58 protein-coding genes, 1 pseudogene and 1 riboswitch (2 of these 60 running past the window's edge) are annotated in these 55,435 nt (G+C 70.5%); of the genes and pseudogenes, 28 read left to right on the forward strand and 31 right to left on the reverse strand.

Annotated elements, in window-relative coordinates; translation table 11 throughout:
* On the forward strand, positions 1-1,346 hold the 3' portion of the coding sequence (locus ACIGXP_RS03325) for an oxidoreductase (RefSeq protein WP_399763372.1). Its footprint begins 130 nt before the window's first position; 1,346 of the gene's 1,476 nt are visible here — the last part of the coding sequence; its start codon lies beyond the left edge, outside the window; the stop codon is at positions 1,344-1,346.
* A gap of 539 nt (positions 1,347-1,885) precedes the next feature.
* On the opposite strand, the gene ACIGXP_RS03330 is transcribed toward ACIGXP_RS03325, so the two are convergent.
* Positions 1,886-2,467: a hypothetical protein gene (locus tag ACIGXP_RS03330; protein WP_399763374.1), complete on the reverse strand. Its 582-nt coding sequence runs from the start codon at positions 2,465-2,467 to the stop codon at positions 1,886-1,888.
* A 271-nt stretch (positions 2,468-2,738) separates the two neighbouring features.
* On the opposite strand from ACIGXP_RS03330, the gene ACIGXP_RS03335 reads away from it, so the two are divergent.
* The gene (locus ACIGXP_RS03335; RefSeq protein WP_399763376.1) at positions 2,739-4,799 is read left to right on the forward strand and encodes a restriction endonuclease; all 2,061 of its coding nucleotides are present in this window, start codon (positions 2,739-2,741) and stop codon (positions 4,797-4,799) included.
* A 163-nt stretch (positions 4,800-4,962) separates the two neighbouring features.
* On the opposite strand, the gene ACIGXP_RS03340 is transcribed toward ACIGXP_RS03335, so the two are convergent.
* A complete protein-coding gene (locus ACIGXP_RS03340; protein ID WP_399763378.1) occupies positions 4,963-5,424 on the reverse strand; it encodes a hypothetical protein in 462 nt (153 codons plus the stop codon).
* Positions 5,425-5,746: 322 nt separating this feature from the next.
* Between ACIGXP_RS03340 and ACIGXP_RS03345 the strand changes: the two genes are divergently transcribed.
* Positions 5,747-6,214 carry a nuclear transport factor 2 family protein gene (locus tag ACIGXP_RS03345; protein WP_363217229.1) on the forward strand — a complete coding sequence of 156 codons (468 nt, stop codon included), beginning with the start codon at positions 5,747-5,749 and terminating at the stop codon, positions 6,212-6,214.
* Between the two features lie 156 nt (positions 6,215-6,370).
* Positions 6,371-7,945 (forward strand): apolipoprotein N-acyltransferase, encoded by a 1,575-nt coding sequence (gene lnt / locus ACIGXP_RS03350; protein WP_363217228.1) that lies wholly within the window; start codon positions 6,371-6,373, stop codon positions 7,943-7,945.
* Here lnt and ACIGXP_RS03355 read toward each other — a convergent pair.
* Positions 7,863-8,774 carry a Gfo/Idh/MocA family oxidoreductase gene (locus ACIGXP_RS03355; protein ID WP_363217227.1) on the reverse strand — a complete coding sequence of 304 codons (912 nt, stop codon included), beginning with the start codon at positions 8,772-8,774 and terminating at the stop codon, positions 7,863-7,865. The two genes, lnt and ACIGXP_RS03355, sit on opposite strands and share 83 nt — an antisense overlap.
* 10 nt (positions 8,775-8,784) lie before the next feature.
* On the reverse strand, positions 8,785-9,954 hold the full coding sequence (locus ACIGXP_RS03360) for an FAD-dependent monooxygenase (protein WP_399763384.1): 1,170 nt from the start codon (positions 9,952-9,954) through the stop codon (positions 8,785-8,787).
* Positions 9,955-10,035: 81 nt separating this feature from the next.
* Here ACIGXP_RS03360 and ACIGXP_RS03365 point away from each other — a divergent pair, with 81 nt between their 5' ends.
* From ACIGXP_RS03365 to ACIGXP_RS03375, 3 genes are all read left to right on the forward strand, one after another.
* Positions 10,036-10,626 carry a TetR/AcrR family transcriptional regulator gene (locus ACIGXP_RS03365; RefSeq protein WP_399763386.1) on the forward strand — a complete coding sequence of 197 codons (591 nt, stop codon included), beginning with the start codon at positions 10,036-10,038 and terminating at the stop codon, positions 10,624-10,626.
* 41 nt (positions 10,627-10,667) lie between these two features.
* Positions 10,668-11,180, forward strand: a complete 513-nt coding sequence (locus tag ACIGXP_RS03370) for a DinB family protein (RefSeq protein ID WP_399763388.1) — start codon at positions 10,668-10,670, stop codon at positions 11,178-11,180.
* Between the two features lie 115 nt (positions 11,181-11,295).
* Entirely contained in the window at positions 11,296-11,772 is a 477-nt protein-coding gene (locus ACIGXP_RS03375) for a hypothetical protein (RefSeq protein ID WP_399763391.1), read from the forward strand.
* Positions 11,773-11,811: 39 nt separating this feature from the next.
* On the opposite strand, the gene ACIGXP_RS03380 is transcribed toward ACIGXP_RS03375, so the two are convergent.
* The 7 genes from ACIGXP_RS03380 to ACIGXP_RS03410 form a co-directional block, all read right to left on the reverse strand.
* Complete coding sequence (locus tag ACIGXP_RS03380) at positions 11,812-12,267, reverse strand: hypothetical protein (RefSeq protein WP_363217221.1); 456 nt, start codon at positions 12,265-12,267, stop codon at positions 11,812-11,814.
* A gap of 151 nt (positions 12,268-12,418) precedes the next feature.
* Entirely contained in the window at positions 12,419-13,102 is a 684-nt protein-coding gene (gene ung, locus ACIGXP_RS03385; RefSeq protein ID WP_363217220.1) for a uracil-DNA glycosylase, read from the reverse strand.
* A gap of 106 nt (positions 13,103-13,208) precedes the next feature.
* Positions 13,209-14,786: an ABC transporter substrate-binding protein gene (locus ACIGXP_RS03390; protein ID WP_399763395.1), complete on the reverse strand. Its 1,578-nt coding sequence runs from the start codon at positions 14,784-14,786 to the stop codon at positions 13,209-13,211.
* 187 nt (positions 14,787-14,973) lie between these two features.
* A complete protein-coding gene (locus tag ACIGXP_RS03395; RefSeq protein ID WP_363217217.1) occupies positions 14,974-15,738 on the reverse strand; it encodes an SDR family oxidoreductase in 765 nt (254 codons plus the stop codon).
* 13 nt (positions 15,739-15,751) lie between these two features.
* A complete protein-coding gene (gene fabG, locus ACIGXP_RS03400) occupies positions 15,752-16,513 on the reverse strand; it encodes a 3-oxoacyl-ACP reductase FabG (RefSeq protein ID WP_363217216.1) in 762 nt (253 codons plus the stop codon).
* 147 nt (positions 16,514-16,660) lie between these two features.
* Positions 16,661-17,089 (reverse strand): DUF3037 domain-containing protein, encoded by a 429-nt coding sequence (locus tag ACIGXP_RS03405; protein WP_399763570.1) that lies wholly within the window; start codon positions 17,087-17,089, stop codon positions 16,661-16,663.
* Between the two features lie 17 nt (positions 17,090-17,106).
* Positions 17,107-17,871 carry a HipA family kinase gene (locus ACIGXP_RS03410; protein ID WP_363217215.1) on the reverse strand — a complete coding sequence of 255 codons (765 nt, stop codon included), beginning with the start codon at positions 17,869-17,871 and terminating at the stop codon, positions 17,107-17,109.
* Between the two features lie 180 nt (positions 17,872-18,051).
* On the opposite strand from ACIGXP_RS03410, the gene ACIGXP_RS03415 reads away from it, so the two are divergent.
* On the forward strand, positions 18,052-18,549 hold the full coding sequence (locus ACIGXP_RS03415) for a Rieske (2Fe-2S) protein (RefSeq protein WP_399763400.1): 498 nt from the start codon (positions 18,052-18,054) through the stop codon (positions 18,547-18,549).
* Between the two features lie 5 nt (positions 18,550-18,554).
* Here the strand turns inward: ACIGXP_RS03415 and ACIGXP_RS03420 are convergent, their stop codons facing one another.
* Positions 18,555-19,202, reverse strand: coding sequence for a cysteine hydrolase (locus tag ACIGXP_RS03420; protein ID WP_399763573.1), 648 nt, complete (start codon positions 19,200-19,202; stop codon positions 18,555-18,557).
* Positions 19,203-19,305: 103 nt separating this feature from the next.
* On the opposite strand from ACIGXP_RS03420, the gene ACIGXP_RS03425 reads away from it, so the two are divergent.
* Positions 19,306-19,776, forward strand: a complete 471-nt coding sequence (locus tag ACIGXP_RS03425; RefSeq protein ID WP_363217213.1) for a pyridoxamine 5'-phosphate oxidase family protein — start codon at positions 19,306-19,308, stop codon at positions 19,774-19,776.
* Positions 19,777-19,779: 3 nt separating this feature from the next.
* On the opposite strand, the gene ACIGXP_RS03430 is transcribed toward ACIGXP_RS03425, so the two are convergent.
* Positions 19,780-20,682: a LysR family transcriptional regulator gene (locus tag ACIGXP_RS03430; protein WP_399763403.1), complete on the reverse strand. Its 903-nt coding sequence runs from the start codon at positions 20,680-20,682 to the stop codon at positions 19,780-19,782.
* A 74-nt stretch (positions 20,683-20,756) separates the two neighbouring features.
* On the opposite strand from ACIGXP_RS03430, the gene ACIGXP_RS03435 reads away from it, so the two are divergent.
* Entirely contained in the window at positions 20,757-21,689 is a 933-nt protein-coding gene (locus ACIGXP_RS03435) for a DMT family transporter (RefSeq protein ID WP_399763406.1), read from the forward strand.
* 158 nt (positions 21,690-21,847) lie between these two features.
* Positions 21,848-22,075: a helix-turn-helix transcriptional regulator gene (locus ACIGXP_RS03440; protein ID WP_399763410.1), complete on the forward strand. Its 228-nt coding sequence runs from the start codon at positions 21,848-21,850 to the stop codon at positions 22,073-22,075.
* A gap of 222 nt (positions 22,076-22,297) precedes the next feature.
* Here the strand turns inward: ACIGXP_RS03440 and ACIGXP_RS03445 are convergent, their stop codons facing one another.
* Complete coding sequence (locus ACIGXP_RS03445) at positions 22,298-23,629, reverse strand: aminotransferase class I/II-fold pyridoxal phosphate-dependent enzyme (protein ID WP_399763413.1); 1,332 nt, start codon at positions 23,627-23,629, stop codon at positions 22,298-22,300.
* Positions 23,630-23,696: 67 nt separating this feature from the next.
* On the opposite strand from ACIGXP_RS03445, the gene ACIGXP_RS03450 reads away from it, so the two are divergent.
* Positions 23,697-24,377: a pyridoxamine 5'-phosphate oxidase family protein gene (locus ACIGXP_RS03450; protein WP_363217208.1), complete on the forward strand. Its 681-nt coding sequence runs from the start codon at positions 23,697-23,699 to the stop codon at positions 24,375-24,377.
* 14 nt (positions 24,378-24,391) lie between these two features.
* Here ACIGXP_RS03450 and ACIGXP_RS03455 read toward each other — a convergent pair whose 3' ends face one another.
* The 3 genes from ACIGXP_RS03455 to ACIGXP_RS03465 all read right to left on the reverse strand — a co-directional run bounded on the left by ACIGXP_RS03455 (position 24,392) and on the right by ACIGXP_RS03465 (position 27,180).
* Positions 24,392-25,357 (reverse strand): DMT family transporter, encoded by a 966-nt coding sequence (locus ACIGXP_RS03455; protein WP_399763417.1) that lies wholly within the window; start codon positions 25,355-25,357, stop codon positions 24,392-24,394.
* A 218-nt stretch (positions 25,358-25,575) separates the two neighbouring features.
* A complete protein-coding gene (locus ACIGXP_RS03460; protein WP_399763420.1) occupies positions 25,576-26,580 on the reverse strand; it encodes an EamA family transporter in 1,005 nt (334 codons plus the stop codon).
* Positions 26,581-26,649: 69 nt separating this feature from the next.
* Entirely contained in the window at positions 26,650-27,180 is a 531-nt protein-coding gene (locus tag ACIGXP_RS03465) for a Clp protease N-terminal domain-containing protein (RefSeq protein ID WP_399763423.1), read from the reverse strand.
* 296 nt (positions 27,181-27,476) lie between these two features.
* Between ACIGXP_RS03465 and ACIGXP_RS03470 the strand changes: the two genes are divergently transcribed.
* Positions 27,477-27,905 (forward strand): SRPBCC family protein, encoded by a 429-nt coding sequence (locus tag ACIGXP_RS03470; protein WP_399763426.1) that lies wholly within the window; start codon positions 27,477-27,479, stop codon positions 27,903-27,905.
* Positions 27,906-27,977: 72 nt separating this feature from the next.
* Here the strand turns inward: ACIGXP_RS03470 and ACIGXP_RS03475 are convergent, their stop codons facing one another.
* A complete protein-coding gene (locus ACIGXP_RS03475; protein ID WP_399763430.1) occupies positions 27,978-28,604 on the reverse strand; it encodes a PadR family transcriptional regulator in 627 nt (208 codons plus the stop codon).
* 976 nt (positions 28,605-29,580) lie between these two features.
* Here ACIGXP_RS03475 and ACIGXP_RS03480 point away from each other — a divergent pair.
* The 4 genes from ACIGXP_RS03480 (at position 29,581) to ACIGXP_RS03495 (ending at position 32,766) form a co-directional block, all read left to right on the forward strand.
* Positions 29,581-29,943: a MarR family winged helix-turn-helix transcriptional regulator gene (locus ACIGXP_RS03480; protein WP_399763576.1), complete on the forward strand. Its 363-nt coding sequence runs from the start codon at positions 29,581-29,583 to the stop codon at positions 29,941-29,943.
* Positions 29,940-31,373, forward strand: coding sequence for an MFS transporter (locus tag ACIGXP_RS03485; RefSeq protein ID WP_399763433.1), 1,434 nt, complete (start codon positions 29,940-29,942; stop codon positions 31,371-31,373). The genes ACIGXP_RS03480 and ACIGXP_RS03485 overlap by 4 nt, the downstream gene beginning before the upstream one ends.
* Positions 31,374-31,406: 33 nt before the next feature.
* Positions 31,407-31,700: a DUF1330 domain-containing protein gene (locus tag ACIGXP_RS03490; protein WP_363220123.1), complete on the forward strand. Its 294-nt coding sequence runs from the start codon at positions 31,407-31,409 to the stop codon at positions 31,698-31,700.
* Between the two features lie 253 nt (positions 31,701-31,953).
* Positions 31,954-32,766, forward strand: coding sequence for a PhzF family phenazine biosynthesis protein (locus ACIGXP_RS03495; protein WP_399763437.1), 813 nt, complete (start codon positions 31,954-31,956; stop codon positions 32,764-32,766).
* A gap of 332 nt (positions 32,767-33,098) precedes the next feature.
* Here ACIGXP_RS03495 and ACIGXP_RS03500 read toward each other — a convergent pair whose 3' ends face one another.
* Together ACIGXP_RS03500 and ACIGXP_RS03505 are read right to left on the reverse strand one after the other, a co-directional pair.
* Positions 33,099-33,899 carry a CPBP family intramembrane glutamic endopeptidase gene (locus ACIGXP_RS03500; RefSeq protein ID WP_399763578.1) on the reverse strand — a complete coding sequence of 267 codons (801 nt, stop codon included), beginning with the start codon at positions 33,897-33,899 and terminating at the stop codon, positions 33,099-33,101.
* 220 nt (positions 33,900-34,119) lie between these two features.
* Positions 34,120-35,637 (reverse strand): glutamate--cysteine ligase, encoded by a 1,518-nt coding sequence (locus ACIGXP_RS03505; protein WP_363220126.1) that lies wholly within the window; start codon positions 35,635-35,637, stop codon positions 34,120-34,122.
* Between the two features lie 568 nt (positions 35,638-36,205).
* Here ACIGXP_RS03505 and ACIGXP_RS03510 point away from each other — a divergent pair.
* Both ACIGXP_RS03510 and ACIGXP_RS03515 read left to right on the forward strand, forming a co-directional pair.
* Positions 36,206-36,808 carry a hypothetical protein gene (locus ACIGXP_RS03510; protein ID WP_399763441.1) on the forward strand — a complete coding sequence of 201 codons (603 nt, stop codon included), beginning with the start codon at positions 36,206-36,208 and terminating at the stop codon, positions 36,806-36,808.
* Between the two features lie 276 nt (positions 36,809-37,084).
* Positions 37,085-37,291, forward strand: a complete 207-nt coding sequence (locus ACIGXP_RS03515) for a DUF5999 family protein (RefSeq protein WP_030603474.1) — start codon at positions 37,085-37,087, stop codon at positions 37,289-37,291.
* A 113-nt stretch (positions 37,292-37,404) separates the two neighbouring features.
* On the opposite strand, the pseudogene ACIGXP_RS03520 reads toward ACIGXP_RS03515, so the two are convergent.
* A pseudogene (locus ACIGXP_RS03520) lies at positions 37,405-37,512 on the reverse strand (1,4-beta-xylanase); the annotation flags it as partial.
* A 166-nt stretch (positions 37,513-37,678) separates the two neighbouring features.
* Between ACIGXP_RS03520 and ACIGXP_RS03525 the strand changes: the two are divergent.
* From ACIGXP_RS03525 to ACIGXP_RS03540, 4 genes are all read left to right on the forward strand, one after another.
* Entirely contained in the window at positions 37,679-38,209 is a 531-nt protein-coding gene (locus tag ACIGXP_RS03525) for a universal stress protein (protein WP_363220465.1), read from the forward strand.
* 135 nt (positions 38,210-38,344) lie between these two features.
* On the forward strand, positions 38,345-38,902 hold the full coding sequence (locus tag ACIGXP_RS03530) for a hypothetical protein (protein ID WP_399763446.1): 558 nt from the start codon (positions 38,345-38,347) through the stop codon (positions 38,900-38,902).
* Between the two features lie 264 nt (positions 38,903-39,166).
* Positions 39,167-41,122, forward strand: a complete 1,956-nt coding sequence (locus ACIGXP_RS03535; RefSeq protein WP_363220467.1) for an amino acid transporter — start codon at positions 39,167-39,169, stop codon at positions 41,120-41,122.
* A gap of 92 nt (positions 41,123-41,214) precedes the next feature.
* A complete protein-coding gene (locus ACIGXP_RS03540) occupies positions 41,215-41,610 on the forward strand; it encodes a molybdopterin-binding protein (protein ID WP_069783985.1) in 396 nt (131 codons plus the stop codon).
* A 12-nt stretch (positions 41,611-41,622) separates the two neighbouring features.
* Here ACIGXP_RS03540 and ACIGXP_RS03545 read toward each other — a convergent pair whose 3' ends face one another.
* Positions 41,623-42,111 (reverse strand): molybdopterin-dependent oxidoreductase, encoded by a 489-nt coding sequence (locus ACIGXP_RS03545; RefSeq protein WP_399763450.1) that lies wholly within the window; start codon positions 42,109-42,111, stop codon positions 41,623-41,625.
* Between the two features lie 205 nt (positions 42,112-42,316).
* Between ACIGXP_RS03545 and modA the strand changes: the two genes are divergently transcribed.
* From modA to ACIGXP_RS03565, 4 genes are read left to right on the forward strand one after another with little or no spacing between them, the layout of a single operon-like run.
* On the forward strand, positions 42,317-43,132 hold the full coding sequence (gene modA / locus ACIGXP_RS03550) for a molybdate ABC transporter substrate-binding protein (RefSeq protein ID WP_399763454.1): 816 nt from the start codon (positions 42,317-42,319) through the stop codon (positions 43,130-43,132).
* Positions 43,129-43,989: a molybdate ABC transporter permease subunit gene (gene modB, locus ACIGXP_RS03555; protein ID WP_399763457.1), complete on the forward strand. Its 861-nt coding sequence runs from the start codon at positions 43,129-43,131 to the stop codon at positions 43,987-43,989. Before modA ends, modB begins: the two co-directional genes overlap by 4 nt.
* Positions 43,986-45,170, forward strand: coding sequence for an ABC transporter ATP-binding protein (locus tag ACIGXP_RS03560; protein ID WP_399763460.1), 1,185 nt, complete (start codon positions 43,986-43,988; stop codon positions 45,168-45,170). Before modB ends, ACIGXP_RS03560 begins: the two co-directional genes overlap by 4 nt.
* Before the next feature lie 28 nt (positions 45,171-45,198).
* Positions 45,199-45,618, forward strand: coding sequence for a TOBE domain-containing protein (locus tag ACIGXP_RS03565; RefSeq protein ID WP_363219343.1), 420 nt, complete (start codon positions 45,199-45,201; stop codon positions 45,616-45,618).
* A gap of 53 nt (positions 45,619-45,671) precedes the next feature.
* On the opposite strand, the gene gcvP is transcribed toward ACIGXP_RS03565, so the two are convergent.
* Complete coding sequence (gcvP, locus tag ACIGXP_RS03570; protein ID WP_399763464.1) at positions 45,672-48,557, reverse strand: aminomethyl-transferring glycine dehydrogenase; 2,886 nt, start codon at positions 48,555-48,557, stop codon at positions 45,672-45,674.
* Between the two features lie 173 nt (positions 48,558-48,730).
* Positions 48,731-48,825: riboswitch (glycine riboswitch) on the reverse strand.
* A gap of 119 nt (positions 48,826-48,944) precedes the next feature.
* On the opposite strand from gcvP, the gene ACIGXP_RS03575 reads away from it, so the two are divergent.
* Positions 48,945-49,316 carry a PRC-barrel domain-containing protein gene (locus ACIGXP_RS03575; protein WP_363219341.1) on the forward strand — a complete coding sequence of 124 codons (372 nt, stop codon included), beginning with the start codon at positions 48,945-48,947 and terminating at the stop codon, positions 49,314-49,316.
* Here the strand turns inward: ACIGXP_RS03575 and ACIGXP_RS03580 are convergent.
* The 8 genes from ACIGXP_RS03580 to ACIGXP_RS03615 all read right to left on the reverse strand — a co-directional run.
* Positions 49,238-50,722 carry a DNA polymerase IV gene (locus ACIGXP_RS03580; protein ID WP_399763468.1) on the reverse strand — a complete coding sequence of 495 codons (1,485 nt, stop codon included), beginning with the start codon at positions 50,720-50,722 and terminating at the stop codon, positions 49,238-49,240. The genes ACIGXP_RS03575 and ACIGXP_RS03580 overlap by 79 nt on opposite strands.
* A 54-nt stretch (positions 50,723-50,776) precedes the next feature.
* Positions 50,777-51,421, reverse strand: coding sequence for a MerR family transcriptional regulator (locus tag ACIGXP_RS03585; protein WP_363219339.1), 645 nt, complete (start codon positions 51,419-51,421; stop codon positions 50,777-50,779).
* A 231-nt stretch (positions 51,422-51,652) separates the two neighbouring features.
* Positions 51,653-52,126: a bifunctional nuclease family protein gene (locus ACIGXP_RS03590; protein ID WP_026253112.1), complete on the reverse strand. Its 474-nt coding sequence runs from the start codon at positions 52,124-52,126 to the stop codon at positions 51,653-51,655.
* Positions 52,127-52,211: 85 nt separating this feature from the next.
* Complete coding sequence (locus tag ACIGXP_RS03595) at positions 52,212-52,949, reverse strand: MerR family transcriptional regulator (protein ID WP_363219338.1); 738 nt, start codon at positions 52,947-52,949, stop codon at positions 52,212-52,214.
* Between the two features lie 44 nt (positions 52,950-52,993).
* The gene (locus ACIGXP_RS03600; RefSeq protein ID WP_363219337.1) at positions 52,994-53,824 is read right to left on the reverse strand and encodes an FHA domain-containing protein; all 831 of its coding nucleotides are present in this window, start codon (positions 53,822-53,824) and stop codon (positions 52,994-52,996) included.
* A gap of 190 nt (positions 53,825-54,014) precedes the next feature.
* Complete coding sequence (locus ACIGXP_RS03605; protein WP_399763472.1) at positions 54,015-54,887, reverse strand: DUF881 domain-containing protein; 873 nt, start codon at positions 54,885-54,887, stop codon at positions 54,015-54,017.
* A gap of 5 nt (positions 54,888-54,892) precedes the next feature.
* Positions 54,893-55,225: a small basic family protein gene (locus ACIGXP_RS03610; protein ID WP_003988855.1), complete on the reverse strand. Its 333-nt coding sequence runs from the start codon at positions 55,223-55,225 to the stop codon at positions 54,893-54,895.
* Positions 55,222-55,435, reverse strand: partial view of a DUF881 domain-containing protein gene (locus tag ACIGXP_RS03615; protein ID WP_399763475.1) — the 3' end only. It continues 704 nt past the right edge of the window; only the last 214 of its 918 coding nucleotides appear in the window; the start codon falls outside the window, past its right edge — the gene reads right to left on this strand; the stop codon is at positions 55,222-55,224. Before ACIGXP_RS03615 ends, ACIGXP_RS03610 begins: the two co-directional genes overlap by 4 nt.

Below are 55,435 nucleotides of genomic sequence, written 5' to 3' on the forward strand. Positions count from 1 at the left end.
ACCGGACGATCCGTGCCACGGTCGTCGCCGCTCTGCTGCGTGGTGCACATCCTGGGCAACCGGGTACGGCGCCGGCGTTGCGCCTCATGGGCGCGCGCATCAGTGGAGCTCTTGATCTGGACAACACCGAGATCGGGCATGGGCTGTGGTTCGAGGAGTGCTGGTTCGAGCACGGCGTGAGTTTCCACGGGGCCTCGACCCGTTCGATCTCGCTGAAGGGCAGCCGTGTCCCCGGAATCGACTTGACGACGGCCCGCGTCGAGGGCCGTTTGTCACTGAGAAACACGGTCGTGCACGGCGCGTTGTCACTCCTGAACACTCGGGTATCCGGTGAGTTGATTCTCAGTGGAGCGACCCTCGACCAGCCTGACGACTGGGCGATGTTCGCCGGCGGCCTTGTCGTGGAAGGGGCACTCTTCTGCCGACGAGCCACTGTGTACGGGGGAATGCGGCTCCTCGGTGCGCGGTTGCCCGGTGGCCTCCACATGGAGCGAGCGCGGATTCACCGTCCTGGCGGCGTCGCACTCATCGCTGACAATGCCACGTTGACGACGCTGGCGTTGTCGGAGGGATTCACGGTCCATGGGGCGATAAGCCTGCGGGGCACGCACATATCGGACCAGCTCACCCTTGACGGTGCCGTCCTCGACTCCGCCGGCAGCACGCTGGACTGCACGCAGATGCGCGCGGGAGTCTTTGTATACACCCCGGCCGAGGCACCGTCCGGCCTGATCGACCTGCGCGGAGCCCAGGTTCTGACCATCCGCGACCGACCGGATGCCTGGCCGGGGACTGTGCGGCTGCAAGGGCTCACCTACGACGCCCTGATCCAAGAGGATGGCGCCCGGCCGAGCTCCGTCAAGGACAGAGTGGCCTGGATACACCGGGATCCCGGTTACGCCTCGCAGCCGTACGAGCAACTGGCGAGCTGGTATCGACGAATCGGCCATGACGACGACGCTCGACGCGTGCTGCTTGCCAGGCAACGGCACCGCAGGAGGACCCTGAGCCGGCCGGCACGCATATGGGGCCACCTGCTGGACGCCACCGTCGGATACGGGTACCGGCCCTGGCTCGCCGGCGTATGGCTTGCGGCGCTGGCCGTGTTCGGGACCGTGGCCTTCAGCGCGGGCACACCGCTACCCACTCAACAAGGTCGGACACCCCCGTTTCACGCCCTCGTCTACACCCTTGACCTCTTGGTCCCGGTCGGGGGGCTCGGCCAGCGCGGCGCCTGGTACTGGACAGGGGCGACAGCGTGGCTGGCCTACGCCTTCATCGCAGCCGGATGGCTGTTGACAACGGCTGTCCTCGCCGGAGTGTCGCGAACGTTGAACAAGAACTGATCACGTGTCCGAGGCCGTGGAGGGGCTGGACGCATCCATGCGTCCAGCAGCGTGATCAGCGGACCGTTGTCGGGCTGGGCCTCCGGATGCCGCGCCGTCATCAGGTCGGCCAGGGCATGCGCGTAGTACCTGATGGCGGCCGTTGTGCCACGCCTGGTGCAAGACCGCCCTTGCCCCATCCGGCTTCGTGGCGTGAGGGAGGTGCCCCATGACCCGGGGGGACCTCAGCGGAGATGTCGCGGCGCAGGTCTCTCAGCACCAGACGGAGGGTGCAGCGGTGCGGGTCACCGCTGCGGTTGGATGCGAATTCCGGCGCACGTATCAGTCACGATCGCGATCGACAGCTTGGCATTCACAGCTCCCTGCCGACCAGTCCGATGGGTCCGGCCCACGAGACCGCCGGCGAGTGGTTCGAGGCGTGGGCAGCGTTCACTTGATCGTGGCGTTCAACCGAACGCGCAGAGCTCCTCACGTCAAGCCCCACGCGCCACCCCGCAGCGGGCGTCACGGGCGCGCGCAAACGGCCTGAGCCCAGTTGGTCAGGCTTGGGCGCCGGTACTGCCGCCGTGGCCGGCCCCGCGAGTCCAGAGGGACAGATCGCTGCTCGTCGCCACGGCGAGGGTCTGCCCGGAGGGGGAGAACCCAGCGGCGCGGAGCTCGGAGTAGTGGGAGTGGAAGATGTGCCACCACCCCTCCCCGTAGGGACCGGAGTGCGGCAATCCGCCGTCGCGGGAGAGCAGGACACGCTCGTTCGGCCAGGCCGGGGCAACGACCTCCAGCTTCCAACCGTCTCCGCTGGTGGTGTGAAGTCCTCCTCCGAAGAGCCCGGCGATGCGCACCCTGCTCCCGGCGATCGGTCCCAGCCCAGGACACAACAGAGCGGGATCCGCGTCGCGGCTGCCGTCCTCGGGGTCAGGGTCACGATCCCGCGCGATCTTCTCTCCCGTGATGGCGTCGAAGAGACCGTGACCGTCGTTGGAGACCACCATCACCAAGTCCTGACCGGTGCCGGGGTGCGAGGCGAAACCGATCCCCAGGAGCCCGCCGACCGGGGCGTACGCGATGCGCTGCCAGGGCTCGGGCGCCGGTACTACCGGGGCCGCGAGGACCCGTTGCCTCATCGCCTGCTGGTACGGGGAAAGCTCCGGCCCAAGACCTGGCTGCTCGACCGCAGGTTCGTTCTTCGTCCACTTCGACACGCAGCCATGATCCATACTTCGGCGCCTTCACCCAACCGAGTTGATGTTTTACCGACGTTGTCCCGCCACGTGCGCCCGCTGCTTGAAGGTTCTCAGGCGTCCGCAGGTACGCCACGGGCATCGCTGGATAGAGTCGTCCCATGACAACTGGTTGTGGGGACAACCAGCGTGCCTTGGGGAGGGCCTGCACCACATGAGTCGTCGCTCTAATGGCTTGGTCGGCGTCTGGGCTGAGATGCAGAGGCAGCAGCAGCGCCAGATGGAGGCCGATGCCCGACGACAAAGACAAGAAGCGCAACACGCGCGTGCCCTTCAGCGACAGGCTGCCCAGAGTCACCGCGAGTACAGGCAGGCAGAGGCACTACGCCGTACTGAGGAACTGGACGCACAGGTCGCGGCGCTGCAAGGCCTCCTCGCCATGGGGTGTCGGGCTCCGGCGTTCAGGGCTTCCTCTCTCATGCGCTCCGAGGAGATCGAGCCCTTCTCTCCGGGACCGTTGGCGCAGCCCGTTGCCATGCCTGACTTCGCTCGATACCAGACGCAGGGAGGGTGGACCGCCGGTCGCCGAGCTCAGGCACAGGCGGAGGCTCGGGCACGCTTCGAACACGACTGGCACACGGCCCAGGCAGCAGAGGCCCAGCGGCAGCAACAGTTGACGGCGTACCAGCGGGAGTACGAGCAGTGGGCCGATGTCCAGCTGGCCGATGTGCGGCGGCACAACGTCGGCGTGGCCGAGCTGACCGAGGGAGTAAGGCGCCGCGACCCCGACTTCGTGGTCGCATACTTCTCCGCTGCGCTGTACGCCTCGACTGCATGGCCGGAGGGTTTCCCGCGTCGGGTGGCGGCGGCTTACGACGCGGCAGCCGGACAGTTGGTGCTGGACTGGGAGCTGCCCGCCTACGCTGTCGTCCCTGAAGTCAAGTCCGTGCGGTACATGCCCAGCGTGGATCAGGACAAGGAGACGGCCCGGCCAGTCGGTCAGCGTCGGGCCCTGTACCGGGAGGTTCTCGCGCAGTGCATGCTGCTCGTGCTGCACGAACTCTTCGCCGCCGATGAGCTGGGCGCGCTCGAGTCGGTGACCTTGAACGGGTTCGTGGATGGGCATGACCCCACGACGGGCCGGCCGGGCCACATGTACCTGGCAACCGTCATGGCTCCCCGCTCGACCTTCCTCGACCTCCACTTGGCGCAGGTGGACGCCTGCAGTTGTCTGGCTGATGCGCTGCGCGGGCAGCTGTCGGCTCGTCCCGACCAGCTCACGCCTGTACGGCCGAGTCGACGACCCCAGGAGGTCGGGAACCGCGTTGCCACCCACGGCAGCGATGAGGAGCCCGACCTGTACGCCATGGATCCGATCGCCTTCGAGAATCTCGTTGCCGATCTCTTCCGGGCGATGGGGATGCAGGCGGTCACGACCCAGCGCTCGAACGACGGCGGGGTCGACGTCGACGCACTGGATCCGACACCGATCCGAGGCGGCAAGATCATCGTCCAGGTGAAGCGCTACCGCAACACGGTGCCGCCCACCGCTGTGCGTGACCTGTACGGGACCGTTCAGGGCACCGGCGCCAATAAAGGTGTCCTCGTGACGACGTCGAAGTTCGGTCCTGGGTCGCACACCTTCGCCAACGGCAAGCCCCTCGAGCTGATCTCGGGAACCGAACTCGTCGACCTGCTGCATCGTCATGGGCTACGAGGGCGCCTGGGCGAGGGTGCCCGTCGCGCCGGAACGCAGCCCACGCCAACGGTTCCGGAAACTCGCCTGCCCGACGACTACAACGTTCTGGGCATGTCCTGGACCGGAAGCGTCGCCCTGGACGTGTGCGCTCTCGTCTGCCGTGGCAACCGCGTCCTCAGCGACGATCACTTCGTCTTCTTCAACAACCCGCAGACACCGGACGGCTCTGTCCGCACTGTCCCCGCCTCCGCGCCCGACAAGGCCGCGATCTGCGTCTCCTTCGACGGATTGCCGGGAGAGGCTGACCGATTCGTACTGGTGGCCGCCATCGATCCGGAGGCCAACCCGAACGCCGATCTCTCGGGCTTCACGGACGCCTGCATCCGCCTGCTCAACCCGTCGCTGGCCGAGTTGGGACGACTGGGGGTCTCCGACGGGCGGCCGCAAGAAACCGCCTTGGTGCTCGGCTCCTTCCGCCGAAGGTCGAACGGGGACTGGGACTTCGTCCTGGGTGGCAAGGGCTACACGGGCGGCCTGGAGGAACTCGTTCGAGATTTCGGCATCGACGTGGAGTAGATCAAGCCCCGAGCCATAAGACACCCAGTGTCTCGTGATCCTGTACGTGCCGTAACAGGAGCACGAAACACTGGTGGTTCTCCGTACGTATTCAGAAGCGGAATGGGTCTGAACACTCGGAGACACTCAGGGTGCCCTGAGTCAAGGCTGAAACCGAGACCCGCTAGAAGGCATTGACGCTGTCAATGAGGAGACTCTTGTTCGCCTCGTTGACATAGACCTCGATGCGAATCGTCTTACTTGCCGTCGGGTTGGGAAAATCGAGAGTGGACGTGACAAGAGTCCACTCGTTCCCTGCGACGAACGCAGCCGACATGGGCCGGTCAGGATCGGTGTCGAGTTGCCATATGGCAAGCGCCCCCGAGACGGGACCGTCGAGACCGGCGCGGACCCAGGCAAACGCCGAGATGCTCGTCAGCCCCTGAGGCGTGATCACATCCTGCCCGATGGAGCCGCTCGCAACCGAGGACCGCAGTGTCAGGAAGACGTTTCCAGACTTGGCGCTGACCCCTTGCACAGGATCGAAGCCGAGGGTAGTGGCGTTCGCGAAATTAATGCGCGCCCAATGATCTTCCTTACCCTCAAAGCTCGGGTTTATCAAAAAAGACACTTCCACCTCCTCCATTCGCGTATCGAGTGGGAAACGTATCGCGGTTCACATGCCCTGGCAAGACCACAAAGAGCGTATTCGAGATTGCCACGGCCCTCGCAAACAACTTTTCTCCGATTCACCACCCAATATCTCTTGACCCTGTTCGTGTCACTCATGGCCCAGCAGGACAAGTATTGGTCGTCGACGATCTGCAACCACTCTTCGTGATCGCGGATGGACGTTCATGGCAACAGGTTCGGGGCTCGGGCCCACCAGGCACCACCGAATGTCCCCGCACCACAGCTTGTCCGGCGCGCCTCTTGGCTGCGCGCCCGCCATGCCCAACACTGTGCCGATGACGCAGCGCGCGGAGCTCGCGACCGTGATGGACCGGCTGGCCGTGGACGAGCTGATCACCGCGTACGCGGTGGCGGTGGACGACGGCGACTGGACGGCGTACCGAGGGCTGTTCACGGCGGACGGGCGGGCCGACTACCGTTCGGCCGGCGGCATCGAGGGCGGTGCGGGTCAGGTCGCCGGATGGCTCGCCGAGAGCATGGCACTGTTCGCCATGCGCCAGCATCTGATCGTCAACCGCCAGGTGCGGTTCGGCGTCCTGGACCACGACACGGGCGACACGGCCGCAGTACGGGCCGACTACGTGAACCCGATGCGGTTCAGGGCCGACGGCAGCCCCGACCTGGTGTGCGGCGGCCGCTACGCCTTCGCACTGCTCCGCACAGCAGAGGGCTGGCGGCTGCGCGAGGTGATCGTCCAGGAAAGGTGGCGGCGCCTCCAGGCCGAGGGCACGGCGACCCCCTAGGGGGTGTCGTTTGGATCATCCCGGCGTCGACACCCCCTAGCCGACCACGGCCCGCACACGCCCGACGACCGCCCGAACCGAGCTGAGCAACGCACCGCTTCACCGCCCCGGAAAGGATCGCGCACACTGGAGTAAGCGCTGGGTAGGGAGGGTCACATGAGGACGATCAACCACTGGCTGACCTCCCCCTGGCGTCGTTCCTGCGCCGCCGCCCTCGCAGGTGCCCTGCCCGTGCTCGCGTTCCCCGCGCCGTCACTGTGGTGGTTCGCGTACGTCGCCCTGGTCCCCTGGATCCTGCTGGCCCGCTCGGCCCCGACCGGCCGGCGGGCGGCGTACGACGGCTGGAGCGGCGGCTTCGGCTACCTGCTGGCCGTGCACCACTGGCTGCTGCCGAGCCTGCACGTGTTCATCTTCCTGATCGCCGCCCTGCTGGGCGCGCTGTGGGCGCCCTGGGGCCTGCTGGTGCGCCGTTTCCTCGGCGGGCGGCCCGCGCCGGGCCGGGGCGCCGCCGCGCTGCTGGTGCTGCCGTCCGCCTGGCTGATGGTGGAGCTGCTGCGGTCCTGGCAGGGGCTCGGCGGGCCGTGGGGCATGCTCGGCGCCAGCCAGTGGCAGGTGTCGCCCGCGCTGCGGCTGGCCTCCGTGGGCGGTGTGTGGCTGCTCAGCTTCCTGATCGTGGCCGTGAACGTGGCGGCGGCCGTGCTGATGTCGGTGCGGGAGTCCCGGGTGCCGGCCGTGGCCTCGCTGGTCGCCACCGCCGCCGCGGCCTCGGTGGCGTGGGCGTGGGCGCCGCGCCCGCAGACCGACGGTCAGGTCCGGATCGCCGTCGTGCAGCCGGGAGTCGTCGACGGGCAGGACAGCGGCGACCGGCGTTTCGACCGGGAGGAACAGCTGACCAGGCAGCTCACCGGGCAGGGCGTCGACCTGGTGGTGTGGGGCGAGTCCAGCGTGGGATTCGACCTGGACGACCGTCCCGACCTGGCCCGGCGGATCGCCGCGCTGTCCCGTCGGACCGGCGCCGATGTGCTGGTGAACGTGGACGCGCGCCGCTCCGACCGGCCCGGCATCTACAAGAGTTCAGTGCTGGTCGGCCCGGACGGCCCGACCGGCGAGCGGTACGACAAGATGCGGCTCGTCCCCTTCGGCGAGTACATACCCGCCCGCTCGCTGCTCGGCTGGGCCACCTCGGTCGGCAAGGCGGCCGGCGAGGACCGCAGGCGCGGCACCGAGCAGGTCGTGATGAACGTCGGGCACGGGCTGCGGATCGGCCCACTGGTCTGCTTCGAGACCGCGTTCCCCGACATGAGCCGGCATCTCGCGCAGGACGGCGCCGACGTCCTGCTCGGCCAGTCCGCCACCTCCACCTTCCAGGGCAGCTGGGCACCGGAGCAGCATGCCTCGCTGGCCGCGCTGCGGGCCGCCGAGACCGGCCGACCGATGGTGCACGCGACCCTCACCGGCGTCTCGGCGGTGTACGGGCCGGGCGGGCAGCGGCTCGGGCCGTGGCTCGGCACGGACGCGAGCGCCGTGCACGTGTACGACGTACCGCTCGCGCACGGTGTCACGCCGTACGTCCGCTACGGTGACTGGCCCGGGTACGGCGCGCTGCTGGTGCTGGCCGTGCTGTGCGCCGCGGAGGGGGTGCGGACGGTCAGGCTGCGGCGAAGCGGTCCTGAACCGCTCGTACCACCCGCTCGCACAGCTCATGGGTCGCCAGCGCGTCCCGGGCGCTGAGCAGCTTGCCGGCGCGCACGGCGTCGAGGAAGACGAGGACCGCCTGTTCGATGCCGCGCTGCCGGGCCACCGGCACCCAGTCACCGCGGCGGCGTACGGTCGGCTGGCCCTTGTGGTCGATCACCTCGGCGAGGTTGAGCACCTGCCGTTTGGTGTCCTGCCCGGAGACCTCCAGGATCTCCTCCGTGGAACCGCTGAGCCGGTTCATCACGCCGAGCGCGGTGAAGCCGGCGCCGCCGAGCTGGAGCACCACATGGTGCAGCAGCCCGTTCTGGACGCGGGCGTGCACGGTGACGTCGTCCACCGGGCCGGGCACCAGGAAGCGCAGGGTGTCGACGACGTGGATGAAGTCGTCCAGGATCATCGAGCGCGGTTCCTCGGGCAGCCCGATGCGGTTCTTCTGCAGGAGGATCAGCTCGCGCGGGTGCTCCAGGCACTGGGTGTACCCGGGCGCGTACCGGCGGTTGAAGCCGACGAAGAGGGACACCCCGCGCTGCTCGGCGAGCGCCACCAGCCGCTCGGATTCGGCGAGTTCGTAGGCGAGCGGCTTGTCCACGTATGTCGGTACGCCCGCCTGGAGCAGCCGGGTGACGATCTCGGGGTGGACCGCGGTCGGCGCGTGTACGAAGGCCGCGTCGAGGCCGGCGGCGAGCAGGGAGTCGAGCGTGGTGTGCCGCCGGTCGGCCGGCAGGTGCAGGGTGTCCGCGACCCGGTCCAGGGTGGCGGGCGTCCGCGTCTGCAGGTGCAGTTCGATCCCCGGCTGGGTGCCCAGCACCGGCAGATACGCCTTCTGTGCGATGTCCCCCAGTCCGATGCAGCCGACCTTCACGTGCTCTCCCCTACCGCTTGTCTGCCTCCCCGGCAGCATACGGGGGCCGCCAGTCGGCGATGCCGTCGAAGCCGCGCAGGAAGAGCGCGGGACCGGCCTTCGACAGGGCCGCGATCACGGTGTCGCGTACGGCGACGGCGACGGGGTGGCCGGCCATGTTCACGCGGGCGACCTTGACGGCCTGGCGGGCGATGGCGGTGGTGCGCGGGAGGCGGGCGGCGGTGTAGGCGGCGAGGTCGCCGGAGTGGTGGCCGAGCACCACGGCGTCCTCGATGGCCTGGTTGCCGCCCTGGCCGAGGGTCGGCGGCATGGCGTGGGCGGCGTCACCGAGCAGGGCGACCCTGCCGGAGTGGTAGGCGGGCAGGGGCGTGGCGAGGTGGTGGACGTCGTGCCGGAGCACGTCCTCGGGGCGTGCGGCGGCGAGGACGGCGGGGATGGGCTCGTGCCAGTCGCCGAAGAGGCGCTGCAGCTCGGCCTTCTCGTCGTCCGGGGCCCGCCCGCCGGCCGGGGTCATGGCCGCCGCGTAGGCGTAGACCCGGCCGTCCTTGACCGGGTGGGTGCCCCAGATGCGGCCGCGGCCCCAGGTCTCGTGCGAGGCGAACGCGACGCCGGGCACCGGGATCAGCACCCGCCAGGTGGTGAACCCGGCGTACACCGGGCCGGGGTGTGCCGGGAACAGGGCGCTGCGCGCCCGGGAGTCGATGCCGTCCGCGGCGGCGACGAGCTCGGCCTCGAATTCGTCGCCGCCCGTGGTGACCCGCGCGGGCCGCCGGCTGTCGCCGGGGTCGGCGAGAGTGGCGGCCGCCCCGGTCCGGACGGCATCGGGCGGGAGCAGGGCGGCGAGGCGGTCGACCAGGGTGGCGCGGGGCAGGAGCACCAGCGGGCCGCCGAAGCGTGCGGCAGCGGCTTCGGCGTTGGACCGGGACAGCCAGCGCCCGCCCGGGGTGCGCAGGCCGCCGTCACCCTGCCAGGCGGCGAGGTCACGGATCTCTCCTCCGATGCCGAGCACGTCCAGGGCACGCAGGGCGTTCGGGGCGAGGGAGAGGGCCGCGCCGACCGGTTCAAGGGTGCGGACGCGCTCCAGCACAGTCACGTCCCAGCCCCTGCGATGCAGGGTCGCCGCCGCGGCCAGCCCCCCGATACCACCGCCGATGACGATCGCGCGTCCCGACTGAGCCATGGTTCCTCCCGATCCCGAGGGACTACATCTGTAGTGAGGACGACTCTACTACAGGCGTAGTGAGGTCGATAGGCTCACCTCATGTCAGTAAGCACCCCCAGCGCCTCCCGTGCCGACCTCGTCGCCGACGCCGCGCTCACCCTGCTCGCCGAACGCGGGATGCGCGGGCTGACGCACCGCGCCGTCGACGAGGCGGCCGGCCTGCCGCTGGGCTCCACCTCGAACCTGGCGCGCACCCGCCAGGCGCTGCTGGAACTGGCGGTACGACGGCACGCCGAGCGTGAGGCCCGGGTGCTGGACGCGGCGGAGATGCCGGATCCCAGCGGCGGAGCCGACGCGCTGGCCGACGGGCTGGCCCTCGCCGTGCACCGCTCCCTGACCCAGGGGCGCGAGCTGCTGATCGCCCGCTACGAACTCGCTCTGGAGGCCACCCGCCGCCCCGAACTGCGTGCCTTCTACGACCGGACCGGTGCTGTCTTCAAGGAACAGCTGGCCGCGCTGCTCACCGCTGCGGGCTCGCCGGACCCGGCCCGCCATGTGCTGTCCCTGGTCGCGTGGGCGGACGGGCTGATGTTCTCGTGCGTGGCGGGGTCGTTCAGCGCGCAGGTGCCGGGCCTGGAGGAGATCCGCAGAGGCCTGCGGGAACTGCTCACGGGGCTGCTGGGCCGGTAAACGCCTGGTGGGGCCGCATGATCTTCGGTGAAGATGCGGGCATGACGACCGAACGCCGAGAGCCCGCCCTGAACGCCGGTGAACGCGAGATGCTGGAGGGCTGGCTGGACTACCACCGCCGGACACTGGCCTGGAAGTGCGAGGGACTGAGCGACGAACAGTTGCGGACGGCGTCCGTGCCGCCCTCCGCACTGTCCCTCATGGGGCTGGTGCGGCACATGGCGGAGGTGGAACGGGGCTGGTTCCGCAAGGTGCTGGTGGGCGACGACCTGGGGCCGATCTACTACAACGACGAGGACCGGGACGGCGAGTTCCATCTCACCGAGGCCGACACCTGGCAGGAGACGTACACGACCTGGCAGGCGGAGATCGACATCGCCCGGCGGAACGCGGCCGGTTTCGAGCTCGACGACCTGTCCAGGGGACGGAGCAGGTTCAGCGATGAGCCGTTCAGCCTGCGCTGGATCTACACGCACATGATCGAGGAGTACGCCCGGCACAACGGCCACGCCGATCTGCTCCGTGAGCGGATCGACGGCGTCACCGGCGACTGAACGTCACCTTCGGTACGCCGGAATCCCCCGCACGGGGCACGAGATCACCCGTGCGGGGGCATCGGCATCGGCTCCCTGCTGCCAAGCCGGGGGCCGACCCAGCAGAGTTGCGCGGGTGCATCGAACGACGACCACCGCAGTGCTCCTGGCCACCGTGGCCGTCTCGGCCCTCTCCGGCTGTGTGACGGTACAGCGCCCGGCGCCCCCCGCGCCGCCCCGCAACACGGCGCCCTCACTGCCGACGGCGCCCCGGCCGGACGGCAGCGCGGAGCCCCGCGTGGTGCAGGCACCGGCCCAGGAGGCCCTGGAGATGACCGGCCCGTCCCGCCATCCGACGCATCCGGTGCCGCCGGCCCCGCACCGGCCGGTCGCGGCACCCCCGCTGACGCCTCCTCGGCCCCGGGCCGCCCCTCCTGCTCCGCCACGCCAACGCACCCGCCCCGAGCACCACCGGCGCGCGCACCCCGGCACGCCAGGTCCGGCCCACCCGGTTCCCGCGACTCCGGATGTGTGCGCCCTCGGCAGGAAGTACGGCGGCTGGCGCACCGACAGCCCTGAGTCGGTGATCTGCGACCGGACATACGGCCACTGAGGCGCCACGAGGGGGCGCGGGGCGGTGTCGACGGGCGGCTCAGACGCCCCCGCCCAGCCGCAGCTCCAGCCGCCCGATGGCCGCCCGCACACCATCGCCGTATCCGTCCTCGCCCAGCGCGCCGGCGGCCTCGCGCGCCCGGCGCAAATGGCTGCGGGCGGCGTCATCACGGCCCAGCTCCACATAGTCGGCGGCAAGATTGAGATGCAGGGAGGGGAGAAAGCCCCGCACGCTCAGCGGAGCGCCCCGCTCCTCCGCCGCCGACAACGCCCTGAGGTCCCAGGCGAGTTCGTCCTCCGGGTCGTCCTGGGTGTCCGCGAGATAGTGGGCGAGGGTGCAGCGGTGCAGCGGGTCGCCGGCCTCGCCGATCTCCGCCCAGAGGTCCAGGAAGCGGCTGCGGGCCTCCTCGCGGTCGCCGCCGTGGTGGAGCATCACGACCTGCCCGATCCGCGTCAGCATGGGGTCCAGTGCCGCTTGCTCCTGCCGCTCCGTCACCGCGTCCTCCGGGCCGTCGTCGGTTGTCCGCTCCCGACGCTAACCGGCGCTGCGAGTTTTGCAGGTCAGGCAGCGCCGTTGCGCTGTGGGTCGGTGGCCGGCCGCGGGTGCGCACAGGACGCCGGCAACGGCCCCCGTCCCCTCGCGGCTGTCAGGCCAGGTTCGGGATGCGCCAGTCGATCGGCTCGTGCCCCTGCAGGGCGATCGCCTCATTGATCTGGGTGAACGGGCGGGATCCGAAGAACTTCTTTGCGGACAGCGGTGAGGGGTGCGCTCCCTTGACCACCACATGCCGGGTCTCGTCGATCAGCGGCAGCTTCTTCTGCGCGTAGTTGCCCCACAGGACGAAGACGGCCGGGTCGGGCCGGGAGGCCACGGCGCGGATCACCGCGTCGGTGAACTTCTCCCAGCCCTTGCCCTTGTGCGAGTTCGCCTCGCCGCCCCGGACCGTGAGGACCGCGTTGAGCAGCAGCACGCCCTGTCGGGCCCACGGCATCAGATAGCCGTTGTCCGGGACCGGCAGGCCCAGCTCCTCCTTCATCTCCTTGTAGATGTTGCGGAGCGAGGGCGGGGTCTTCACCCCGGGGCGGACCGAGAAGCACAGGCCGTGGCCCTGGCCCTCGCCGTGGTACGGGTCCTGGCCGAGGACGAGGACCTTCACCTGCTCGTACGGCGTCGCATCCAGCGCGGCGAAGACCTCCTCGCGCGGCGGATAGACGGGGCCCTTCGCCCGCTCCTCCTCGACGAACTCGGTCAGCTCCTTGAAGTAGGGCTGCTGCAGCTCGTCGCCCAGAACCCCGCGCCAGGACTCGGGCAGCATGGCGATGTCGGTCACGTCAACGTCCTCACGATGTCGATCGATTACGGCCTGCGGTCACTTCCGTTCTCAGAACCTACAGGCGACCACTGACAATCGGTGCCGTGAGGGCCGTTCCCCGTACTCACCAGCTGGTCTTGCGGTGCAGCGTCCACATCATCATGATCGTCGACGGGTCGAGGGCCTGCTCGCCGCCGGCGATGTCGTCGCTTGCCGCGATGAACTGCCTGCCCTGCCACAGCGGGATCAGCCGGGCGTCGTCCACCATGATCTGCTGCGCCTGTTCCATGTCCTTGACCGTCTGGGCCCGGTCGCTCTCCGCGCGCGAGTGGGGCAGCAGCCGGGCGGTGATCTCCTTGGACGGGTAGGGCGTACCGAGCGCGTTGTGCTCGCCGACGAACGGAGCGATGAAGTTGTCCGCGTCGGGGAAGTCCGGGAACCAGCCGCGGCCGAACACCGGGTAGTCGCCGCTCTGGTAGCCGACCACGTAGGTCTTCCAGGGGCGGCTCTTGAGCGTGATGGTGAACAGGCCGGAGGCCTCCAGCTGCCGCTTCAGCTCCTGGAACATCAGTGCCGTCTCTGAGCCGTAGCGGTCGGTGGTGTACCAGAGGGTGAGCGGGACGCGCTGGTGGATGCCCGCGTCGGAGAGGATCTTGCGAGCCTTGGGGACGCTCGGGTCGCCGTAGTCGTCGAAGAAGCCGGTGGCGTGTCCGGTGAGGCCCTTGGGGACCATCGAGTACAGCGGGTCGACCGTGTCCTTGTAGACCTTGTGCGCGATGGCGCCCCGGTCGATGATCTGGGCGACGGCCTTGCGTACGGCGGGCTCCTTGGCCCAGGGGTCCTTGGGGTTGAACACCAGGTAGCTGATGTCCGTGCCGGCGCCGTCGACCAGCTGGAGCGCGCTGTCGTCGTGCTGCTGGAGGGCGAGGATGTCGTCGGCGGCGAGACCTCGGTAGGTCAAATCGATCTGCTTGTCACGCAGCGCCTTGACCATGCCGGCCGAGTCCTGGAAGTAGCGGATGGTCACCGCGTCGTTCTGCAGCTTGGCGAAGCCCTGGTAGTTCCCGTTGCGCACCAGGACGGCCTGGTGGTCGTCCTCGTACGACTGGAGCTCGTACGGTCCGGAGCCGTACACCTTGTCGTCCTTGCGCAGGGAGCGCGCGGGGTAGTCGTCCGGGTCGACGATCGACATGGCGGGGGTGGCCAGCACGAAGGGGAAGGTCGCGTCGGGCTGGTTGAGGTGGAAGACGATGTCGCGGTCGCCGAGCGCCTGTACCCGGTCCAGGCTGCCGAGGAGTCCGGCGGGGCCGCCGGGGGCGTTGATCGTGCGGATGCGGTCGATGGAGTACTTGACGGCCTGGGCGTTCAGCGGGTCGCCGTCGGCGAACTTCATGCCCTCGCGCAGCGTGCAGCGGTAGGTGCGGCTGGTGGCGTCGGTGAAGGAGCAGCGCTGGGCGGCGTCGGGCTGGGGGGTGGTGGCACCGTTGGGATAGGCGAGCAGTGTCTGGAAGATGTTCCGGTACAGCTCCCAGGAGCCGTCCCAGGCACCGGCCGGGTCCAGCGTGCTGGGGGCGCTGGTGGTGCCCACGACGATCGGCCCCTTGCCGTCACTGTCACCGTCGGACAGCAGACCGCAGCCGGCCACCAGGGATATGGACGCGATCGCCGCGACTTTCCGCAGGAATCGGTTCCGGTTGAACACGCGCACGCTCCTCGATCTGCCATACCAAGGGTCGGCAGACCATACCGCAGCGTTCGGCCCCGTGAACCTCCCCGGAAACAGGACATCTTGATCGACTTCTGCATGACGACGTTGTCAGTCCGCTTTGCGGACTCGCCGGGGTGCCCCGGGCGCCGATCTGTCCGAAAATCGACGCCCGGGAGGTGGCTCACACCCCGGCGTTCAGGAACATGCCGCCGTCCACAACGAGCGTCTGACCGGTGATCCAGTCGGACTGCTCGGAGGTGAGGAAGGCTGCGGCGCCGCCGATGTCGGAGGGCACGCCGAGCCGGCCGAGCGGGTAGCCGGCGGCCGCCTCCTCCTCTCGGTTCTCGTACAGGGCCTGCGCGAACTTGGTCTTGACCACGGCCGGGGCGATCGCGTTGACCCGCACCTTCGGCGCGAACTCATGCGCCAGCTGCTGGGTCAGGTTGATCATCGCGGCCTTGCTGACGCCGTAGGCGCCGATGAACGGCGAGGGCGCGAGGCCCGCGATCGAGGCGATGTTGACGATCGCGCCGCCGTTGTCCTTCTGCCAGGCGTGCCAGGTCTTCTGGGCGAAGCCGAGCGCGGAGATCACATTGGTCTCGAAGACCTTGCGGGCCACGTCCAGGTCGAGGTCGGCGATCGGGCCGAAGACCGGGTTGGTGCCCGCGTTGTTGACCAGGAAGTCCAGGCGGCCGAAGGCCTCCATGGTGCGCTCGACGGCCTCGGCCTGGTGGGCGAGGTCGTGGGCCTTGCCGGGGACGGCGATGACCCGGTCCGAGCCGAGCCTCTCGACGGCCTCCTTCAGGGCGTCCTCGCCCCGGCCGGTGATGCACACGCGGTCGCCGCGGGCGACGAGGGCCTCGGCGACACCGTAGCCGATGCCGCGGCTGGCGCCGGTGACGAGGGCGACCTTGCCCGACAGCTCGGGCAGTTCAGCGGAAGTCATGTACCCGTTTCCCTTAGTTGAGCGGTCCGCCGGCGACGTACAGCACCTGGCCGGAGACAAAACCGGCCGCCTCGCCGGTGAAGAAGGCGATGGCGTTGGCGATGTCCTCGGGCTCGCCGACGCGCTGCACCGGGATCTGGGTGGCGGCGGCCTTCTTGAAGTCCTCGAAGTCCATCTTGACGCGGTCGGCGGTGGCCTTGGTCATCTCGGTGGCGATGAAGCCCGGGGCGACGGCGTTGGCGGTGATGCCGAACTTGCCCAGCTCGATGGCGAGGGTCTTGGTGAAGCCCTGCAGGCCGGCCTTGGCGGCGGAGTAGTTGACCTGGCCGCGGTTGCCGAGCGCCGAGGAGGAGGAGAGGTTGACGATCCGGCCGAAGCCCGCCTCGACCATGTGCTTCTGGAGAGCCTTGGTCATCAGGAAGGAGCCGCGCAGGTGGACGTTCATGACGGTGTCCCAGTCGGAGACACTCATCTTGAACAGCAGGTTGTCACGCAGGACGCCCGCGTTGTTAACCAGGATCGTCGGCGCGCCGAGTTCCTCGACGATCCGGGCTACGGCCGCCTCGACCTGCGCCTCGTCGGAGACGTCCGCGCCGACCGCGATCGCCCTGCCGCCGGCGGCGGTGATCTTCTCGACGGTGTCCTTGCAGGCGGCCTCGTCGAGGTCGATCACGGCGACGGCGCGGCCCTCGGCGGCCAGCCGTACCGCGGTGGCGGCGCCGATGCCGCGCGCCGCGCCGGTGACTACCGCGACCCGCTGTTCAGTGGTGGACATTGCTGCTTCTCCTCGCCCTTGAGAGAACCTGTCAGGCCCTTCGGGGGACCTCGTGGTGCGGTGAGCGACCGCTTAGTACCTTCAGCACAGGTGACGCTAGAAGCCCTGGCACCCGGTGTCAACGGCCCACTCGGCCGTTGTGATCCATTACCTCACCAGGAGGTCCAGCAGGCGCTCGGTCTCGGCGGCCGGGTCGGCGGTGAGCCCGGTGTGCACGGGACCGGGCTGTACGACGGTGGAACGGGGCGCGATCAGCCAGCGAAAGCGCCGCCCGGCGTCGTCCCGGGCGGCCTGCCCCGCCTCCTCACCGCCCGCGCAGTGGCGCTCGACCGCATCGAGCGCCGCCCGGATGCCTGCCACGTCGGCCCGCGGGTCGAGCGCGAGCAGCCGGGCCTCGTCCAGATGGGTACGAGCACCGACGTAGGCCTGCGCGCGGCTGTAGACGATCACGCCCGCGTTGATGCACTCGCCGCGCTCCACGCGCGGTACGACCCGCAGCAGGGCGTACTCGAACACGTCCCGGTCGCCGCCCTGGCCCGCCCGGGTGATGTGCCGTTCGGTGACATGGCCGGCCATGTGGATGTGGGTGTCGCTCACTTGGTCCCCTCGATGCCGCTGATGCGTTCGTGGACGGCCTGCGCCCGCGCGAGCAGCGGCCCGGCGTAGGCCCGCCGCAGCTCGTCCGGGGTGTCGAAGCCCGGCTCGTCGGTGAGCCAGGTGTCCGGGATCTCGGCGGTGACCTCGGCCAGGAGGTCCTCGGTGACCCGGGGTGCCAGCTCCGCGGCGGCGGCGGTGACGTCCGGGGCGAAGCGGGCGAGGGCGTGGTCACCGGCGTCGTAGGGGCGCGCCGCGGAGGCCTCGGCGGAGGGCCAGTTGTGGTGCCAGATCATCGTCGCGCCGTGGTCGATGAGCCACAGCTCGCCGCTGTGCACGAGGAGGTTGGGGTTGCGCCAGGAGCGGTCCACGTTGTTGATCAGCGCGTCGAACCAGACGATCCGGCCGGCTTCCTCGGAGCTCACCGGGAAGGCGAGCGGATCGTAGCCGAGGGCACCGGAGAGGAAGTCCATGCCGAGGTTGGTGCCGCCGCTGGACCTGAGCAGCTCCTGCACCTGCTGCTCGGGCTCGCCGAGTCCGAGCACCGGGTCCAGCCGGACGGTGACCAGACGCGGCATCCGGAATCCGAGGCGGCGGGCGAGTTCGCCGCACACCACCTCGGCGACCAGTGTCTTGCGGCCCTGTCCGGCACCGGTGAACTTCAGGACGTAGGTCCCGAAGTCGTCGGCCTCGACGAGCCCGGGCAGCGAGCCCCCCTCACGCAACGGCGTGATGTAGCGGGTCGCGGTGACTTCCTTGAGCATCGCCCCAGGTTACTGGGATCGCCGCTGGTTGCCGGGATGGGACCGACAGCAGATCCACAGCTGTGGCTCATGGCCGTCTCATGCCGGACGGCAAGGATCTGGGTGCCCGTCTGAACGGGTGGCGCCCGAGCGCCGTACCCCTGGACGGATCACGAGAAGCTCCGCGGAAGGGAACGCCACATGACCAGCGCATCGCCCCAGCCGGCCACCGGACCCGCCCGTCGTACCGTCGTGGCGGCGGCCGGAGCGGCGGGGCTCGCCGCCGCGCTGACCGCCTGCGGTTCGGGCGACAACTCGTCGGACACGACCGGCACCGGCTCCGGTTCCTCCGGCACGGCAGGTACGACCGGCTCCACCGGAGCCTCGCAGAACAGCGGCGGCTCCGCCGGCGGCACCGCGCTCGCCAAGACCTCGGACATCCCGGAGGGCGGCGGCAAGGTCTTCAAGGACCAGGGAGTCGTGGTCACCCAGCCGGCGGCGGGCCAGTACAAGGCGTTCTCGTCCAAGTGCACCCACCAGGGGTGTGCCGTGGGCAGCGTGGCGAACGGCGTGATCGTGTGCCCGTGCCACAACAGTCATTTCTCCGCCGAGGACGGCAGTGTGAAGCAGGGTCCCGCGACCAAGCCGCTGCCCGCCGCCAAGATCACGGTCTCCGGCGACGAGATCAAGCTGGCCTGAGCCCCCTAGGGCCGCCGCCCGCGCGGCCGTTGGAGGCAGCCGAGCACCTCGTCGGTGGTCGAGATCGTGGCGATCAGCGCGAGGGTGTGCCGGATCATCGCGGGCGTGTAGTCGGCGGGCACCCCCGCGATGGCGTCGGCCGGGACGACGGCGGTGTAGCCGAGGTTGACCGCGTCGAACACCGCGTTGGGTATCGCCACGTTGGCGGAGACGCCGGTGACGATCAGCGTGCGGCAGCCGAGATTGCGCAGCAGGGCGTCGACGTCGGTGCCGTGGATCGGGGACAGGCCGTGCAGCCGGCGTACGACGAGGTCCTCCTCACCGACCTCGATCGGGGGTGCGACGCGCACCGCGGTGGTGCCGGACAGCTGTTGGACGGGGAGCCGTTCCGCGGCCCGGAACAGCCGGGCGTTGCGGCTCGCCCCCCGGCCGTCCGGGCGGCGCTCGGCGATCGCGTGGATCACCTGGACCCCCGTCTCGTGGGCGGCGGCGACGAGCCGGGCGACCTGGCGCAGCGCACCGGAGGAGCGGGCCTCGCGGGCCAGGTCGGGCAGGGCGCTGTCCGGTCCGACGACGCCCTGCTGGCACTCCACGGTGAGCAGGACGGTGTGCCCGGGGTCGAGGAGTTCACGGAGCTGTTCGTACGACGGCATGACGCGCCCCCTGGCCACGAACGGTTTTCTTTTCTGACGTGATGTCAGAGGATCTCCAGGACACGATAGTTCTCTGGCACGACGTGGGAGAAGAGGGGGCCGCATGACCATCACTCAGCAGCGCCGGGGCCGGAAGATCATGATGACGCCCGGCGAGCTGGACACGTTCCTCACCAGTCAGCGCACCTGCCGGGTCGCGACCGTCTCGGCGGACGGCACTCCGCATGTCAGCGCGCTCTGGTTCGCCTGGGACGGCACCTCGCTGTGGCTGTACTCGGTGGTGCGCAGCCGGCGCTGGGCCCAGCTGCGGCGCGATCCGCGGGTGGCTGTCGTGATCGACTCCGGCGAGGAGTACGACCAGTTGCGCGGGGTCGAGCTGTCCGGGCGGGTGGAGTTCGTGGGCGAGGTGCCGCGCACCGGGGAGCTGTGCGCCGAACTCGACACAGCGGAGACGCTGTTCGCGCGGAAGAACTTCGGTCTGGACGAGATGCCGCACGACGGACGGCACGCCTGGGCACGGCTGACCCCGGAGAAGATCGTGTCCTGGGACTTCCGGAAACTGGGCGGGGCGTAGAGCTCAGCCGAGTTGCTGCGCGGCGGTGCGCAGGGCGTCGACCGCGGCCCGGATCGAGGGGCGGCGGTCGGCGTCGGCCCGCCAGACCACATACACGTGCCGGCGCACCCGCTGCCTGAGCGGCACCATGACCACGCCGTCCGGGACCGGGTGGCGGCCCAGCAGCGGTGCGATGCAGACACCCAACCCGGAGGCCACCAGGCCGAGTTGGGTGTGGGTCTCGCCGGCGCGGTGGCCGACGATCGGTTCGACGCCCTTGGACCGCAGCGTGAACATCAGCCACTCGTGGCAGAACTGACCCTCGCCCCAGGTGATCCACTCGTCCTCGGCGAACTCGGTGAGGTCCACCTCGTCCCGGTCGGCGAGGCGGTGCCCGAGCGGCATGGCGACATCGGCCGGGTCGTCCATCAGGGGCGCCTTGACCAGGCCGTCGGGCACCGGCATCGGCTTGTTGTACCAGTCCAGGACCACCGCGAGATCCAGGTCGCCACGGACGACACCGGCGATGCCCGGCTCCGGCTCCAGCTCGCTGGAGCGCACGCGCAGCCCGGGGTGCTCGGCCCGCAGTGCGCCGAGCGCGGCCGGGAAGAGCCCCCGGGCGGCGGTCGGGAACGCCGACAGCCGTAGTTCGCCGACGACCTGCCCGCGGTGCGCCTCCAGGTCGGACTCGGCCAGTTCGACCTGCGAGAGGATGCGCGCCGCGTGCTCCGACAGCAGTCGGCCGGCGTCCGTGAGCCGCACGCCCCTGCCGTTCTTGGCGAGGAGCTGCTGCCCGATCTCACGCTCCAGCTTGCCCAGCTGCTGGGAAACGGCGGACGTGGTGACGTGCAGCGCGTCCGCCGCGGCGCTGACCGAGCCGTGCCGGGCGAGGGCGTCGAGGGTGCGCAGGCGCTCCAGGTTCAACATGTAAGTGATTCTAAGAGGTTTCTCGTGCGAAATCTCGATTGTGCTACGAGGTTGCCTGGAGCATCGTGGAGGCCATGAGCACGGTCACCGCAACCCGCACCCAGTCCCCCGCCCCCGCCCGTCCCCGCGCCCGCCTGGACTGGCGGCTGCGCTTCGGCGCGCTGTCCCTGATCTGGGGCTTCAGCTTCCTGTTGATCAAGGTGGGCACGGCGGGATACGCGCCCTTCCAGGTCACTCTCGGGCGTCTCGTGTTCGGTACGGCGGTACTGGCGGCGGCGATGGCGGCCAAGCGGGAGCGGCTGCCGCGCGGGGCCCGGCTGTGGGGCCATATGGCGGTCGCCGCGTTCTTCCTGAACGCCCTGCCGTTCTCCCTCTTCGCCTACTCGGAGCTGACGATTCCGTCCACGCTGGCCGGTATCTGCAACGCGACGTCGCCCCTGTGGGGGATGGCCCTGTCGCTGGTCGCCCTCTCCGAGGACCGGCCGACCCGGGTCCGCGTGGCCGGACTCGGACTGGGGTTCCTGGGCGTCCTGACGGTGCTGGGTGCCTGGCAGGGCTTCCACGGGCTGGACGCCACGGGTACGACCTTGGCCCTGCTGGCGTCGCTGAGCTACCCGGTGGGCTGGATCTACGTCCGGCGGACGCTGGCGGGGACGGGCAACTCCCATCTGTCGATGACGGGGGCGCAGCTGATGCTCGCAGCGCTTCAACTGGCCGTTGTCACACCACTGTTCACCAGCTTTCCCGCACACTTCTCGCTGGTTCCGCTGCTCGCGATCGCCGCGCTGGGGGTGTTGGGCACGGGGCTGGCCATGCTGATCCAGTACGGGTTGGTCACTGAGGTCGGGCCCACCACCGCGCAGATGGTCACGTACTTCATTCCGGTCATCGCGACGGGTGCGGGCGTTGCCATTCTCGGGGAGTCGTTGCGGTGGACCACGCCCGTCGGAGCGGTGATCGTTCTGGCGGGGGCGGCGCTTACGCAGATGCAGCGGAAGGGTGCCTGAGGGGGCTGCGGGTTCGTGTGCGGGCGCGGGTCCGTTGTGGATACGCAGCGGCGGCGCTGGAAGGTCCACGACAGGTGGCTCTTGCTTCGACTTCCGACGTGGGCTCGCCGCAGGTGGCGCGCTTCTTGGAGGCAAGGGCTCGTCTGGTGGAGCCCACCGTGCAGCCGGCCCCCGCCGATCTGCTGCTGCCCGTCGTGGCCGCCTGGTACGGCATCACCCGCAGGGAGCACGGCGTACTGGAACTGGCGCTCGAAGGGCTGCCCGCCCAACAGATCGCCCGCCGCCTGAGCCTGTCGCTCCACACGGTCAACGACCACTTCAAGGCCGTCTACCGCAAGACCAGAGTAACGTGCCGCGAAGAACTGATCTCAGGACTGTGCCGCTGATGCGCGTACGGGCCGATCACCCGGCCACCTCGGGCAGCGCGGGCTTGTTCATCGACGAGTTGGTGCGCTCGCACACCCGTAGCCGTAAGCCCGCATCCAGGCTCGGAGCAGGGTGCTCGGGGTCGTGGTCGAGGTGACCGGCCGGCGTCGTGAACTCGTCGCGCGGGACAGCAGCCGCTCACCCCGCTCGTCGATCACCGGACAGTGGTGACTCACGGGCTCTCAGACATAGACGCGGGCCGGAGACGGGCGCACCGCTGCTGACACCGCGTCCGCCAAGGGGCTGATGTCCTCCTCGGTGAGTGTCGAGATCGTGATGCGGATGCCCGGCCGGGAGGCCACGCGGAAGCGGGCGCCCGGAGCGACCGCCCAGCCCTGCTGGAGGAGACGGGCCACCGCGCCCGTCTCGTCCGGGACCGGCACCCACACGTTCATGCCGCTGCGCCCATGAGAGACGACTCCGCGCTCCGCCAGCGCCTCGACCAAGGCGTCCCTCCGGGCCGCGTACGCCTGCGCCACCGTCACCCGGTCCACCGCGCCCTCGGTCCACAGCCGGGCCACGGTCCGCTGCAGCAGCAGGCTCACCCAGCCGGGGCCCAGACGCTGGCGGCCCCGGACGCGGTCGACGGTGACCGGGTCGCCGGTGAGGACAGCTACCCGCAGGTCGGGGCCGTAGGCCTTGGAGGCGGAGCGGACGACGGCCCAGTGGCGAGTGACGCCCGCGAGGGGGTGCAGCGGGAGGTCGACGATGCCGTGGCCGTGGTCGTCCTCGATGAGCAGGGTCTGCGGGTGGTCGCGCAGGACCGCACGCAGGGCACGCGCGCGCGTGGCGGTCAGCGAGGCGCCGGTCGGGTTCTGGGCGCGGTCGGTGACGATCAGCGCGCGGGCCCCGGAATCCAGGGCGTGGCGCAGGTCTTCGGGGCTCGGTCCGTCGTCGTCCACGCCCACGGGGACGGTCCGCAGGCCCAGGGCGGGAACCAGGTCGAGGACACTGCCCCAGCCGGGGTCCTCGACGGCGACCGCGTCGCCCGGTTTGAGGTGCGCGGCGAGAACGCGCTCGATGGCGTCGAGGGAACCGGACGTCACGGTCAGCGGACCGTCGGGGACGCCGTCGGCGTCGAGTTCGGCGCGGGCGATGCGGACGAGGCCCGGGTCGACCGGGTCGTCGCCGTAGAGGACGGGCCGCCGGTCGCCCTCCTCCGCCGCCGCGACCAGGGCGGCGGTGAGGTGGGGCAGCAGAGCCGGGTCGGGGTTGCCGGTGGCCAGGTCGCGGCCTCCGGCGGGGACCTCCACCCGCAGTTCCTCACGGCCGGTGGTGGCCGGCTTGGGCCGGATACGGCTGCCCCGGCGGCCGGCCGTCTCGATCACGCCTCGTTCGCGCAGGGTGCGGTAGGCGGCCGCGACGGTGTTGGGGTTGACGCCGAGCCGGGCCGCCAACTCCCGCATGGGCGGCAGGGTCTGGCCCGGCCGCAGGTCACCGGCGCCGACCGCGCGCTCGACGCTGGCCGCGATCTCTGCTGCGCCGCGCCCTTCGATGGGATACTCTCCTAGCACAAAGAACATTATGCACTAGTGCAATACTGAACGCCAGCTCACCATTGCTCGCCTTGGAGGGACCGTCATGCAGGGGACGACCGAGGAAAACCAGGCCGCCGCCTACACCCCGACCGACCGCACCGTGCCCACCCGCTCCGCGGACCGGGCGTCGTACGACAAGGAGCTGGTGCACTCGATACTCGACGAGGGGTACGTGTGCCATCTGGGATTCGTCCGCGACGGGGCACCGGTGGTGCTGCCGACGCTGTACGGGCGGGTCGGTGAGCGGCTCTATGTGCACGGGTCCACCGGTTCCCGCCCGCTGCGGATGACCGGCGAGACCGACCCGGGTCTGCCGGTGTGCCTGACGGTCACCCACGTGGACGGGCTGGTGCTGGCCCGCTCCGCCTTCCACCACTCCATCAACTACCGCTCCGTGGTCGTGCACGGCGTCGCGCGCCAGGTCACCGACCCCGAGGAGCGGCGGGTGGCGCTGGACGCGCTGGTGGACCACGTCGTACCGGGCCGCGCCGCCGACTCCCGGCCCGCGAACAAGAAGGAGCTGGCCGCCACCGCGGTGATCCGCCTGGACCTGGACGAGGTCTCGGCCAAGGTCCGCACCGGAGGCGCGAACGACGATCCGGAGGACCTCGCGCTGCCGCACTGGGCCGGCGTCGTCCCGCTCCGCAAGGGCTACGATGCGCCGGTGCCCAACGCCGACCTGGCGGCCGGCGTCGAGCTGCCGGACTATCTGACCGCGCTGTAGACCACGGACAGCACCTACACCCGGACCGACTCCCGGCCGCCGCCCCCGCGGGCCTCGCTCACCGCCAGGCCCGCGACCGCGCCGAGCAGGAGCAGGATGCCGGCCGTGGTGGTCACCGTGAGGCGCTCACCGAGCAGGACGACGGCGAGCACGGCCGCGGTCACCGGTTCCAGCAGCATGATCACGGAGACGGTGGCGGACCGTACGACGGCCGCCCCGGCGAAGTAGAGCGCGTACGCGAGAGCCGTGGGCACGGCGGCGATGTACACCACCAGCCACAGCAGCCGGGCCGGGTGGGCGGTGTGCGGGAGCAGGCCCTCGTGCAGCGCGAACGGCAACAGGCACAGGCCGGTCACTGCGAAGGCCCCCACGGTGGTGCCGGAGGCGTCGGCGCCGCCGCCCCTCCCCCACCAGCGGGTCAGCAGGGTCATGGCGCCATAGCCCGCGGCCGAGGCGAGCGCGAGGAGCACGCCTGCGGGCCGCACGGTCGCGGCCGAGCCGCCCAAGGTCAGGACGGCCAGCCCGGCGAGTGCCCCGGCGACGGCCGACGCCCCGCCGGCACCGAGCTGTTCCCCGAGCAGCAGCCGGGCACCGAGCGCGATGAGCACGGGGCCCGCGCCGAGGGTGACGACGGTGGCCACGGCCAGTCCGGTCGACTCCACGGCGGCGAAGTAGGCGGTCTGGAACACGGCCAGACCGAGGCCGGTGGCGAGGACCTTGCCGGCCCTGCGGAGCAGGGGTTCGGTGGTGGCCGGGCGGACACGCGGGCGCAGTCCTCGTCCGGCGAGCAGCAGGACGAGGCCGAGCGCGCAGCGCCAGAAGGACAGTCCGAAGGCGCCCATGTCGCTGGTCCGGTAGACCAGGGAGGCGGCGGCTCCGGCCGTGCCCCAGGCGGCACCGGTGATGATCAGGCAGAGCAGGCCACGCCCGACGGGCAGGCCCGAAGCAGTGTCAGACGTCGTCGGGCGACTCGTCGACAAGGGATTCGCCGACAAAGGATTCGTCGTCAAGGGATTCTCTCCGCAGAAACGCACCCAGGGTGCGGAAGTTCGAGAGCGTCCCGCTGCAGCGGGACGCGCGGACTTCATCTGCGGGCAGCACCGTCCGGCCCGGCGCAGCTGCGCGGGGCTGGTGTCCCGGAGGCCCGCCTCAGGCGGCCGGGGGCGGAAGGACGAGCGTGGACGGCATGACCGGCACCCTATGCGGCCGTACCGTGGGGCGACAACTCGCGTTCGGCTCCGCCCGCGGCCACCGGCTCGGCGGACCCCTTGGCCGGGGCGGACGACTGGGCGATGAACGCGCCGACCAGGACGACCACACCGCCGGCCACCTGCGGCGCCGACAGATGCTCGCCGAGCAGCACCCAGGCCAGCACGGTCGCGATGACCGCCTCCAGGCAGGCGACGACACCGGCGACCTGCGGGGACAGCCGCCGTACCGACAGCACACCGGTGACGTACGCGACGACGGTGGCGATCAGCACGATCCAGCCGAGCAGGGCGAGGGCCGGTACGGCGGTGCCGTTCAGGTCGGCAGAGCCGGTGAGCACCGACCAGCGCATGCTCCAGGGGCGGGCGACGGCCGTGAGGACGAGGGCGCCGACGAGCAGGCCGTGGGCGATGACACCGAGCGGGTCCGGTGCCGCGTCGCCCGCGTCGCTGCCCTGGTCGGCCAGGACGAAGTAGCCGACCTGGCAGCAGGCGGCGCCGAGCGCGAGCAGCAGTCCGAGGGCGTCGAAGCTGAGCCCCGACCAGACCTCCACCACACAGGCGAGGCCCCCGGCGGCGAGGACGACGCCGAGCGCGGCGGCGCGGGTCACCGGCCGCCGCTGCACGAACCGCACCCAGCCCAGCACCAGCGCGGGAGCCAGGTACTCGATGAGCAGCGCCACACCCACCGGGATGCGGGAGAGCGCGGCGAAGTAGCAGGCCTGGACCCCGGCGACGGCGAGCAGTCCGAATCCGGCGAGCAGCGCGGGACGGCGGTGCAGCAGGGCGCGGTGCCGTACCGCGAGCGGCAGCATGACGAGGGCGGCGCCGGCCACCCGCAGCCAGACCACGTCGAGCGGGTCGAGCCCCGCCTCGATCAGCGGTTTGGCGGCCACTCCGGACCCGCCGAAGGCGAGCGCGGAGGCAAGTGCGAGACCGAGCCCGGCGCCCTTGCCGCGGCTGCCCTCACTGCTCTCTGACGTATGCACCGGCACATGATGACAGGCGGCGACATGAGCGTCACCCCTGTTGACACCTGTCTCAGGGGCTGGACATGCGGGGGCTCAGCGGGCAGCGCCTCCGTCGCCGGCGTACTCCTCCGCCGGGCCGGCTTCGAGCCGGGTGTTCAGGTCGCGGATGCCCGCGCGCGCCAGCACCTCGACGGCCCGGGAGGCGGGATCCGCGGTGAGGGTGGCGAGGAGGTCGATGCCGTGCACGCGGGGCTCACCGCGCAGTCGGGCGCGGTCGCGGGCCCCGTCCAGTGCGGCGGCCGCGGCGGGCGACCAGCCGGCGGTGTCCCCGGGTTCCCGGGCGCCGCGAACGGCCTGTCCGGGGACGGCGGGGAGCGCACCGGAGTCCTCCACGCTGCCCTGCCAGCGCAGTCCGTAGCCGATGCTGCGCTGCACGAGGTAGCCGAGCAGCCGGGCGAGCTGCGGCGGCCCGCCGACGGCGGCACGCACCTCGGGATCGTGTTCCAGCAGGGAGTGCAGCAGATGCGCGGTGTCGATCTGCCGGTCGCCGTCCCGGACGGCCCTCCGCCGGGCACCGGCGACCACCGCTGCCAGCTCGGCGCCGAGCGCGGCATCGTCGTCCATGTGCGCAGCCGCCTCGTCATGGGCGGCCCGACGGGCTGTACGGGGTTGCACATCCTCTACCCCATCAGCCTCAACGGGCCGAGTCATCCACGGGCGGAACCATCTTTGCATCCCACACAGAGTGGACATCGCCGCTCCGGATCTCCTCCTCAGGGAGGAGATCCGGCCGATCAGGGGTCGACGGCAGGCAGTACCGCACCGGATTCTGACGGTTCATCAGTATTGAATGTTCGTGCCCTTGCGGCTACGTTCCGCGACACCGTAGCCCGCTACGCCCGATCCGAAGGGGTGGTCGCATGGCCGAAGTCAGCGCGGAGGCACGTATCGAGGCACCGGCCGAGAAGGTGTGGACCCGGCTCACCGACTGGTCGTCGTACGGGGAGTGGAACGCCACCCACACCAGCTTCCCCAAGGGCGGGCCGGACACGCTGGCCGTGGGCGGGACGTTCCAGGAGAACATGAAACTGATGGGCTTCCCGGCCGAGGTCGACTGGACCATCGAGGAGCTGGAACCGGCGCGGGTGTTCGCCATCCGGGGCAAGGGCCCGATGGCGGTGACGGTCGCCACCCGCTACACCCTCACGCCCGACGGGGACGCCACGAGCGTCCGTATCGACGGCGAGTTCACGGGCGCCGCGGTGTCATTGATGGCGGGCAAACTGAAGGACTCGGCGACGGCCGCGCTGAACGAGTCGCTGCGCAAGCTGGCCGGCCTGGTCGCCTGAGCCCCGGCGGGCCGGGCACGCGAAGGCGCCCCGCGCGGACCGCCGCGCGGGGCGCCTTGCCCGACCGCGAGCTCAGTGCTCGTCGGCCAGGATCAGATACAGCTTCTTGCGGGCGTCGTTGATGACGGCCAGCGCCTTCTCGCGCTGCTCCTTGCTGCCGGTCTTCCAGACCTGCCCGAAGGCTTCCATCAGACCGAAGCCCGCCTGGCGGATCTCACCGAGCGCCTCCCAGTCGACCCCGCGCGAGGCCTCCTCCCAGGGGGCGTCCGGGCCCTCGTCGGCCACGACACGCCCGTCCTCGGTGAGGGCGAACAGCTTCTTGCCGCCCTCGCTCTCGCTTGCGATCAGGCCCTCGTCCTCCAGCAGTTGGAGGGTGGGATAGACCGAGCCGGGGCTGGGCTTCCAGGCGCCGCCGCTGCGTTCGGCGATCTCCTGGATCATCTCGTAGCCGTGCATGGGACGGTCCTTGAGCAGGGCCAGGATCGAGGCCCGCACATCACCGCGCCGCGCCCGCCCCCTCGGGCCACCGCGCCCCCGGGGCCCCCAGGGGCCGGGCCCGAATCCGGGTCCGCCGGGGCCGAACCCCGGACCACCCGGACCGAAGGGCCCGAAGGCGGCCCGCCGCCCGTCGAATCCGCCCCTGCCGCGCAGGCCGGGGCCCTCGTGCCGATGTCCACGCTCGAATCCGTGGGTACGCATCGCGATCACTCCATTCCATCGATGATCTGTCACGTCTGTATCGCGTATCGTTCGCGATGCCTCAACGATATATCGGTATCGATCGCATGACAAGACCCGTGTCAGGACGCCGGGTGTCCTGCCTCCGACGACCCGGCCCCTGTCTCAGGCGATCTGGTCCGGTTCGCCGGTTGTCTCGAGCGATCTGGTTCGGACGGTGTACGGAACGGGTGGTCGTGGTGGGGGTTCGTCGGCGCCGACGGGGTCGGACAACTGGGATCGCCGGCCCGATTTTGGGACGAGCCCTTCGAACGTGCCGCTCCGGTCCGGAAGTTCATCGCGTTCAAGAGGCAGAAGAACTTCACGTCCGGCTGGTCGGGGACTTGGGGCAGCCGTTTCAGGCGAATCTGCGCCGCTGGCACGCCACCGGTGACCGCGTCGGCGACCGGGAGACGGTGCTGCCGGCGCTCCATCACCCGTTCTGGAAACGTGAGCTGACGGCCGATCTGCTCTCAGCTCCGCTGAACGGCGGGACGGTCGTCAGCCCTGGCGGCGGGGAGGACATCGTGAGGCCTGCGCGTCCGGGACGGTTGCGGCTGGGTGCCCGCGCCATGGATGTCCGCCAGGTTCTTGGGCCGGGCCGAACCTCGGGCGGTGGCAGCGATGCGCCGGGCCGAACCTCGGGCGGTGGCAGCGATGCGCCGGGCCGAACCTCGGGCGGTGGCAGCGATGCGCCGGGCCGTCACGGAGAGCGTCCCGGCGTCCACGTCGTTGCGGGTTCATCGGCCAGGACAAGCGCAGTGGCAGCCTCTGAGACGTCACCGGCTCCCAGCGGTCGAGGCCGCCCGCGTCAGCCGACCATTTCCATAAATTATGAATATAAAAATGCTATGCTTCGAGCATGAGTCGTCAAGACACCGCTCCTGGCGCGTCCGCCGCCATCGGGGCAGCCCTCTACGGCCTGGCCACCAGGGCCGTGAGACGTCTGCCCCGGGACATGAGCCTGACGTCCGCCGCCACCCTGGCCACCCTGGACCGGACCGGCCCGCGGCGCATCACCGATCTGGCCGCGGTCGAGGGCGTCACCCAGCCCGCGATGACCGCGCTGGTCCGGGTGATGGAGGAGTCCGGCCTGGTCGAGCGGCGGGGCGACGCGTCCGACAAGCGGGTCACGCTGGTGTGCCTGACCGAGGCCGGCGCCTCCTATGTCCGGACGCGGCGCCAGGCGGGCATCCACGCGTTCGAGCGGTTGATCGGCGAGCTCACCGGCGACGAGGTCGAGGCCCTGGTGGCGGCCCTTCCGGCGCTGGAGCATCTGGCGGAGCTCGAAAGCCAGGACCGCGAAGGGCCGAAGCAGTGACCGGGCAGCCGGTCGGCGGGGTCGCGGTGAAGGCGTTCCCGGTGGCGCGTTCCGAGGCGCGGCTGCTGGTCCCCGCCCTGATGTTCATCGCTCTGGTCGTGGCGGCGGTCGCCAGCCTCGGGACGCCGCTCATCACCAGCGTGGCGACCTCGTTCCACGTCTCGCTCGGCAGCGCGCAGTGGACGCTGACCGTCGCGCTGCTCAGCGGCGCCGTCGCCACGCCGGTCCTGGGCCGGCTCGGCGCCGGCCCGCACCGGCGGGCCACGATCCTCGCCACGCTGGCGGTCGTCGTCGCCGGCAGCGCGCTCACCGTGCTGCCGCTGCCGTTCGCGTGGCTGCTGGCCGGCAGGGCGGCCCAGGGCGTCGGGCTCGGGCTGACGGCGCTGATGATGGGCGTGGCCCGGGACCACCTCCCCGAGGAGCGCAGCGCGGCCGTGATCGCCCTGATCTCGGTGGTCTCGATCATCGGGGCCGGCGTCGGCTACCCGTTGGCCGCACTGCTCGCCGAGCTCGGCGGGGTACGGGCCGCCTACGGCCTCGGCCTGGTCGTCACCGCCGCCGCCCTCCTGACCGCGTGGCGCTCCATGCCCGAAGCCCCCAAAGGCCGCTCCGCCCACGTGGACGTGGCAGGCGGGGTCGTCCTGGCCGCTGCGCTGCTCCTGGTGCTGTTCCTCGCCGGCGAACGGAATCTGTGGAGCCGGCACCTCGTGGTGGCGGCGGGCCTCGCCGTCGTCGCGGTGGTGCTGATCTGCGTCTGGGCCGTCATCGAGTTGCGCAGCACGACGCCCCTGGTAGATGTGCGGGCGGTGCGGCACCCGGCGGTCGCCGGGGCGAACCTCGCCATGTTCGTCGGCGGGATCGGCATGTACCTCCTGCTCACGCTCATCACCCGGTACGCGCAGACGCCGCACGGCGCCGGCTACGGCTTCGGGCTGACGACCTTCGTCGCCGGGCTGGTCCTCATCCCGTTCTCGGTACTCGGGTTCGTCGCCGGCAAGCTCACGCCGCGGGTCCGGACGCGGATCGCCGACCCCCTGCTCCTGGCCGGCAGCGCCGTCGTGGTCGGCGGCGGGTTCGCCCTGTTCGCGGCGGCCCGGTCGGACCTGGCCGAACTGTTCGCGGCGATGGGCGTGCTCGGCTTCGGCGTCGGCGGCTTCTCGGCCGCGATGCCCGGCGTCATCCTGGCCGTCACCCCCAAGAGCGAGACGTCGAGCGCCATGAGCCTCAACTACGTCGTCCGCAGCGTCGGGTACTCCCTGGGCAGCGCCATCGGCGGCCTGATCCTCGCCGCGGGCACCGGCCCCGGTCACCTCTTCCCCGACGACAGCGCCTACACCACCGCGGCGCTGGTCGGCATCGGCGCCATGGCGATCACGACGCTGACAAGCCTCGCTCTCGCCCGCCGACGCTCGTCCGAGACCAACCCGTAAGTCAGATGCACTCATCCCCACACTGGAGGTTCCATGCCCAAGGGCTACTGGGTCAGCGTCTACCGCACCATTTCAGATCCTGAGAAGCTGGCTGCTTACAACAAGCTGGCCCGCCTGGCCGTCGAGGCCGGGGGCGGTCGGACCATCGTCCGCGGCGGGCGGGTCGCGGCGTACGACGCCGGAATCGCCGAGCGCACCGTCCTGGTCGAGTTCGACAGCTTCGAGCAGGCCGTCGCGGCGCGCGAGAGTGCGGCCTACCAGGAGGCGCTGGTCGCCCTCTCCGACGGCGTCGAGCGCGACTTCCGCATCGTCGAAGGCATCGACTGACCGAGGCCCAATCGGTCGTGGGCGGCTGTCTTCGGTCTTGATCGTCTGTCAGCGGCCGAGTTCGAGGTTCGTCAGGACGAGCAGGGCGCGGAGCAGGTTGGTGGCGCGGGCGGGGCTCGTGCGGAGTTTGGTGAGGATGCGCCAGGTCTTCAGGCGCGCGAAGCGGGGGGATACCGCCGGTGTACGGGAAACGTGCCAGGACTCGTGAATTGGCCTTGGGCCGGCGCCCGGCGCAGCCACTAGCGTCGGCGCCATGCGCATTCGAATCGTGGACGCCTTCACCGACCGCCCCTTCGCCGGCAACCCGGCCGGAGTCCTGCTCCTGGACGACGTCTTCCCGGACGACGACTGGCTCCAGAACGTCGCCATGGAGGTCAACCACGCCGAGACGGCGTTCGCCCACCGGCTGCCCGAGGGCGGCGAGGCGGACTGGGCACTGCGCTGGTTCACGCCCGTCGCCGAGGTGGCGATGTGCGGGCACGCCACGCTCGCCACGGCCCACGTCCTGCACACCACCGGCGCCCACGAGGGCCCGGTACGGTTCGCCACCCGCAGCGGCGTGCTCAGCGCCCACCCCGCCGAGGACGGCTCGATCACGCTCGACTTCCCGACGGCGCCGCTCCGTCCGGCCGAGATCCCGGCGGGGGTCGCCGAGGCGCTCGGGGCACAGCCGGTCGCGGTCTTCGACACCGGTCCGAACGTCGGCGACCTGCTGGTGGAGCTGGCCGACGAGAAGACAGTCCTCGGCCTCACGCCGGACCTCAAGTCCCTGTGCGCCTACTCCGCGCGCGGCATCATCGCGACCGCACTCGCCGACGACGCCTCCCGCGGCTACGACTTCGTCTCCCGCTGCTTCTTCCCGAACGTCGGCATCGACGAGGACCCGGTCACCGGCAGCGCCCACACCGCGCTCGCCCCGCACTGGTCCGCGCGCCTCGGCCGGGACGACCTCACCGGGCTGCAGGCCTCCCGCCGTACCGGCCTGGTCCGCACCGGCCTGCGCGGCGACCGCACCCTGCTCACCGGCCGCGCGGTCACGGTCATCGAGGGCGAACTGCGCGCCTGAACAGCCGCCGCGCCGCCGGCCGGTGGATACAGGGAGGCGGCCAGGTGCGCCACCGGCAGGCGCAGGCCGCGAGGACGGCCTGCCTGCGCCACCGGCCAGTGGGGACTACGGGGCCACCCGCCTGCGCCACCGCTGCTGGAGATCACGGCAGCCGCCGGCCGCCTGCACCACCAGTCCGTGGACATCACGGCGGCCTGCTTGCGCCACCGCTGGTGGAGGCCACGGGGACTGCCTGCGCCACCAGCCGGTGGAGACGACAGGGTGGCCGCATACGCCGCGGGCCGTGGCGGATGCGGGCCGTGGTCTGTCTGCGCGACCAGCCCCGTCGGTGCTCAGGCCGTCGGCAGCCAGCCGACCTTGCCCGCGAGAAGGGCGTAGCCGACGAACGCGCCGATGTCGAGCAGGGAGTGCGCGACGACCAGGGGGCCGACCCGCCCCCAGCGGCGGTACAGGTACACGAACACCACGCCCATGACCATGTTGCCGAGGAAGCCGCCGATGCCCTGGTAGAGGTGGTACGAGCCGCGCAGCACCGCACTGGCCACCAGCGCGGTCCCCGGGGTCCAGCCCAACCGGCCGAGCCTGCGCAGCAGATAGCCGACGACGATGACCTCTTCGAGGATCGCGTTCTGCAAGGCGGAAAGGATCAGCACGGGGTACTTCCACCACACGTCCGGCAGCGCCTCGGGGACGACCGTGAGGTTGAAGCCGAGGCCGCGGGCAGCCAGGTAGAAGGCGATGCCGGTGCTGCCGATCACGGCCGCGACACCAGCGCCCCGGGCCAGGTCGGGCCAGGGGCGGGTGCGGTCGAAGCCGAGGGTGCGCAGGCTGCCGCCCTCGCGCATGAGCAGGTGGGCGACCAGGGCGACGGGGACCAGCGCGGTGGCGATGCCGAACAGCTGCCAGGCGAGGTCCAGCCAGGGGCGGCCGGGCGCGGCCGAGGCGTTGAGGGTGGCCGCCTGGTCCTTCAGACCGCCCGGCTTGGTGACCGAGCCGATGAAGCTGATCAGCGCGGAGACCCCGCTCGCTCCCAGCGAGAGCCCGAGGACGAGCAGCGTCTCGTCCCGCAGGACCCGCTGCGGGTCGCGCTCCCGCGCCCCCGAATCAGCCACCGAGTCAGCCTCCACCTGCACCCCTGCCTCCAGCCGGCTCATGAGCCCCGCGGCTCACCTCTGCCCGGCAAGGATCGCAGAAGGAGATGTGAGGACAGCGTACGGGCCGCATGCAGGCTGCACCGGCACACGTCACCAGCTTCAGCCCCGCCCCACCCCGCACACCCGGCGGTCCGCACGGCGCGCGGCCACTCACGCCAACTCAGGCCCCATGCCACCGGAGCCACTCACCACCCTGCCCTCAGCCCAAGGCCACCGCCTCCGGCAACCCCACCGGCCACATGTGCACCGGCTCCCCCACGTGCATGAGCTCGGCATACCTCCGCGTCGTAGCGGCCAGCGCCGCCTCACGGGTCAGCCCCTGCTCCAGTGCCCGATGGAACGTGGCCGCCTGCCAGGACGCCCCGTTCACCCGGCGCCGGCAGCGCTCCTCGATGACGCCCAGGTACAGATCGCGGTCTGCCGCCTCCACACCCCACGCGTCGAGACCGGCCGCCGCCAGCGGCAGCAGTTCGTCGCGGATCAGGGTGACCGCGTCGACCTCGCCCGTGCCGCCGTAGCGCCCGCGCCGGGGCCACACGAACCGCGCGTCGATGCCGTACCGGCACGCCGCGTCGAAGTTGGCCTCGGCCGCCGCGAAGGGCAGTCTGGTCCACACCGGCCGGGACTCCTCGGCCAGGGCGCGCACCAGGCCGTAGTAGAAGGCCGCGTTGGCGATCACGTCGGTGATGGTCGGCCCGGCCGGCAGCACCCGGTTCTCCACCCTGAGGTGGGGGACGCCGTCGGCGATGCCGTACACGGGCCGGTTCCAGCGGTAGATCGTGCCGTTGTGCAGCACGAGTTCGGCGAGTCGCGGTGTGCCGCCCGCCTCGACGACGTCCAGCGGCTCCTCGTCGTCGCAGATCGGCAGCAGGGAGGGGAAGAAGCGCAGATTCTCCTCGAACAGGTCGTACGCCGAGCTGATCCAGCGCTCGCCGAACCAGGTGCGCGGCCGAACGCCCTGCGCCTGGAGTTCGGGCGGCCGGGTGTCGGTGGACTGCAGGAACAGCGGGGGCCGGGACTCGCGCCACAGTTCGTGACCGAACAGGAACGGCGAGTTGGCGCCGACGGCGATCTGAGCGGCGCTCGCCGCCTGCGCCGCGTTCCACACGTCCGCAAACCGGCCGGGAGTGACCTGCAGATGCAGTTGCAGAGAGGTGCAGGCGGCCTCGGGGACGATCGACTTGGACGTACAGACGAGGTGTTCCACGCCCTCGATGTCGAGCCGGAAGTCCTCGCCGCGCGCGGCCACGATCTGCTCGTTGAGCATGGTGTAGCGGTCGACCTCGGAGAGGTTGGAGGAGACCAGGTCGTCGCGGTCGAGAGTGGGCAGAATACCGATCATGACAATACCGGCGTCCACTTCGCCGGCCTTGCGGTCGGCATAGGCGAGCGAGGTGCGCAGTTCCTCGGCGAGCCGGTCGAATACCCGACCGCCCAAGCGGTGTGGTGCGATGTTGACTTCCAGGTTGAACATGGCGAGTTCTGTTTGGAAATCGCGGCTCGCGATGCGCTCCAGTACCTGGCCGTTCAACATTTTGGGCATACCGTCGGGCCCGGCGAGATTCAATTCGATCTCGACTCCCATGAGATTCCTGGGACGGTCGAATCGCTTCTCGCACAGCAGTCGCTCCAGTCCCGTCAGGCACTTCTGGAGCTTTTCGCGGTAGCGCTGGCGATCGGACAGGTCGAACTGCCCTGCCGCGACCTTCTCCCCCATCGAAGTGTCCCTCCTCGGATGGGCGGGCCGGCGATCCGGCCGCCGGGCTCCCGGGTCAGGGTGGATGATGCCCACCGGAAGCGATCGATAACGTCCCGCGCGGGCCCGGCGCCCGCTACTCTTTCGGAATGTTCCCCGCGGCACATTCACGGGGCATGTCACAGCCTGCACCTTCGGGTGCCCGCAACGCCTCGTGAAAAACGCCGATGACATTCGGCCGACCGTTACCGGTGCGTATGGCGAGGTCAGCGGCGGAAGGCGGGCGGGAAATCGGGAGGAGTCCCACAAATCTGCGGCGCATTACCGCCTTGTGTGACTTCCGGAAATGGGATAGATGAAACAACGGCCGAACACGCGTCGTATAAACTTCGCCCACAAGGCAGAAGGGTGACGCCCCAGGTCCTGGTTCCTGCCGTGTTCAGGCCGTCCCATGACGGGCGGCAGGCCGAGCCGCACCCTTGTTCACCGACCCGGGCCTCAACCCTTCCGGCCTTGCGTGAGCAGACAGCGCCGTCCGCCCCACCCCTCCTCGCGCCGTCGCGCCTGTCGTACGAGAGAGGCGACCCACATGCCGCTGCACGTGCCCCCTGCCCCCGTGCCTGCCCTGCGTTCCGTCCTCACCGCCCTGGGTTCGCCCACCGCGGTCCGTGAGGCCCGCACTCCCTCCCTGCGCGCCGCGCAGGGCCCTACGACACCCGAACTGCCGCTGCCGGTGCATGTGCTGGACCGGATCACCGCCCAGGGTCTGTCCGCGACCCGGCTGGCCGGCTGGCGCTTCCTGATCCGCTGCGGCGACCGGGCGGTGGCCGCGGCGGAGACCATGCTCACGCCCGACGGCTGGGCCTTCTCGCACTTCTTCGAGGGCCCGTACGTCGCCTCCACCGAGCGCGCCCTGCACCAGGCCGAGGCACTGCAACAGCCTCATCAGGCACGGTTGTTGTCCGTGCCCGGCCTGTACATGCTCACCCTGTGGCTGCACGGCGACCTCACGGCCGACGGAGCCGAGGGGCACCCGGTGGGCACCGACCTGCTCGTCCCGCTGGCGCCGGCCCCGCCGGGCATACCGGCTCACCGGCCGTTCCCGGTCACCGAGTTGCTGCCGGTGCTGACTCATCGCGCGACTCCCCTTCCACTGCTCGGGCCGCCCGTTCTCGACTCGCCCGCCGCCTGACGCACATCCGCGTACCCCGCTGCCCGCAAGGGAAGCGGGGTACGCCCATGTCAGCGGGTCTGGTCTGCATGGACTAGCCCTATCTGGCCACTGCGAACCACCCGAAGTGACAGTGCACTTCGACTGAACCGTCCGGGCGGGTGACGCGTCATGAACCTGTGAGAAGCGGTGCTGCGAAATCCCTGCGGAATGCCGCCCAGAGGGCAACACTGGGTTCCGACCGACTTATCACCACGGGGGACGGCCATGACCACAACAGAGCGAAAGATCCCATCCATGTGCCAGCACCAGCCGCCGTGTCCACCAGCCGAGTCCGCCGACCGGGAGTCCGCCCGTCTCGTGGCGCACCACCCGGAGCAGGGATGGAGTCTGCTGTGCAACGGCGTCCTGCTCTTCGAGGACACCGGTGAGCTGCTGCCCGACGGCAGGATCATCGCTCCGCACCGTCCGCTCGGTGCGGAGCAGGTGATGACCGCTGCCTGAGCGGAGCGAGAACAGAGCAAGAGCAACCTGAGGGGCCGGCCCGCACGTATCCCGTGCGCACCGGCCCTGACGTGTGTCCAGGGGTGACTACGGGCCGTGACCGGAGGCTGTCTCAGCGCCTCGCGCAGCGACTGGTACGCCGGTTCGGGCTCCAGTTGCTCGTCCCACGGCAGGGCCGCGCCCTCACCGGGGAAGACGGCCGGGACCCAGGAGTATCTGTCGTGCAGCAGCCGGTACCCGAGGCCGGCTGCAGCCGCCCGGAGAACACCGTCCGCCCGGCTGGTCGAATCGCCGGTACGGGAGTGGGATGGAAGGAAGCAACGGCCTTGCAGGGCGGGCACGTCCGCGCGAGAGACCCCGGCGTCGCCCGCGAGGAACGGTGGAGCGATGTCCGGTTACGACGCCTCGGCGACCGCGCGGGTGGTGGTCGGTGTGAGCGGCTCCCTGGGCAGCGTCACGGCCCTGCGGCGGGCCACCGCGCTGGCCCGCAGGCTTGGAGCCGAACTGTGGCCGGTGCTGGCCTGGGAACCGCCGGGCGGTGATCCCGCCGCGCGCCGCTCCCCCGCCGCCGGTCTGCTGGTCGAGGACTGGCAGCGGCTGGCCGGGCAGCGGCTGGCCTCCGTACTCGAGGAGATCTTCGGCGGGGACGCACCGGGTGTGCCGATGCACGCCGTCATCGTCCGCGGCGCCCCGGGGCCGGCACTGGTGGCGACCGCGAACCGGGAGAACGACGTCCTGGTCGTGGGCGCCGGTCGACGCGGCCTGCAGCGCGCCTTCTCGGGCCGGGTCTCCCGGTACTGCCTGGCGCACGCGGTCTGCCCGGTGCTGGCGGTGCCCCCGTCCCCGCTGGAGTCGCAGTTGCTCTCCGTCCACCGGCGCAACACCTGGCATCTGCGCATGGACATCCGGGGGCTTTGACGGGGGCCCTGGGGAAAGCGCCCCGGACGGCGAGTGCAGGCGTCGCGTCAAAAAGGCCCCCACAGCCATCAGGACAGCGTCAAGGTGGGCGACGGGCCTGCTCCATCGGCGCCGGCCCTGTCTACCGTCTCAGACATGAGGCACCGCAACGACGCGCTTTCCCGGCTCGCGGGCCGGCACCGGACCGGCACCGCCGGCGTGCTGCACGACCGCGACTGGGCGGCGGACGTGCGCGCGTCGCTCCGCTGCGCCGGTGTCCTGCTCGGCCTGCTGCTCTTCGTCGACTGGGCGGCCGGTTCCCTCACCTGGTGGCGCTGTGCCCTGTGGCCGGCCGTCGCGCTGCTGCTGTTCCTCGTCCTGTTCCCGGTACGGGTCTCGGCGGGTGCGGGCTGGCTGGCCACCCGCGGTCTGCTGCGCACCCGCCGGGTCCGCACGGATCTGCTGATCGCGGTGCGCCCGCTGGACGGCGTGGCCCAGCGGCTGGTCCTGCGCGACACCCTCGGCAACCGGGTCGAGATCGACCCCGGGACACTGATCCGCAATCCCGGTCTGTGGTACCTCCTCGACGAGGGCGCCCGGGTGTCCGAGGCGGCGGGCACCCTGCTGTGCGGCACGACCGCCCTGCACCGCCTCGCCCGCCGTATCGACCGCGAGACGGCCCTGGGCGTGTTCCGGGCCTCCGGCTTGGAGTGAGGTGGTGCGCCGGCCCAGGACATGACACTCGGTGGCCGTCCCGGCGTGGCGGTGGGGGCCGTTGCCCCGGACGGCCGTGCTCCCGGCCACCGGCTCCGGCCTCGCCTTCTTGATGCGACTCTGCTGCTCTCGCGCCATTCTTAACGCAAGATTGACGCCTCCCGAGCCCTGATCCATGGGCCCAGGCGTCACTCTCTGCTTACGCTGGTGCCGCCGTCCGCGTGATGGCCGGAAAAGAGCTGAGCCGCACACAGGAGCACGCCGATGGCCACGACCGAGCACCCCCCTCCCAGTCGCTTGCGCAACTGGATGCTGGAGGGGCTGTCCGACATGGGCAAGCACGGCGGCCACACCGGGCCCCACGCCGAACCGGAGCCCCCGCACAAGGGCCAGCGCTGGTGGCGCGTGATGTGCCTGACGGGTGTCGACTACTTCTCGACCCTCGGTTACCAGCCCGGCATCGCGGCTCTGGCGGCCGGCCTGCTGTCCCCGATCGCGACGATCGTGCTCGTCGTCGTCACCCTGGCCGGCGCCCTGCCGGTCTACCGCCGCGTCGCCGAGGAGAGCCCGCACGGCGAGGGCTCCATCGCGATGCTGGAACGGCTGCTGTCGTTCTGGCAGGGCAAGCTGTTCGTACTCACCCTGCTGGGCTTCGCCGCCACCGACTTCCTCATCACCATCACCCTGTCGGCCGCCGACGCCTCCACCCACCTGGTGGAGAACCCGCATCTGACCAGCGCCCTGCACGGCCACCAGATGGTGATCACGCTGTTCCTGGTGGCACTGCTCGGCGCGGTGTTCCTGAAGGGCTTCCTGGAGGCGATCGGTGTCGCGGTCGCCCTGGTCGGCGTCTACCTCGCGCTCAACCTGGTCGTCGTGATCGTCGGCCTGTGGCACGTCCTCACCGCGGGGCATGTGGTCACCGACTGGTCCAGCGCCCTGACGGCGGAGCACGGCAACGTGTTCGTCATGGTCGGCGTGGCTCTGATCGTGTTCCCGAAACTCGCCCTCGGCCTGTCCGGCTTCGAGACCGGTGTCGCCGTCATGCCGCACGTCCAGGGCGACACCGGGGACACCGAGGACAAGCCGACCGGCCGGATCCGGGACACCAAGAAGCTGCTCACGACCGCAGCGCTCATCATGAGCTGCTTCCTGATCGCCACCAGCTTCATCACCACACTGCTGATCCCGGAGAAGGACTTCAAGACGGGCGGCCCGGCCAACGGCCGTGCCCTCGCCTACCTCGCGCACCAGTACCTCGGCGGCGCCTTCGGCACGGTCTACGACATCTCGACCATCGCCATCCTGTGGTTCGCCGGCGCCTCCGCGATGGCAGGCCTGCTCAACCTCATGCCGCGCTATCTGCCCCGCTACGGCATGGCCCCGCACTGGGCGCGCGCGGTACGCCCGATGGTGATCGTCTTCACCCTGGTCGCGTTCCTGGTGACCTGGATCTTCGACGCCAACGTCGACAAGCAGGGCGGCGCGTACGCCACCGGTGTGCTGGTGCTGATCAGCTCGGCCGCGATCGCGGTGACCATCGCCGCGCACAAGGCCGGGCAGCGCAACTGGACCATCGGGTTCGGCGTGATCGCGGCGGTGTTCCTCTACACGACCGTCGTGAACGTCATCGAGCGCCCGGACGGTGTGAAGATCGGTGCCTGCTTCATCGCCGGCATCATCCTGGTCTCGCTGGCGTCCCGGCTGGCCCGTGCCTTCGAGCTGCGCGTGACCAGCGTGACGCTCGATCCGATGGCGGAACGATTCGTCCGGGACATGGCCAGCCGGAAGATGCGGTTCATCGCGAACGAGCCCGGCCACCGGGACAAGGCGGAGTACCGCGACAAGATCGAGCAGATCCGCGCCGACAACGACATGCCCGAGCAGGAGGACTTCGTCTTCGTCGAGGTCACGGTCACCGACCCCTCCGAGTTCGAGGCGAGCATGACCGTGCGCGGCGAGGTCCTGCACGGCCGCTACCGCGTGCTGACCCTGGAGTCCGCGTCCATCCCCAATGCCCTGGCCGCACTGCTGCTCCACGTCCGGGACAGCACGGGCTGCACCCCGCACATCTACTTCGAGTGGACCGAGGGCAACCCGTTCGCCAATTTCCTGCGCTTCTTCCTCTTCGGCCAGGGCGAGGTCGCTCCGGTCACCCGCGAGGTGCTCCGGGAGGCGGAACCGGACCGGGTACGTCGGCCGCGCGTGCACACCGGGTGAGACCGGACGCATACCGACAGGGCCGTATCGCGTTGTACCCAACGGCCGACCCGCGTCCACGGTTCCCAGCCGGTGGCCCTATCGTGACCGGCATGCAGTCCTACACGATCGGCCAGGCGGCACGGTTGCTCGGCGTGAGCCCGGACACCGCCCGCCGCTGGGCCGACGCGGGCCGGGTGGCAACCCATCGTGACGAGGCCGGGCGGCGGCTCATCGACGGCAGGGACCTGGCCGCGTTCTCGGTTGAACTGGCCAAGGCGGGCGGCGGCGAGGAGGACGCCTCCTACACCTCCGTGCGCAACGCCTTCCCCGGCATCGTCACGGCGATCAAGCTCGGTGACGTCGCCGCCCAGGTGGAGATCCAGGCGGGCCCGCATCGGCTGGTGTCGCTGCTGACCCGGGAGGCCGTCGAGGAACTGGGCCTGGAGGTCGGCATGGAGGCCACCGCGCGTGTGAAATCCACCAACGTGCACATCGACCGCGTCTGACACCGTCCCGGTTCACGGAGCTGCCGCCGACGCACGACCGGGTCCGGCCGGTACCGGAGCGTCACAGCGGTAACCGCCGTCCACCCGGATCGCCGTGACACCGCTGATGTGCCGGGCCCCGCACCGGTCCTGCGGCAGCACCAGCTGGGGGCCGGCCGTATCCAGCGGGGTGTCGTCGATGCGCACGCCGAGCAGGACGGGCGCGTCCGCGAAGTCCGGGTCGATCTCGGCCCAGGAGAGCACCGCGTGGTGGCCGTCGGTGCCGGTGACGGCGATGAGAAAGCGCAGCCGGTCCTTGCGCCGTGCCGGGTCGAAGCCGGGCCCCGCGTCGGTGAGGACGTCGTACAGGCGCGGGCCGGCGAACCGGTGGTGCTGGAGGCCGCTGGTCGCGCACTCGAAGCTGACATCCACCCGGTGCTGTGGCCAGCGCAGCAGGTCCGGCACCCGCAGCCGGCCGGGCCGGGCCAGATCACCGGTCAGGGCGAGTTCCGCGAGCGTCACCTGCGACCACCTCCCGCAGCACCGTACCCGCCGCGGCGCACCGTGCAAACGCACATGCAAGCTACAAGTCGCAACTCCGCAGCTCATGCGATGAGACAGGAGACTTACGGCTGGCAGATGCGGCAGTATCATCGCCGCACGGCCGGTCCCCCGGCCGTGTCAGGGCGCGACAGCTGTTCCGCAGAACCAGAGGAGTAGATCCGTGATGACCCGTTCCGTGCGCCGGACCCGGCGAGTGCTGCAGCTGGCCGGTGCGGGAGCCGCCCTGATGGCACTCAGCGCCTGCTCCTCCTCCAGTGACTCCTCCACCGAGCCGGCCAAGCCCGGCTCCGCCTCACCCAAGCTCTCGGGCACGGTCACCGTCTTCGCCGCCGCCTCCCTGAAGGAGAGCTTCACGACGCTCGGCAAGCAGTTCGAGCAGCAGCACCCGGGCACCAAGGTCAGCTTCAACTTCGGCGGCAGCGACATGCTCGCCGCGAGCATCACCGGCGGCGCCCCGGCGGACGTCTTCGCCGCCGCCAGTCCCAAGACGATGAAGATCGTGACGGACAAGAAGGACGCGGTCGGCACCCCGGCCACCTTCGTACGCAACCAGCTGGAGATCGCGACCCTGCCGGGCAACCCGGACAAGGTGTCCTCCCTGAAGGACCTGACCAAGTCCGGTCTGAAGGTCGTGCTCTGCGACAAGACCGTGCCGTGCGGTGCCGCCGCGCAGAAGGCCCTGGACGCCGCCGAGCTCAAGCTCACCCCGGTGTCCTACGAGCAGGACGTCAAGAGCGCCCTGAACAAGGTGGAGCTGAAGGAGGCCGACGCCGCGGTCGTCTACCAGACCGATGTGAAGGCCGCGGGTGGCAAGGTGGAGGGCGTGAAGTTCCCCGAGTCCGCCAAGGCCATCAACGCCTACCCGATCGCCCAGCTGAAGAACGGGCAGAACGCCGAGGCCGCCAAGGCGTTCATCACCCTCGTACAGTCCGCCGAGGGCCAGAAGGTGCTGAGCGAGGCCGGGTTCCTCAAGCCGTGACCTCGCTTCACAAGCCCGGCGTCGCGGCCGGCCCCCGCACGGGCCGGCCGCGGCGTCGGCGCGTCGGCGCGGGGGTCCGGCGCGGAGTGCCGTTGCCGCTGCTGCTGCCGGGCGTACTGGCGCTGGCGTTCCTGCTGCTGCCCCTGCTCGCGCTGCTGGTCCGCGCGCCCTGGCGCAGCCTGCCGGACCAGCTGACCAGCACGGAGGTGTGGCAAGCGCTCCAGCTGTCCCTGCTCAGCGCCACCGCGGCGACGGCCGTGAGTCTCGTGCTGGGCGTGCCGCTGGCGTGGCTGCTGGCCCGTACGGAATTTCCCGGCCGGGGCCTCGTACGGGCTCTGGTGACTCTGCCCCTGGTCCTGCCTCCGGTGGTCGGCGGTGTCGCCCTGCTGCTGGCCCTGGGCCGCAACGGGGTCATCGGCAAGTGGCTGGACGCCTGGTTCGGGATCACCCTGCCGTTCACCACCACCGGGGTCGTGATCGCGGAGGCGTTCGTGGCGATGCCGTTCCTCGTCATCAGCGTCGAGGGCACCCTGCGCGCGGCCGACCCGCGCTTCGAGGAGGCGGCGACCACGCTCGGCGCGTCCCGGTTCACCGCGTTCCGCCGGGTCACCCTGCCGCTCATCGCTCCCGGCATCGCCGCGGGCGCGGTCCTGGCGTGGGCACGGGCGCTCGGCGAGTTCGGGGCGACGATCACCTTCGCCGGCAACTTCCCCGGCCGCACCCAGACCATGCCTCTCGCGGTCTACCTGGCCCTGCAGAACGACCCCGACGCCGCCATCGCCCTCAGCCTGGTCCTGCTGACGGTGTCGATCGCGGTGCTGGCGGGTTTGCGAGACCGTTGGATGACGACACCATGACCACTCCTCGCCCCGCAGCCGCCGACGGCGCTCAGCCCCCGCAGGGGCCACCCGTACCCGACGACAAAACCTGCACGGGCGGTGCGGGTGGCAACCCACAGCCGGCCGAAGGCCGGCATCCCACCAGGCATGCGCACCCGACGACCGGCCTGGACGCCCACCTCGTCGTGGACCGCCCCCCTTTCCGCCTGGACGTGCCCCTCACCGCCGCCCCCGGAGACGTCGTCGCGCTCCTCGGCCCCAACGGTGCCGGCAAGACCACCGCCCTGCGCGCCCTCGCCGGCCTCACCCCCCTCACCGACGGCCATCTCCGCCTCGACGGCGCGGACCTGGACCGCACTCCCCCGGAGTCCCGCCCGGTCGGCGTGGTCTTCCAGGACTACCTTCTCTTCCCCCACCTGTCCGCCCTCGACAATGTCGCCTTCGGCCCGCGCTGCCAGGGCACGACGAAGGCCGAGGCCCGCGCACAGGCCGCGGCCTGGCTGGAGCGCATGGGCCTCGCCGACCACGCGGGCGCCAAGCCCCGCCGTCTCTCCGGCGGCCAGGCCCAGCGCGTGGCCCTCGCCCGCGCCCTGGCCGTCGGCCCCCGACTGCTGCTCCTGGACGAACCGCTCGCCGCCCTCGACGCCCGTACCCGCCTCGAGGTCCGGGCCCAACTCCGCCGCCATCTGGCCGAGTTCGAAGCGGTCGCCGTCCTCGTCACACACGACCCGCTGGACGCCATGGTGCTCGCGGACCGGCTGGTCGTCATAGAGCACGGCCGGGTCGTCCAGGAGGGCACCCCGGCGGACATCGCCCGCCATCCGCGCACCGACTACATCGCCCAGCTCGTCGGCCTCAACCTCTACCGGGGGCAGGCGGACCGGCACACGGTACGCCTCGATGCGGGACCCTCGATCACCACCATGGAAGACCTGTCCGGCCCGGTCTTCGTGGCCTTCCCGCCCAGTGCCGTCACCCTGTTCCGGGACCGCCCCACGGGTGCCAGTGCCCGTAACCTGTGGCGCTGCGAGGTGGCCGGGCTGGAGACGCACGGCGACCAGATCCGCGCCGACCTCCGCGGTGAACTCCCCCTCGCCGCCGACCTCACCACGATCGCCGCCGCCGACCTGGACCTGCACCCCGGCACATCCGTCTGGGCGACGGTCAAAGCGGCGCAGACACACGCATACCCTGCCTGATCGGGCAGGCACTCTACCGTGAGTGCCCATGACCCTCAGCATCCGCAACCAGCTCACCGGCACGGTCACCGCGATCCAGCCGGGCGAGGCCATGGCCACCGTCAAGCTCCGTCTCGACGGTGGGCAGACCCTCACCGCGGCCATCACCAAGGAGTCCGCCGAGGACCTCGCCCTCGCTCCCGGCTCGTCCGTGCGGGCCCTGGTCAAGTCGACCGAGGTCTCCCTCGCCACCCACCGCGTCGAGGGTCTGTCGATCCGCAACCAGCTCCCCGGCGCGGTCATCGGCCTCACCACCGGCGCCGCGATGGCCTCCGTGAAGATCTCCGTGCCCGGCGGTGAACTGACCGCTGCCATCACCAAGGACGCCGCCACCGACCTGGGTCTCTTCGTGGGCTCCGACGTGGTCGCTCTCATCAAGGCGACCGAGGTGTCCCTGGCGACGGCCTGACACGGCGAGGGCCCCGCCCGGAAACCGGACGGGGCCCTGAGAGCCACGCTCGCTCAGTCCTCGTACGCGTCCAGCGGCGGGCAGGAGCAGACCAGGTTGCGGTCGCCGAAGGCCTGGTCGATACGGCGCACCGGCGGCCAGTACTTGTCCGCGGCCGAGACACCGGCCGGGAAGACGGCCTCGTCGCGGCTGTAGGCGTGCGTCCACTCGCCGCCGAGCGCGGCGGCCGTGTGCGGGGCGCCCGACAGCGGGTTGTCCTCCGCCGGCCACACGCCGGAACCGACCTTCTCGATCTCCGCGCGGATGGCGATCATCGCCTCGCAGAACCGGTCCAGCTCGGTGATGTCCTCCGACTCGGTCGGCTCGATCATCAGCGTGCCGGCCACCGGGAAGGACATGGTCGGCGCGTGGAAGCCGTAGTCGATCAGGCGCTTGGCCACGTCGTCCACGCTCACGCCGGTCGCCTTGGTCAGCGGGCGCAGGTCGATGATGCACTCGTGCGCGACCAGGTTGCCGGGGCCGGTGTAGAGCACCGGGTAGTGCGGCTCCAGGCGCTTGGCGATGTAGTTCGCCGAGAGCACGGCCACCTGCGTGGCGCGCTTGAGGCCCTCGCCGCCCATGAGGCGGACGTACGCCCAGGAGATGGGCAGGATGCCCGCGGAGCCCCAGGGCGCGGCCGAGATCGGGCCGACGCCCGTGTCCGGGCCCGCCTCCGGCTGCAGCGGGTGGTTCGGCAGGTACGGCGCCAGGTGCGAGCGGACCGCGACCGGGCCGACGCCGGGGCCGCCGCCGCCGTGCGGGATGCAGAAGGTCTTGTGCAGGTTCAGGTGGGAGACGTCACCGCCGAAGTGGCCCGGCTTGGCGAGGCCGACCAGGGCGTTGAGGTTGGCACCGTCGACGTACACCTGGCCGCCGGCCTCGTGGACCTGGGCGCAGATGTCGGCGACGTGCTCCTCGAACACACCGTGCGTCGACGGGTAGGTGATCATCAGCACCGCCAGCTCGTCGCGGTACTGCTCGATCTTGGCGCGCAGGTCCTGGACGTCGATCTCGCCGTCCTCGGCGGTCTTGACGACGACGACCTTCATGCCGGCCATCACGGCGCTGGCGGCGTTGGTGCCGTGCGCGGAGGACGGGATCAGGCACACGGTGCGCTGCTCGTCGCCGTTGGCGCGGTGGTAGCCGCGTACGGCCAGCAGACCGGCCAGCTCGCCCTGGGAACCGGCGTTCGGCTGCAGGGAGACCTTGTCGTAGCCGGTGACCTCGGCGAGACGTTCCTCCAGCTCGCGGATGAGCGTGAGGTAGCCCTCGGCCTGCTCGGCGGGCACGAACGGGTGCAGCTGGCCGAACTCGGGCCAGGTGACCGGCTCCATCTCCGTGGTCGCGTTGAGCTTCATGGTGCAGGAGCCCAGCGGGATCATGCCGCGGTCGAGCGCGTAGTCGCGGTCGGCCAGCTTGCGCAGGTAGCGCAGCATCGCGGTCTCGGAGCGGTACTGGTGGAAGACCGGGTGGGCCAGGTAGGTGTCGGTGCGCAGCAGTGCCTCGGGCAGGGTGTCCTCGGCGGTCGCGTCCAGCGCCTCGATGTCGGCCTCGACGCCGAAGGCGGAGAAGACGGCGGCCAGCTGAGCCCGCTTGGTCGTCTCGTCGCAGGCGAGGGAGACGTGGTCGGCGTCGACGAGCCGCAGGTTGACGCCACCCGCCCGGGCGGCGGCCACGACCTCGGCGGCCCTGCCGGGCACGCGCGCGGTGAGGGTGTCGAAGTAGGCGCCGTGGACGATCTCGACCCCGCCGGCCTTCAGGCCCGCGGCGAGGATCGTGGCGTACCGGTGCGTGCGCCGGGCGATGGTCTTCAGACCCTCCGGCCCGTGGTAGACGGCGTACATGCCGGCCATCACGGCGAGCAGCACCTGCGCGGTGCAGATGTTGCTGGTGGCCTTCTCGCGGCGGATGTGCTGCTCACGGGTCTGCAGCGCGAGCCGGTAGGCCTTGTTGCCGTCGGCGTCGACGGAGACGCCCACGAGGCGGCCGGGCAGGCTGCGCGCGAACTTCTCGTGCACGGCCATGTAGCCCGCGTGCGGACCGCCGAAGCCCATCGGCACACCGAAGCGCTGGGTGGTACCTACGGCGATGTCCGCGCCCAGCTCACCCGGCGAGGTCAGCAGGGTCAGCGCCAGCAGGTCGGCGGCCACGGTGACCAGGGCACCCAGCTCATGCGCCTGGTCGATGACCGGCTTGATGTCCCGTACGGCGCCGGAGGCTCCCGGGTACTGGATCAGCACGCCGTTGATCTCGCGCTCGGCCACCTCGGCCGGAATGCCCTCGCTGAGGTCGGCGACGACGACCTCGACACCGGTGGGCTCCGCGCGCGTCTCGATGACGGCGATGGTCTGCGGCAGCGCGTCCGCGTCGACCAGGAACAGGCCCTTCTTGTTCTTGCCCATGCGCCGCGACAGGGCCATCGCCTCGGCGGCGGCCGTGCCCTCGTCGAGCAGGGAGGCACCGGAGGTGGGCAGGCCGGTGAGGTCGGCGACCACGGTCTGGAAGTTCAGCAGGGCCTCGAGCCGTCCCTGCGAGATCTCCGGCTGGTACGGGGTGTACGCGGTGTACCAGGCCGGGTTCTCCATGACGTTGCGCAGGATGACCGGCGGGGTGAAGGTGCCGTAGTAGCCCAGGCCGATCATGGAGTCGAGGACCTGGTTGCGGTCGGCGAGCGAGCGCAGCTCGGCGAGCACCTCGGCCTCGGTGCGGGCGCCCGGCAGATCGAGGGCGTCGGCGTTCTTGATCACATCCGGGACCGCGGCGGCGGTCAGCTCGTCGAGGGAGCCGTAGCCGACGTGCGCGAGCATCTTGGCCCGCGCCTCCTGGTCGGGCCCGATGTGGCGCTGCTCGAACGGGATGCCCGCTTCGAGCTCCGAGAGCGGAATGCGGTGGGCGGTCATTGCGGAGGCCTCCTGGTCTGACGCGACCTTCGAGGGGCACCACGGCGCGGGTGCCCCGACGGCCTCCCCCTCTGTCATCTCAACCTGAGAGCTTCACCGGGCCCCGAGAGCCCCGGCTTTCACCGTCGGTGAGAGCGGAAGCCGTCGACACCCGCTCTGCTTTCCAGAGTGACCTCGTCCGTGCGGTACGTGAGCCTGAGAGATTCCGGGGAGGATTTGCTCCTTCGGCGCCTCCGAGGTGGTCGGAGGACTCTCCCGCACGGGGTCAGCAGCCGCTGTCAGCCTACCAGCGAGGTCAACGCCCGAGCCTTCGAGTGGCCGCCTCCCTGATTGTGCTCTTTCGTAGTGGTTACGGATGAGTTGCGACCAAGTGGAGGGAGAGGGACCGTGCAGACCGAGATCGATCCGCGCAACCTGATCGGCCGCAAGGCGTTCGACCGCAATGGGACCAAGATCGGCACCATCGACGAGGTCTACCTCGACGACGCGACCGGCGTGCCCGAGTGGGCGGCCATACGCACCGGCCTGTTCTCCCGGGACGCCTTCGTCCCCCTGGAGCCCAGTGAACTGATCGAAGGCTCCCTCCACGTCCCCTTCGACCGCGCCCTGATCAAGGACGCCCCCGACTTCGGCGTGGGCCGCCATCTCTCCCCCGAACAGGAACTCCAGCTCTACCACCACTACGGCCTCGACGTGACCCCGCCCCCGTCGGTCCCGGACCACGACTTCGGCAAGCTGGCGGGTTCGGAGGAGACCTGAGGCCTCTCGTCCTGGCCTCGCCCCGGCGCCGGCCGCTCCTCGTCCCCGTCCGGCGTCGGACGCTCCTCATGGGCGGAATCCGAAACCAACGGCAATGGATCGGCCGACTCCAGCGCGGGATCGTCGACAAAGAACGTCCGCACCCGTCCCGGAGGGGACTGCGGCGTTTCGAACCGCACGGTCACCCGCCCCAGTCCACTGCCCTGCACCCACCCGTGTCCGTATTCGGCATGCCGCACATCCTGCCCGGCACGCCAGTGCCGTTCGACAGACTCCGGCCGCTCCACCATGACCTCGACCGCGCCCTTCTCCGGCTCTTCTGCCGAAGGCACCGGCATGGCCTGGGCGAACAGGTCCTCCTGGGTGTAGTCGGCGAGCCCGGAGACACCCACGCCGAGCAGCCGTACCCCGCCCGTGGTGTCCACGGAGTCCAGCAACCGCGCGGCTGCCTCCCGCACGACCGCCGGATCGTCCGTCGGTCCCCTGAGCGTCTCCGACCTGGTCAGCGTCGAGAAGTCGTACCGCCGCACCTTCAGCACAATGGTCCGCCCCGACAGCCCGGCCTCGCGCAGCCGCCCCACACACCGGTCGGCGAGCCGCTGCACCTCAAGGCCGATCCTCAGCCGGTCATGGATGTCCACGTCGTACGTGTCCTCGACCGACACCGACTTCGCCTCGCGCTCGGCCACCACGGGCCGCTCGTCATGGGCCAGGGCCATGGCGTACAGCGCATGCCCGTGGGCCTTGCCGAGCAGCCGGACCAGTTCGTCCTCGCCCGCTTCCGCCAGTTCCTCGACCGTCGTGATCCCGGCTCTGCGCAGATGGTCGCCGGTGGCCGGGCCGACCCCGGGCAGGGTCCGCACCGGCATGGGCCCCAGCAGGGCCCGCTCGGACCCCGGCTCGATGAGCACCAGGCCGTCCGGCTTGGCCTGCTCGGAGGCGATCTTGGCGAGCATCTTGGAGGCGGCGAGCCCGACCGAACCGGTGAGCCCGGTGGCCTCCCGGATGTCCGCGCGGAGCCTGATCCCGGCCAGCCGCGCCGACTCCTCGTCCCAGGCCGTCCCCCCGGCCTCCAGGTCCACGAACGCCTCGTCCAGACTGAGCGGCTCCACCAGCGGTGACAGCTCCCGCAGCAGCGCCATCACCTGTTCGCTGACCGTCCGGTACAGGGTGAAGCGCGGCACCAGATAGGCGGCGTTGGGCGCCAGCCGGCGGGCCTGGGCCATGGGCATCGCCGAGTGGACCCCGAAGGCCCGTGCCTCGTACGACGCGGTGGCCACCACCCCGCGTGGTCCGAGGCCGCCCACGACGACCGCCTTCCCGCGCAGGCTCGGCTTGGATGCCTGCTCCACCGAGGCGTAGAAGGCATCCATGTCGAGATGCAGGATCGTGGGCGTGTTTCTCACATCTCCGATGCTGCACCACGGCACTGACAATGCCCGGCCCCGGAAGGGGCAGCGTCAGACCGCCCGGTTGCGGCGCCGCGCCAGCTCGTCCGCGGGGTTGTGCCCGACGAGGGTCTCGCCCGTGTCGATGCGCTCGCCGTGCAGCTGGGAGAGTGCGCTTTCCACGTCCCGCCACACCACGCCGACGGCGATCCCGAAGATGCCCTGACCGCCCTGGAGCAGGGCGTGGACCTCGTCCGGCGAGGTGCACTCGTAGACCGTTGCGCCATCGCTCATCAGGGTCATCCGCTCCAGATCGCGGAAACCGCGTTCTCTGAGGTGCTGCACGGCCGCGCGGATGTTCTGCAGCGAGACCCCGGTGTCCAGGAACCGCTTCACGATCTTCAGGACGACCACGTCCCGGAAGCTGTACAGCCGCTGGGTGCCCGACCCGTAGGCGGGCCGCACGCTCGGCTCGACCAGGCCGGTGCGGGCCCAGTAGTCGAGCTGCCGGTAGGTGATGCCGGCCGCCGCGCAGGCCGTGGGCCCCCGATAGCCGATCTGCTCGGATGTCATGGACGCCGCCCCTCCGCCGTTCGGCACCGCCGTCGGCCGTTGCGGAGCGTGATCCACCGCGCTGCTGTGAACCGGGTACGGACCGCTCTCCCCGAAACCGCGCACGGGAGCACCCCCAGCCGTACCGTCGCCGCTGGTTCTCACGCCGACCTCCGTCCTTGACCTGCCTTCACGACGGTAGGCAGTCACCAGGGGTGCGTCAACGATCGCCACACTCGGCACGCCGAGTGATAATCACCCTAGGAGTGGTTTCCCGTGTCCCACCGCGGGGAAAGGCTAGCCGAATGCCTTCGGGGGAAGCCGTAGGACGCTCTCAATGGCCGGTGGCACATGCCCGTCCCACCAGGAGGATCGGCACTTACCGGCCGCTCCTGATCACTGGCTGCTGGTGCCGAAGTCCTCGGGCGAGATCTGGTCGAGGAACTCGCGGAACTTCTCCACTTCGTCCTCCTGCTCGTCCGGAATGGCGATACCGGCGTCGTCCAGGACCGTGTCACTGCCGTAGATGGGCGTCCCGGTGCGCAGGGCCAACGCTATGGCATCGGAGGGGCGGGCGCTGACCTCGACGCCGCTGGCGAAGACCAGCTCCGCGTAGAAGACGCCTTCCCGCAGATCGGTGATGCGTACTTCGGTCAGCTCCTGGCCGACGGCCTCCAGCACGTCCTTGAACAGGTCGTGGGTCAGTGGCCTGGCGGGGGCCATGCCCTGCTGGGCGAAGGCGATCGCCGTCGCCTCCCCCGGCCCGATCCAGATGGGGAGGTAACGATCGCCTCCCACTTCGCGCAGGAGCACGATCGGTTGGTTGGAGGGCATTTCGACCCGGACACCTACGACATCGAGCTCGTTCACACAGCAACCCTAGGCCGTGCCCGGGACGTTTGGGTAGTCGGGCCGGGAACAGCTGCCCGATCCGGCCGCCGGGGAGCCGCCGAGCTCAGGGCAGCCGCACGCCGAGAGCGGTCTGCACGAGGGCCGCGTGCAGCTTCACGGTGAGCGCCGCCAGCTCCTTCGTACGGGCCTCGGCATGTGCCCTGGTCTGCGGGTTGCGGTGGCGCTTGAGCGGGGCGACCACCTGGTCGACGAGTCCGGCTTCACGGTCGGCGGCGGCCTTCATCACCCTCAGGTGGCGCGGCTCGATCCCGAAGCGGCCCAGTTCGGCGACGAGCGAGGCCACGGTGACGGCCTCGGCGTCGTACACCCCGTCCTCCAGGGGAGCGATGAGGCCGTACGACTCCCACTCCTTCAGCTCACCCTCGTCGATGTCCGCGGCCGCCAGCAGCTCGGCCCTGCCCACCCGGGCCACCGTGGGCGCCCCGGGCGGTTCCGGAACGTCCTCCGCGGTGCGCTGACGCCCCACGAGGGGGAGCTGGACGGCCTCGCCCCGCTCCATGGCGTCCAGCCGCTCGCGGATCACCTTGAGCGGCAGATAGTGGTCCCGCTGCATCCTCAGCACATGAGCCAGCCGCTCGACATCCCCGGCGCTGAACTTGCGGTACCCCGAAGGGGTCCGCTGCGGCTCGATGAGCCCCTCGGCCTCCAGGAAACGGATCTTGGAGATGGTGACTTCGGGAAACTCGTCACGCAGCACGTTCAGCACCGTGCCGATGCTCATCAGCCCACTGTCCCTGGCGGCGGTACCGCTTCCGGCACCGCCGCTCGGTGTTTGAAGCATGGACCTTCCCTGGGAGTCCCCCCGGACGCCGGTCCGGGGGCGGGTCAGATGCCCTGCCGGCTCGCGTAGAACACCAGCCGGTACTTGCCGATCTGCACCTCGTCACCGTTCGACAGAGCGACCTGGTCGATCCGCTCGCGGTTGACGTACGTGCCGTTCAGACTGCCCACGTCGGCCACGGTGAACGAGCCGTCCGGGGAACGCCGGAACTCCACGTGCCGGCGCGAGACCGTGACGTCGTCCAGGAAGATGTCGCTCTGCGGATGACGGCCCGCCGTGGTCAGGTCGCTGTCCAGCAGGAAGCGGCTGCCCGAGTTCGGTCCCCGGCGCACCACCAGCAGCGCCGAGCCCAGCGGCAGCGCGTCCACCGCGGCCTGCGCCTCCGGCGACAGCATCGGCATCTGCGTCTGACCGGTGACCTCGGAGTCGTAGGCCTCCAGACCGGAGATCGAGATCGTGGACGTCGTCTCGGAGGCACGCTCCGGCGCCACTCCCGGGCGCAGCGGCGCACCACAGTTGGAACAGAAGCGCGCGTTCTCCGCATTGCGGTTACCGCACCTCGTACACACCAGGGCCGACATGGACGGATCCTCCTGCTGCGGCTGCCCCGCCGGGGCATGGGACGCGTACGGACCGGGGGCGAACCCTCCGCCCGCACCTGAGGTTGACGGTTGCCCGAAACCTATGCCGCCGGACTGGGCAGGGTCAACCGACGCCCCGCCCTGACCTCCGGAAATGTCACCGCCCGGACCAGCGACCTGGTCCCGGAACAGCGGGCGCTGGCCCTCCGCGTCAGGCTGTGCGCGATGCCGAGCGGTCGCGTTGCCGCTGCCCTCTCGTGCGCTCTTGCCGAACAACTTCGCAAACAACTTCACGGGCGATTCCCCTTGACCGAAACAGACCCGCCCGTGGGGCAGGACGAACCCTGATTGCCTACACCGGCCGAGCCGGACATTCTCACAACGTCCGTATCCACCAGACAGTTTCCACCACGCACCACCCCTTCGGTGCGGCGACCCCCCGCAACCTCATGCCCCTGCCGGATGTCCCCCATGCACCACCGGTTCACTGGGAGGACGACCGAGCGTAGTCAGGCCGCTTCGCCTGTCGCAAGGCGTCCACGACGATCTTGTCCGACTGCTGAACGGTCACCGTGGCCTGCTCCTTCTCCAGCGTCTGCACCACGCCTCCTGGGATGTTCAACGCCGGCTCCAGGTCCTGCGGCTTGCCGATGACCTTGAAACGATAGGGGGCGTTGATCTTGTTCCCGTCGACGCCGACACTGTCGCCGGCGTCCGTGAAGTAGGTACCCGCGACCACCCGTACCCCGTTGACCTGGATCGCCTCCGCGCCGGCCGCACGCAACTCCTGGATCGCGTCGAGCAGCATGTCCGCCTTGACCGTCCCCTTCGTGTCCTCGATCGTCATCGTGATGCCGGGACCCTGCGCCGCCACGGTGCCCGCCAGAATGCCGAGTTGCTTCTCCTTCTCGGCCGTCTGCTTGCGGGCCTCCGCGGCCCGGTCGGAGCTGCTCTGCAGTTCCTGGCGCTGCTTTTCGAGTCCCTGCTTCTCGTCCTCAAGACGCTGAGTACGCGAATCGAGTTCATCGAGGATGCGAACAAGATCTTCCTGACGGGCGCCGCGCAGCGCGCTGTCGCTGTCACTGTTGGACGCCACCTGCACCGCCAGCCCGAAGCCGAGGCCGAACAGCAGCACGGCGACGATCAGTTGGGCCCGGGTGACCCGCGGCGGCCACAGCCCCTTGACCAGCCGCTGCCTGCCGGTCAGCGCTTCCTGCGTTCTCGGCTCGGGCCCGGGCTCGGGTTCCGGTGCCCGCGCGGGCACCTCCTCGGGCAGCTCCTTGCGCAGCTTGTGCTCCGACTTGTCCGGAGTATCCCGCTTCTCCGGCTGCTCGTTCCGCTCGTTCTGCTCGCTCATCGGTGTCACGCCCGGAACACGTGCCGCCGGATGGCCGCGGCGTTGGAGAAGATCCGGATACCCAGGACCACCACGACACCCGTGGACAGCTGCGCACCCACGCCCAATTTGTCACCCAGGAACACGATCAGCGCGGCGACGACCACGTTCGACAGGAACGACACCACGAAGACCTTGTCGTCGAAGATGCCGTCGAGCATGGCCCGCAGACCGCCGAACACGGCGTCCAGTGCCGCCACGACGGCGATCGGCAGATAAGGCTCGACAACCGCCGGAACCTCGGGCCGGACCAACAGGCCGGCCACGACTCCCACGACGAGGCCCAGTACGGCGATCACGATGTGCCCTTCTCAGTCTTCTCGGTGCTCGGCTGTGCTGTGCGTACGATCACACTGGGTGCGGCGGGCAACCGTACGTCGCCCTCGGTGGAGATGGTGGCGCGGATGCCGAAGTTCTGCTCCAGGGCATGCAGATACAGGCCGTCGGCGCTGTTCTGGAACCCGTTGCTCAACTTTTTCCCGTCGCCCACCGCCAGCACCGTGTACGGC

It is taken from the genome of Streptomyces sp. NPDC053069 (assembly GCF_044546895.1).
In the GTDB taxonomy this organism is placed as follows: domain Bacteria; phylum Actinomycetota; class Actinomycetes; order Streptomycetales; family Streptomycetaceae; genus Streptomyces.

Coding starts and splice junctions, on each gene's coding strand:
- fabG (WP_363217216.1), bottom strand. CDS start 16,513: ATGTCCACCACTGAACAGCGGGTCGCGGTAGTCACCGGCGCGGCGCGC.
- ACIGXP_RS03470 (WP_399763426.1), top strand. CDS start 27,477: ATGGCCGAAGTCAGCGCGGAGGCACGTATCGAGGCACCGGCCGAGAAG.
- modA (WP_399763454.1), top strand. CDS start 42,317: ATGACCCGTTCCGTGCGCCGGACCCGGCGAGTGCTGCAGCTGGCCGGT.
- ACIGXP_RS03515 (WP_030603474.1), top strand. CDS start 37,085: ATGTGCCAGCACCAGCCGCCGTGTCCACCAGCCGAGTCCGCCGACCGG.
- ACIGXP_RS03510 (WP_399763441.1), top strand. CDS start 36,206: ATGCCGCTGCACGTGCCCCCTGCCCCCGTGCCTGCCCTGCGTTCCGTC.
- ACIGXP_RS03435 (WP_399763406.1), top strand. CDS start 20,757: ATGAGCACGGTCACCGCAACCCGCACCCAGTCCCCCGCCCCCGCCCGT.
- ACIGXP_RS03505 (WP_363220126.1), bottom strand. CDS start 35,637: ATGGGGGAGAAGGTCGCGGCAGGGCAGTTCGACCTGTCCGATCGCCAG.
- ACIGXP_RS03395 (WP_363217217.1), bottom strand. CDS start 15,738: ATGACTTCCGCTGAACTGCCCGAGCTGTCGGGCAAGGTCGCCCTCGTC.
- ACIGXP_RS03475 (WP_399763430.1), bottom strand. CDS start 28,604: ATGCGTACCCACGGATTCGAGCGTGGACATCGGCACGAGGGCCCCGGC.
- ACIGXP_RS03420 (WP_399763573.1), bottom strand. CDS start 19,202: ATGCCGTCGTACGAACAGCTCCGTGAACTCCTCGACCCCGGGCACACC.
- ACIGXP_RS03565 (WP_363219343.1), top strand. CDS start 45,199: ATGACCCTCAGCATCCGCAACCAGCTCACCGGCACGGTCACCGCGATC.
- ACIGXP_RS03430 (WP_399763403.1), bottom strand. CDS start 20,682: ATGTTGAACCTGGAGCGCCTGCGCACCCTCGACGCCCTCGCCCGGCAC.
- ACIGXP_RS03465 (WP_399763423.1), bottom strand. CDS start 27,180: ATGGACGACGATGCCGCGCTCGGCGCCGAGCTGGCAGCGGTGGTCGCC.
- ACIGXP_RS03530 (WP_399763446.1), top strand. CDS start 38,345: ATGAGGCACCGCAACGACGCGCTTTCCCGGCTCGCGGGCCGGCACCGG.
- ACIGXP_RS03335 (WP_399763376.1), top strand. CDS start 2,739: ATGAGTCGTCGCTCTAATGGCTTGGTCGGCGTCTGGGCTGAGATGCAG.
- ACIGXP_RS03360 (WP_399763384.1), bottom strand. CDS start 9,954: ATGGCTCAGTCGGGACGCGCGATCGTCATCGGCGGTGGTATCGGGGGG.
- ACIGXP_RS03605 (WP_399763472.1), bottom strand. CDS start 54,887: ATGAGCGAGCAGAACGAGCGGAACGAGCAGCCGGAGAAGCGGGATACT.
- ACIGXP_RS03560 (WP_399763460.1), top strand. CDS start 43,986: ATGACCACTCCTCGCCCCGCAGCCGCCGACGGCGCTCAGCCCCCGCAG.
- ACIGXP_RS03370 (WP_399763388.1), top strand. CDS start 10,668: ATGACGACCGAACGCCGAGAGCCCGCCCTGAACGCCGGTGAACGCGAG.
- ACIGXP_RS03405 (WP_399763570.1), bottom strand. CDS start 17,089: ATGGCCGGCCATGTCACCGAACGGCACATCACCCGGGCGGGCCAGGGC.
- ACIGXP_RS03450 (WP_363217208.1), top strand. CDS start 23,697: ATGCAGGGGACGACCGAGGAAAACCAGGCCGCCGCCTACACCCCGACC.
- gcvP (WP_399763464.1), bottom strand. CDS start 48,557: ATGACCGCCCACCGCATTCCGCTCTCGGAGCTCGAAGCGGGCATCCCG.
- ACIGXP_RS03490 (WP_363220123.1), top strand. CDS start 31,407: ATGCCCAAGGGCTACTGGGTCAGCGTCTACCGCACCATTTCAGATCCT.
- ACIGXP_RS03410 (WP_363217215.1), bottom strand. CDS start 17,871: ATGCTCAAGGAAGTCACCGCGACCCGCTACATCACGCCGTTGCGTGAG.
- ACIGXP_RS03535 (WP_363220467.1), top strand. CDS start 39,167: ATGGCCACGACCGAGCACCCCCCTCCCAGTCGCTTGCGCAACTGGATG.
- ACIGXP_RS03330 (WP_399763374.1), bottom strand. CDS start 2,467: ATGAGGCAACGGGTCCTCGCGGCCCCGGTAGTACCGGCGCCCGAGCCC.
- lnt (WP_363217228.1), top strand. CDS start 6,371: ATGAGGACGATCAACCACTGGCTGACCTCCCCCTGGCGTCGTTCCTGC.
- ACIGXP_RS03595 (WP_363219338.1), bottom strand. CDS start 52,949: ATGCTTCAAACACCGAGCGGCGGTGCCGGAAGCGGTACCGCCGCCAGG.
- ACIGXP_RS03480 (WP_399763576.1), top strand. CDS start 29,581: ATGAGCCTGACGTCCGCCGCCACCCTGGCCACCCTGGACCGGACCGGC.
- ACIGXP_RS03340 (WP_399763378.1), bottom strand. CDS start 5,424: ATGGAGGAGGTGGAAGTGTCTTTTTTGATAAACCCGAGCTTTGAGGGT.
- ACIGXP_RS03425 (WP_363217213.1), top strand. CDS start 19,306: ATGACCATCACTCAGCAGCGCCGGGGCCGGAAGATCATGATGACGCCC.
- ACIGXP_RS03525 (WP_363220465.1), top strand. CDS start 37,679: ATGTCCGGTTACGACGCCTCGGCGACCGCGCGGGTGGTGGTCGGTGTG.
- ACIGXP_RS03540 (WP_069783985.1), top strand. CDS start 41,215: ATGCAGTCCTACACGATCGGCCAGGCGGCACGGTTGCTCGGCGTGAGC.
- ACIGXP_RS03345 (WP_363217229.1), top strand. CDS start 5,747: ATGACGCAGCGCGCGGAGCTCGCGACCGTGATGGACCGGCTGGCCGTG.
- ACIGXP_RS03415 (WP_399763400.1), top strand. CDS start 18,052: ATGACCAGCGCATCGCCCCAGCCGGCCACCGGACCCGCCCGTCGTACC.
- ACIGXP_RS03495 (WP_399763437.1), top strand. CDS start 31,954: ATGCGCATTCGAATCGTGGACGCCTTCACCGACCGCCCCTTCGCCGGC.
- ACIGXP_RS03365 (WP_399763386.1), top strand. CDS start 10,036: ATGTCAGTAAGCACCCCCAGCGCCTCCCGTGCCGACCTCGTCGCCGAC.